Raw genomic sequence first — 57,671 nt, 5'->3', positions numbered from 1 at the left:
GTAGTCGATGTAGTAAGCGTGTTCCCACAAGTCACAGGTCAGCAGAGGAGTCTGGTCAGTGGTCAGTGGAGTAGCAGCGTTGCTGGTGTTAACGATTTCTACGGAACCGTCAGCGTTCTTAACCAGCCAGGTCCAGGAAGAACCAAAGTTGTTAACTGCTTTGTCGTTGAACGCAGCTACGAACTCTTCGAAAGAACCGAAAGCCTTGTTGATAGCATCAGCCAGAGCACCGGAAGGCTGACCGCCAGCGTTAGGAGCCAGACTGTTCCAGTAGAAAGTGTGGTTCCAGATCTGGGCAGCGTTGTTGAAAATGCCACCTTCAGAAGTCTTAACGATCTCTTCCAGGCTCTTGTTAGCCAGTTCTGTACCTTCAACCAGGCCATTCAGCTTCACAACGTAAGTGTTGTGGTGCTTGCCATAGTGGAAGTTCAGAGTTTCTTCGGAAATGTGTGGAGCCAGAGCGTCACGGGCGTATGGCAGAGCAGGCAGTTCAAAAGCCATGTTGTGGTTCTCCATTGAGGGAAGGTTCTATTTTTGACCTTAGATATCTCGCGCGGCGATATTAACATTGGTGTTAATACGAATCCATTGGTCGGTATATTTGGGGGTAGAAAAGGAATTTTCAAGGAAAAACATGATCTGGGTCATGAAAAAAACTAATCATTAGATAGGTGGTCGCTATGACTTAAAGCAACTGTGATCTCTTGAGACTATAAACTTATGCCAACAGCGCCTAAAATGGCACGAAAGATTTTCAGGCAGAGAAATCCATGAAAAAAGAGGACAAGCCCATTAACGAGATACCGGACTTCTCCATTTCCGCGGATGAGCGTCCCAACCGACGCAAAACGACTGGAACAACCGTCAAACGTCCCAGCCCCCAGCCACCCGTGAATAAACAAAATAAGCCATCAAGTGGCGGTGGTAACGGCTTTGGCTGGATTCTATTGATCCTTGTCCTGGTGCTTGCTGGTGGTGGTGTCTGGCAGTTCAAAATTATGCAGCAGGAGCTTGCGGCGACCCGTGCCGCTCTGACACAGACACAGAATAAGCTGAGCAGTGTGACGGGTGAGGTCACAGCAACAGGGCAGACAATTGATCAGAGTGGTTCGGCACTGCGTTCTGAGTTGAAAGTTGTGAACTCGGAGATTCGCAAACTCTGGGATGTGTCCAATAAGCGAAACCGTCAGTGGATTCTGATCAACAAGGATAATGTAGTTAAAGCCCTCAAACAGTCTGAGCAGGCAGACAAGGCTGCGGATAAGGCTGCAGAGCAAGCTGAGAAAGCGGGTAAAGCTGCAGGCAAAGTTTCCAGTGAGCTGGCAAACCTGAAAAAAGGCACCAGGGAGATGGAGCAACTGATGAAATCCATCAGTACAGAGCAACTGGCATCCCGAGGTGAAATGACCGTCACCATTGAAAGCTACAACAACCAGCTGGAAACCATGAAGTCACTGCTATCTGCTCAGAAAAAGCAACTGACGTCGTTCGAGCAGCAGGTTAAGGAGCAGGAACAGGCTACGAAATCGGTAGATGCTTTCCGTCGACAGGTGAATAAAAAGCTGCAACAGTTGGAAGCCAGTGTCAGGGATTTGACTCAACCTCCGCAAAAAGGTCTCGGGCTTCAGTAACCTGACTTGAAAGCTCTGATGCAGGCCGGACGTTGAGCTGTCCGGTTTGCACAAACAACCTTCTATTCCCCGTTGCTCCGATGTCAGCCAGTCCGGAACTACATTAACAACAATAACCAGCCCCGGGTGCCTGTGATCATGATTGGTCTGAGCAAATACAGGAAAATAAGCCAGCTTCTAATTATCAGCGGATTGCTGACATCCTGTTCTGTCATGGATTTTTACCAGTCAGACATTATAAAGGTCAGTCCTGAACAATCTGAACCCTTGAAGGCATCAGAAGCCTCCAAGGTATTAGAGAATGGTTGGGTTTATCGGGAAAACATCCTTGTCAGCAGTGATGATTCAGGTCTTCTGGTTGATTTAGGGCTGGAACAGGTGACCCTTGTTGCCAGTTGTCAGTTACAGCCTGAAGCTAAACAGTGGCTGGATACAGCTGAGAGGGGCCTGTTATTACCTGTCATGGAGTTTGCTGCTGATTTTACCTTTGCTCCTGATCTGGGAAAGAGCGCCAGACTTTATAAAACCCTTGATCAGCATATTCGTCTCAGCAGTGCATCAGACAGTCTTCGTTTCTACAACACCCTGCTTTCCAGTATTGAGCATAACTGCCCGAAAAACATGAACCGAGAAATGGACAGTTGCCAGTTTCGTAAGTGGATGTCGTTTACCGGGTTTTCTGATAACGATCGAGTCTATGACAGCAGTCGTATAGAACGCTGGCTGAAAAAACACGCGGATGTTGATTATCTGATAATGGCAACAGCTGAGTTATATAACGCCAAAGCCATGCTGAACAGTCGCTACTCAGCTCGCTCAAGAGTACTTACTGATAAGAAATTGAGGGTAAGAGAAAAAACGGTCAGACCTTTTCTCGGGAAAGTTCGTTATGACTGGGTTCAGTTTAATGAGAGCAGTGAACCCTTGTTTAAAAGCTATGGCTTCTGTGAAATCCACTGGCCTCAGTCGCAGTCACTCAGAACTGTTAATGGCAGAGATTGGCAGACAGTTGCACAGTTTGAATCCATTGCTGACTTTATGTTTCCGCACTTTATTAATTTCATGGACAACGCGGGAAGAGAAATGCAGCTGCGGTAATACCCTGGCAGTACGAGCAGTAAATGGCAAAAAGATAAGTAATTATCAGTTTTAAAAAAATAACACCTGGTGAATAGCATGGACGCTTTTAAGCCAATACCTTTTCAAAGACCGACAGGCGTTGGTAATCAGCCAAGCCAGCGTTTGCCAACTAATGATCGTTCATACCCTGCTTTTCTGTCGGGTAATCCTCCGGTATGGGGCAGGCCTGATAGAGGTAAATCGGTCAGATCCCGTATTGTTTCCGGACTGGATGCGGTGAAAAAGCAAATGTCGGTCGTTAAGCTTTCCATGCAGCACTTGAGGAAGCTGGAAGGTAATGTAACCACCAATGCTGACAAGATAAACGCTTCAGCTATTGTTGATGAATTGTTGGAAAACCTTGACCGCCTTTCAGAGACTGCTTCAGCACAGGTTAATGGACTGTTTAATATTGTACGTAACAGGAAGGCCGGCGAAGCCTCGGAACGACCTATTACCAGACCTAATCTGGATGAAGTTAAAGGCTCTGGTATCTGGCAGCATCTGAATACTTTGAAAGAGAATCTGTATTTACTGCGGGATGAGTTTCAGGCGAAAGAACTTTGTCATGAAAGGCAGAGCCATTTAATTGATCAGGCTGCTGAAAGTGTCACAGAACTTTCCAGACAGACGGATCAGCTGGAAGTGACTTTAAAAACAGTTCGGTGTACTGGCAGTAGACCTATTACCCGCTCGACAGTAGTAAAAGCGTTAACCGTTTGGACTAAAACCGGAAAGTCAGAACCAGGCTTCCTGAAGAAAAGTGTGCTGTTTCTAAAGCGAATACCTTTGAAGCTGATGGAGTTACTGGCACTGCCTTTTACTTTGGCCGACAAAGTCAGTTCGTTAGCCATTGTCATCTTTGATGGAGCTTATTGCTGTCTATCCAGAGACCCGAGATCTCAAACGCTCGAGACAAAGTTACGGACCGAAGAGCTGGAAAAAAGCAGGCAGGATCCTGTTCAAAGAACTCGCAGGGTGGTTACTGATTTTACTAAAAGGGCACAAAAGACATTAACCCCGAAAAAGGGGAGCAAGCGTTCAGAGAGTCATGTGCATGAGCAAAAATATCAGAATCTGCAACGGCAGCAATCCATGCATAGGGAGACTGAGCTGGCCAGAGAGTCATTTGAACGAAGACTGCAAAGGCCTGAGCCTGAGACCAGTGAGCAAAGTATTGCTTCACTAACAGCAACGAAAGAAAAAGTTGAAATCCAGCATCGGGAAGCGGTCTTACGATCACAGTCGTCCGATTATAAAGACCCTGTTCAGGAAAAAGAAATAGCAGTTCTGGAAGAGTTAAGCTGGCGTCTTGATGAAGAACTGACCGCTGCCATACCTGCTCAATCTGGGATAAACCCTGGTTCGTATCAACAACGAATTGAAGTGATCAATGGCGAAATAACGCACCTGCTGTTTTGTATGAAGAACGAAAGCGATTTATTCGATGTTGAGACTCGACTTGATGCCCTGGCCATGAGGCTGGCTGATATTAAAGGTGCTGTCTTTCAGGAAAATGAAGAAATGTTTGATGGTGAACTGCAGGAACACTACCAGGAGGTGTTGGGTAAGATCCGTAATGGTAGAGCATCATTAAAGGAACAGTGGTTAACGATTAGAAATCAAGGCAGTCAAGCTTGTCTGCGTCAGATAGGCATAAACCTTAAACGGCTTAAACGAGAGTTAATTGAAGAGGGTGCTTCCAGAGTAAGAATTGATGCTATTGATAAAGTACTTGATCATCTTCGAACCGCTTCTACAGAACAGAGTTTCTGGCCAAGACTGAATAAACTATTACATGGAAAAGGCTCATTACTGTATCGAGAGGTCTATCGTAATATCGGTACCGTAGATGCTCAGGCTGAAACGGTCTGTAAGGCTGAGTTGAACAGGCTAGAGCCACTGAGAGCATTAAATGATTATATGAGCCCGCAGACATTGATCACTGCTGCAAAGAATTTTATCGCCAACTTGCCGGCGCCACTGACCAGAGAACAGGTATTGATTGATTACCCTGAAGTCGTTGCTCTATCCGAGTGTGCTCAAGAGGAAGCCTTGAGTGAAGAGCAGGGCGAAGCTCTTGAGAAAGTCAGGTTGTCTTCAAGCCTCTATCTCAACAAACATATGGAGGCGCTAAAACAGAACCAGATCGTGAGCTGGAGCAACCCGGGCAGGGCAGCAATGATTCGGTTACTTATCAACGGTTTTGCGCACGCAGAGCAAGTGAAGGTTGTTCTTGAGCAATGTCCGGCTAGTGAGATTCCAAGGGTATTCTCACACAGTATTAACGACTGGCTCGAAGATAATGAAGAGCAGAAAGAGACTGATTTTTATAAAGCTATGAAGCAGGCTGTTCATGCTCCAGTAAATGACTTGTCGTTCAAAACTTTTCTAAAAGAAGTGCGAATGAAAATGAATCGCCCATTAACTATTGCTGAAAAACAAGAGCTTGAAGTCGGCTACTGCAGAGCCATAGAACGAGTAAACGAGGGAATAACCCAATCTTTTGATCAATAGAGTTCAGCAACAGGACGAACTGCGTTAACCCCCGCTCAACTGCACGCCTCAATTTACTGGCATTGCTAGCCTGAAAATATAGGGAAAAGCTATCTAGCAAGCCACGGTTTATTTTCGTTACACCATCTTCATCAGGCTTCCAGATTGTAGTGCTTGTCTCACGAAAGCCGGTCATTTTTAACTGACCAGCTGCAGGCGACTCAATACGGAAGTGTCTCTATGGATCCTATTGACCCATCCAACACAGGACGTCCTCCCGGACCTGTTACTCCCGGCGGATCAGACAGGCCTGAAGATAAATCAGGTTCACGTGCTGTTCATGCCGGAAAGCAGGTGTTGGGTGGGCCGAGTGTTGGGGGGACTGAGTTACAGAATAGAGATATCAAGAAACATACCGGCCATGTCCCTTCAATCACACGACCTTCACAAGCATACAGAGGCAAAACAGCAACAAGGATTGCTGACACTCATGCCCTGAGACAATTGAGATCCCATTTTGACATTCATGATGACCTGGTTGAGGAGATCTCTGAACGAACCAAAGATGAAAGGCAGGATCGTCTGGAACAGGTTTACAGAGCTTTTGAGAAGCATGTTGCCAGGTCGGGAAGTGAGAATGAGGCAAGTGGTTTCTTCAGTCGCCTGCCATTGAATAAAGAAGGAAAACCAATCCTTAGCAGAGAAATGGTATTCCAACTTTTAGACCGAATATCAGCTGGTACAGATGGAGCAAATAGAAGGCTGGAACAGAGAGGTCGAATCTCTGAAGCCTGGTATGACTTTTTTACAGAAAGAAGAAGTTTGGAGAAACTGACCAGAGAGTTGGCAGAAAATGCTGCACGCTTTTGTGAAGAGAGTCTGGAAGGTGAACCGCCATTGGTGGATATTGGTCTGGATAGCCTGAGCCAGCAAGTCTATAAAAGTCCAATGGAACGGCAAACACCGCCGACAATCCCGCCACCCATGCTTCCAACAGTGCCAACAGAATTAAGCGAACCACTTATATCATTTACTACCTCTGAAGAAGAAAAATTGAGAAAAGAGCGTGACCAGCTCAATGAGAAAATGCTTGAACTTAAACAACAGTTGAAAGCGGCTGAAGCACACAAACCCATAATGGCGGATAGAGAAGTGCTTGCTGCTCTGGAAAAATTACAGTCCAGGTTTGATGGTGTTGAATCACGTTTGCAGGGCCTGGAAAAGAAACCGAAGCAGAAGCAAAAGCAGTCCATTAATTTTGGCACTTCACCGGTTGTTGCTCCTGCTGTTGAGAGAAGTACTGAAAGCAGTGCAAAATCTGGTGTTGAAAGTCTTGAGCGAGAGTTGTTCTGGTTTCAGAAAGAGCATGAAAAGTTAGGTACTCAGCTGCAGGAAAAATCAGAGTTAGTCGGTTCTCTGAAAAAAGATGTTCAGTATGAAAGAGAGCAGAATCAGGAAAGAGCCATAAAACTGAACCAAAAGAAGAAACAATTAAAGCATCTTGAAAGGGAAAAGGAACAACTGCAGGAAAAATTATTTGAGATTCAATCTCGACCTGGAGAAATCGTCGACCCCTCAGACGACAGAACTAGTCAGCTCAGAGTTGAACTCGGCGAAAAGCAAAAAGAACTTGATATTGAACGAGAAGAGACTAGACGTTCTCAGGCTGATGTCATTTCAAGGCAACAGGCAATAATTGAAAAAGAACAGAAAATCACCCATCTCAGTGAACAGCTCAGTAAGTTTAAAACAGAGAGTATAGAGCTTAGAGAGCAGTTGGCGAACGCTAAAGAACAGTTGAGTCATAATCGGGAAGAAGCACATGCCAGCCTTAAACTGCTAAAACAAACCTACGATGGATTAAGAGCTGAATTTGTTTCTACTAAAACCATCGCAAAAGAAGTTGAAAGTAATCTTTATAAAAAAATAACTGAGCTTGAACGAAGCTATGAAGGTCTGTCACAGCAAGCTCAAGAGAAATCGGTAGAAATCACGCAATTAGCTGCTCAGCTGGAGGGTGAGAAGCAGTTAAACAGTGAAAGAGAATTAAGGCTAGGGGATCAAAAAGAACAATACCAAGTGTTGAGCGGCGAACGAGATAAACTGCTTGAGCAAGCTGAGTCTCTTCGAGCCGAGCTCACCTCTGCCAAGGTGGATGAAGAAAGTATTCGCCGATTAGAAGCTCAGGTTGCAGATAGGGATAATGCTCTTAGCCAGATACAAAAGAACAGGCAATGGTTGCAATCTCAATTTGAATTACAAAAACTGGAAATAGAAGGCAGGGGTAGGGCAATTGAAGGACTTCAATCACAAGCAGCTGCACTTAAGGTTCAACGTCAATGGCTCTCAGAGAAACTGGAAAGTGCAAATAAAACCATTGAAGGGGGGGGGCAGAAACTTAGTGAAGCTGTGACTCGTGTCCGAGAGCTACAAGAATCATATGAAGAGATAACAGCAAAGCAGACGCATTTAACTGAGACTGTTGACATCCTGTCTAAAGAAAAAGCGACATTGGCCACAGAAAATGATGAGTTAAAAGAACGGGGAAAAACGCTTAATACTGAGTTAGAGGCCGCCAAACAAAAAGTTCATGAAATAGAGAGAATTCAACAGCAGCTTACTGAAGAATTAGTGTCGGTAAAGAGCACTTATGAGCAGACAACTTATCAATTGGCTCAAGTATTGAAGTTTAATGAAAAGAGAGTGGGCGAGTTACAGGTTATTCAAGACCGAACAAAGGAAGTGGAAGTAGAACGAGAAAACATCAAGAAAGAGTTGTCCCGTGTTACGGTTGACCTTCATCTTGAAGAAGAGACCTCTACTGATTTACGCACAAAAGTCGAAAATTTACAAAATGAATTAGGTGAGAAAGATAAAGAAATTGACAGGTTGAAAGGACTTCAGGTTCAAGAGTTGGCTGCTATTTCATCAAAACAGAGTGAGCATTCACATTTACTGGAAAGAATTGAAAGTTTGCTAACGCAGAAAGAAAATTTAACCGAAGAAAAAACAGAGCTTACTAGACAGGTTTCCCAATTAAAAGAAGAGGTTCAGATAAAAATTAATGAACTTGAAGAAGAAAAAACAACCTTAAGTCAAAAGCAAAGCAGTATTGATGAACTTGAATCTGAGAAAACTTCGTTAAATACACAAATATCTGAGAAAGATGGTCAGATCAAAGTCGCCGAGGCTGCACTGATTGAGACTGAGGCTTTGAAGGCATCTTTAGCTAAACAAGTTAATGAGCTTACTGAACAAAAACAGAGTGACGTAGATGCTTTCGAAAGTGAAAGGTTGGCAGCTGCTGACAAGCAAAAAGATTCCGATCGCCAGATTAGAGAACTAGCATCACAAGTAGAGACAGATAAAGTTGATCTGAAAGAAAAGTCAGAAAAAGTGAACGAGTTGGAAAAAACTCTAGAAAAAACGGCTCAAGAATTGAAAGAGCTTAAAAAGGCACATGAAGAACTTAAAGAAAGTGAGCAGGAGTTTAAGAAAAGAGCTGAAGAAGAGAGAGATGTTAAAAAACAAACTGAGTCAGAAATAGTTAATTTAAAAGAACAGTTTAAACAGCTTGAAGAAAAGAACGAAGAACTAGGACGTAGTGTAAAAGCTAAGAAGACGGAAGTTGAAGATAAACAGAAAGCTCTGACATTAGCTGAAAAAAAAGCTTCTCAGCTAGAATCTGATTTTGAGAAGGTTGAAGGGCAAAGAGAGATAGCTCAGACCGAGTGCGATCAATTAAAACAGCAGCTGGTGCTGATAGAAAGCAAAAGCGTAGAATCTGAGGTGCTTGTTAAGTCTACTGAAGAATATCAGAAGAAAAAGCTTTCAGAAGCCCAAGTGGTTTTTGATGCACAAATTAAACATCTGAAGTCTGAACTATCTGTTAAAGAAGCCAAGTTGACTGAACTCACAAAATCTGTTGAGCAGAGTGAGAAAAAATACACTAGAGAAGAGGAAAAGGTTAAAGAGCTTAATAAAAAAGTAGAGGCCGCTCAGAAAAGTTATGAAACTCTTGAATCTCAACATAAAGAAAGTGTTGTGAAACAAGAGAGTCTAGAAGATGAACTGAATGATTCTAAAAAATTGCTTGAAGAAGAAAAAACAGCCAAGTCTCTCATTCAGACTGAAGTAGAAACTTTAAAATCTAAAAATGAGAAACTTACCAACGAAGTTGTTACGTTAAATGAAAAAGTTCAGGAAGCAGATAGAAACGTTAGGGAAAAACTGTCTGAACTGAACACTGCCAAGGAAGCGACTACTCAGTTAATAGCTCAAGTAAGTAAGCTTGAAAGGCTGCAAGAAGAAACTAAAAAAGAGCAGGGTAACCTGAAGCAGCAGCTTCAAGATATAACCATTAAGATGGAAGGTGCGGAGGCTCTTACTAAAACTTCAGCACAGGAGCAACAGATTGAAGCAACAAAAGAAAAGAAAATTTACGAAGAGAAACTAGAAAAACTTAAAAAAGAAATATCAGCAAAAGACACTGAGTTATCAGGTTTACAGCATAGAATTGATGAAAGTGAGAAAAAAGTAGCTCAAACAGAAAAAACCGTTCAAAGATTAACGGAAGAGGCAGAAACGGCTGGAAATAGCTATCAAGATCTGAAAAGTAAATACGAAGACAGTCTTTCAGAAAAAGAAAAAATAAACGAAGAACTGCTTGAGTCGAGTAAATTAGTAACCAGTTTGAATGCACAGCTTGAAGAACTTGGAAATAGAGTTTTCAGTCTGACAGAGTCAGAAAATACAGCTAAGGAAGAAGTTGTTAGAAGACAGGAAAAGATTGATGAAGTATCTGAGAAGCTGAAGAAATTAGAGGAAACAAAAAGTGAATTGAAACAAGATCTTGAAAAGATGAAAGACACTTTCAAAGAATATATGAAATTTTCTGATGAAAAAATGAAATTAGCATCTGTAGCCGCAACGAAATTTAGAGAAGTATTTGAGGCTAAAGCCAGAGAGCTCCGAGAAGTTAGTGGGAAGTTGGACGGTACTGAGAGAGAGCTGAATACTGTAGCTGAAAGTGCAAAAAAATCTGAAGAAGAGTTGGAAAGAGTAAAGCAAGAATTAAATCAGCAGAAGCAGAGTCTAGCCACTGAAACTGAAAAGGTTGCTGAGCATTTAACAGAGATGGATGAACTTAGAGGACTTAATGATAAATTAAAGAAAGAAAAGGAGTTGGCTATAGAAGCTAGGGGGACTGCTGAAAAAACTATTGAAACTCTTCAAGATGGTAAAGAAAAGTTGAATTCTGAATTATTGGAATCACAAGAGAAAGTAATAAAGTTGCAGGGTGCTATTGAAACGCACAAAACTAATTATTCTGATTTGAATGCAAAATATCAATTGTTACAAAAAGAGAAGGGAAGTGAAACAAGTCAGCTTGCTTCCAGGCTTCAAGAAGAAAAAACTAAAATTGAAAACCTGAAAGAGAAATTAGCCAGTGAATTGAGTAAGTGTGAAACCCTGGAAAGAGATAAAACAACTCTAGATGGTAACCTGCAAGATGAAAAAGATGAGGTTAAAAGGCAGAAAGAAATAGTTTCCGAAAGACAGATTCTGATAGAAAAGCAGGGGCAGCAGATTTTAGATTTAAAATCCAAACTCAAAGAGCTTGAAAGTGATCTGAAAAAATCTATTACTCAGCATGAAGAAGGAAAAACTGCTCAGGTAGAAGTAGTTAAACAACTGAAAAGTCAACATCAAGCCAAAGTGCTGGAGCTGGCCAGTGAAACTGAAAGAGTTAGGGGGGAACAAGTTCAGCTTCAATCAAAAGTAGAAAAGCTCGAAGAAACTGAAAAAGAAACTGAAAAAGAAAAAGAGAAGATTGAAAGTAATCTTGAAAATTTAAAACATGAGCTAACAACACAGAAACAATCAGCTCAGCAAACAGAAAAAAAACTGATCAGGGAAAAAGACCAGTCTGGGAGTAAGGTGGAGGAACTTACCGTTGTATTGAATACAAAAGTGCAAGAGATTAAGCAGTTAGAACAAAGAGTTACTGAGCAGTCAGAGCGTTTAGGTCGTTTTGAAACACATAAACTGGTTCAGGCGGCCAGTGTTGATGACGAAGGTGTATCGGTAGGAAGCAGTCTCAGTCTCAGTAGAAGTGATAGTCAGACAAGTGAGTTCTCCGACATACAGACTTTTGATGAAGCACTGCTTGATAAGGATTTGAAATCTAAAGCAGCCAGACGTTTGGTTGATGACCTTGGTAAAACTACTGTTACCGCAGAACGGATTAAGGTTCAGGCAGAAGTGTGTCGTGGTTTCGATAAACTTCAGACTAGAGCAAAAGAGCTGGCTGAGGTGGAGACTGTCTATACGGTAGATGTATCACCTTCTGAGCAGAGTCATCGAGAAAGTGTGCTGGAGCTGTATAGACCATTTTCTGAAAGGGTAGCTGGGTTGGCTAAAACCCTTGCACAAACTATTGGTAACGATCAGGACAGAGATTCTTTTTATCATCAGGTTAATGCCATCGCTAAGGTTTCCACTAGTGCAACAACTGCTCTGGAGGAAAAGATAGATGATTTCGATGCGTTCAGTAAACAAGTTGAAAGTCTTAAGGAAGGCTTAGAGAGCGGTTGGAAAAATTCACCTCCGGATGAAATGGTGGATCAGGCTCTTCAGCAACTTATGCAGTTTAGAAAGGGGGCGGATGTGGCCCATAATCCAGAATACTACGGCTATTCGGCGGGCGTATTACTGAAGCGAACAGCCGATCAGCTTTGCAAAGACTTTGAAGAAAAAGTAAAGGTTGTTGAGCTTCAGGATGACCGGCATCAATTATTAAGGAGCTATAAATACGAGCTTCAAAGGTTGGGGTATGAGTCACTTCCGGATGCTCTTAAGAGAGGGCTACCGATTGATACTCAAAACTACTTGAAATTAGTTTGGGGTGATTCCGATAGGCAGCTGGATAAGGCCATGGTCAGTATTGACACAATGGGGCCTTCATCTGCTCTGCCAGATGTAAGAGAAGCTCTGTTGGTTCATGACCCTGTCATAGCGCGCCGGATAGTTGCCATGATTGACAGGCTTGATAAAGAAGACAAAAAACAGAAGGACGAAGCGGTTGATGCAAACCCTGGCTTCTCTTATTCAAACTCATCGCTTCTGGCAAGGCAGTCACTGCGAAGAGATTACCAATTAGCGAAAGTGCCCATGATGAAGCGCTTGCTGGAGGCCGCAGAAGCCGATTTAAAGTTAGATAACTCGACATTGCTTACAGCTTCAGTTGAAGCTCATCATGAGAATTATCAGACACAGTCAACTGAGAGAAGGCAAAAACTTCTGGCACGTACCCAGCGACTGCTGAAATTAGAAAAAGCGCTGGGGCCTTGTAAACCGGAAGCAGGAGTGCCTGTTGGTATCGATGGTTCTGAAGTTGAACACGCCCATGAAAAAATGCTTGCTTGCTTCAACAGTTCTGATGGTTATCTGGATCGTTCGGGACCAGTCCGTGACGAGGAAAGCTCTTTTGCCCGGAACCTGGTAGATCAAAAGGACAAGGGCTTGTTTAATGTATTCTTCAGTGACCTGCCCGCTGGTGGTAATGCTCTTCTTGAAGAGAGCAAAGCAACGGGTGAAATGACGTTATCACTCTCAAGTCGAACCCGTTGCGAACCACCACTGGTGTTTCAATCAAAAGATGGAAAGCGCTGGAATACTTTACTGAATGGTGTGACCTGGACGGTAGACCCCTCCCTTATTCATGATAACCCTAATTTGAAAGTACCTTTTGGAGACAATGAAGGATCTCGGTGGGACTGGTTGCCGCTCAGAAACAGCAGTGGTGAAACAAGTGTTCTTATGCTTGAGAAAAAAACGAGTCCTTTGCAGTGCCGAATGTATGAGGTGGGCAGCAATGATTCTCTGGTTCCTGTTCTATTACAGGGTGCAGGCAATCAGGACGAGTATGTTGATGCAATGGTATTGGCGCAAGCGCACCAACTGAATGATAACAGCCCTGAATGTAAAGACGAGGAGGTCAGCAACGCAACAAAGCAGCTGAAACGACTCAATAGACCCTGGCTGAGTACTCGATTAATAAGTAGCGGCAAGCGACTCAGGCAACTGGAACAGCTCAGGCGTGATATTGAACTGAAGGCGACAGAAGTATTACGGCAAGAGCTATTTCAGACTGAAGCCATGGACACAGAATCCTTTATTGTGCTTCCTCCCACTGCAGAAATTGATCGGAAAAAAGCAGCGAAAACAGGTTCTGGTATGCAGCTTGAAAGCTGCAAGCCAGAAAGTCTTGAACATTTTGCAGTTAGCGCCGACTTTAATGCGCTGACTAGTCAATATGTGGCGAAGCGGAAAGATGCAATGTCTGACCCTGCAGCCATGGAGTTTATGGAAAGAGAAGTGGAGGAGTTTGCCAAGAAAGCGTTTCCCGGAATGGTTGTTTTCGCTGGATGTGAAATGAGAACGCTGACTGGAAGAACCACTTGGCAGGAAATAAAGGCAAATAGGCGACAGGTAAGGCTTGCTCTTAATAAAACTATCAAAAATAGCAATAAACACTGCGATCACGCTCGTGATTTGAAGGCCTCTCTTGAGCATGAACTGGTTGGAAGCATTCGATTAGTTCAAGGTGGTGATAACACTAAAGGTGAATTGGCTGGATATTCAGACAGGGATTTGCTGGATTATGCCATTAAGCAATTTGAAAGAGGAGAGATACCTGCAGGTCTGAAAAACTCAGAACAGTTTGCACAAAAAATGGCCGAGCTGATGTTGGTCGAAATAGATTTGCAGCAGAGGGAACAAGTTAATGAGCAGCTGGAAGCAGTACAGGGAGAGTTTGAACACATTTGTAATAATGCCGTCTTCCTTGAGCAGAACCCTGAAGAATACAGTCGCAGGTGTCGCGACTGGACCCTGAAGGTAGCAATGATCGCCGGAAGGCATCAACAGGTGCTTGCGAGAATCCAGAGTTATAAACAAGAACCGATGAGTTCGGCTGTTCGTGCACGGATGAGTTTTGAACGCCGACGAAAGATTATATTTACCGTAGATCAGGCTGATGAGGTAAAGAGAGCTCTATCTGCGGTAAAAAATTGGTCAGAAGGCGAAAAGGTTACTCTGGTTTCTCACAAAGGGACGGGGTTTGGTAAAAGTACTCTTCTCCTTGCTATTTCCGATTATGCGGCAGCATCGGTGGGTACTCAAACGGATCGAAGCCCTATTGTCATGGCTCCTCCCAGCAACCAGGCTGAGCTGGATGATATGTTTGGCAGTTATTTTGGTAGTAAAGGATTAACGTACCGACGTCTGGATTTGAAGTCACTGTCTGACCGGAGTCCAGGCCTACTCACCGAAACTCACCTGAATATGATTGAAAATACCTTACTGGGGTTACCGGAAGATACGCTGCGCTACGAACGTAACTCTTTACTGAAGCGGGGGCGAGCGCCGGTAGGTGCTTCTATAACCGATATTCAGGCATTGATGTATATAAAGAAAGAACTGAGCAATAAGGAGTGCACGCTTCCAAATCGTGAAGCATTGTTGGAGAGAATGGATCAGATTCTGGACCTTTTAAGGAATTCCATGATTTTTGCTGATGAGTGGGACAGTAATATGGTGCCTCACACATCAGAACAGCTTTCGGTGGTTGTGAGTGGTGTTAATCAGGTACTTGAAAATCTGCAGCTGAAAACCATTGTTAAACCTGAGGACATCAACGTCAGTCACTCAGAGTTTTTACTTGGCGCTAATCGACATGGTTTCTCAGCCACACTGGGAACAGATTATGCCTCAGCCATGTTGACTGAATCTGAGTCGATTGAAGGCGTAAAAGAGCAGGCTCACACCGATGTATTAACAACGACTGAGCGCTTTATGCATCAAATGTCTCAGGCAGAGTTGATGGTGGTAGATTCTGCTGATGACCATGACCAGGAAAAAACGCTGAAACAGCTGGTGCAAAGAACCGGCGGCGATGTCCCTATGGTGATATTTAATGGTCAGGATGACGGTAGTGACAGAACTAAGGCGGAACAGCAAAGCCTTGTGATTAACGAGCAGCGAAGAGCCATGGGGAAACCAACTAAAGGTGTTCTTTATTACAAGGATGACAAAAAGCTTTGTATGCAAAGAGATGGCGACCCTGTGTACGGACAAGGAGCCGTACTAAAAGGAGATCTGGAAAAACAGCTACGGATGACGGGGGCTTATGATGCTGATAGTTATCTCGCTAAGCCTGAATCGGTTGGTACTGATGCACCTCAAGGCATGGCAAGTGTTGGTGTGGTTATGGGACTGCTAAAGCAAACAGGTTCTGCTGCACGAATGGATCTGATGAACCAGCAGGTTGGTCGTTTAACTCGTGGCAGTAAGAGTTTATACAAGCAGCAGAAACTCATTGTTGTTGTTGATAAACAGGAGCTTGATCAGCTTGAAGACTCCCACGAAAAACAGGTGTTTTTGAAGGCTCAGGAAGCTCTTGAAAAAACCAGGGCCGAGGTGGGAAGCAAACTGGGAGTTTCATCGCTGGATGATACTGGTGGTGATATACATACACAGCTGTTTTTACCCATGAAAGTGCCTTTACCTAGACCAACAAGAAATCAGAGTATGGAGGATGCAGTTTCAAAAGCCTTCGAAACTGAACTGGCCCGAATTCAACAGGAAGAGTGGTCAACGCTGAAATTATCGCCTGACCTCAAAGCGGCCATGATTCAGTTTAAAAGAGCACAATGGGAGGCTCAGCAAGCCTGGATGAAGTTGCTGGGGACTGAAATGGCCAGCAGGCAGGTGACGGAAGAAACGATGGGGTATGAAAGTCGCATAGAGCAGGCGGGTGTCAATGCTTACCTTAATAAAGCTTATTCGGAGCAGCATCAATGGCTTCAGGATAATGCTGTAAAGCATGTTGATGAGCAGGTGCTGACTTCCGAGATGATTGAGGAAAAGAGTCTTCAGCAGGTAGTACCCATATTAAAAAGTAGTTTAGTGAATAGAATAAAAGATGTGTCTCGCCGGCAGCACCAGGGTGATGTTCCAGTTAAATCAGTGACTCATGCAGCAAGTATGGAAGAGCTGAAACAGGAGTTTGAAACGCATTTTTCGGAATTGGAACAGAATGGTGTTGACCTCGGTAATGGCGATTTTATTTCTGAGGCTAAAGCTGAATTGATTAAGCAAAGCGTTTCAGTCTTTGAAGATTGTAAGGGGAAAGTAGCTGAAGTCCATAAGTTACTTGGAGGCAAGTACAGTAAATATTCTGGTGGGCAGAAAGAGCTTAAGGTTCTATTGGAAAGAATTGATAGCGATATCGAAAGGGTTCGTCAGGGAAATATCGATTTTGCAATGGATACAGCCCCGCAAGTGCAGAAACGATATGATGAAATGATGGAAGCTATTACTCATATCGTGATCAATACCAGAGCTCCGCATGATGAGATCAGAAAAGCACCAGCCAGGATTATGAAAATTATACGAGGATGCGTGTTTGTTGATGAAAGTAAATATAAGCTTGTAATCAGCCAAATCAATAAAGCAACTGCCGAAAAGTTGGGGCTGGAAATACCAATAGGATCATTAGGAACATCTCTTCAAAAGATACGTTGGGCTGAAAAGACAAAAGGTGCACCAGAGTTTAAGCAAATCAGAGCAACAACGGATAAAGCCGAAGGCCACTATGTACATACTTCTTTTGCTCTTGGGCAACAGTCGCATAATGCAAGGACATTGGGGAGTGCTGTGGATGGCATGAAACAGGCTCAAGAAAAAAAGAGATTGAGGGGGGTTGCAATCGACGTTTGTAGTACTCCAAACAATCAGGATAGAGCTGAACTGGTCAAACAAATGAGACGTGATTTTATGGAGCATTTCGATCAGTTCGGTATGAATCAGGAAAAACAGGCTCAAGCGACACAGGCCGTAATGGAAACACAAGGCAAACTAAAACAAGTTAATCAACAAAGATCGGTATAATCGGAAGGAGTCTGAATTATGTCCCTCATTCCCAAGGGCAAGGAACGTCGAGAAATCACCCGTCATCATCTGGCTGAATGCCTGACCATCTATAATCGAAACACTATGAAAGAGATGGGCAGTATAGGCAATATCAGCAGCAATGGTTTGATGCTGATCAGTACCGTTCCTGTGTTAATGGGCGCTATTTACAGTATGAGAATCATTCTGCCGGAAGCAGACGGTAAGATTCGCTTTATTGATTTTGATGCTCGCTGCCATTGGTGCAAACCGGATGTTGGGCCCGAGTTTTTTGATTCCGGCTACAGTATTGTCAATGCTGAAGATGATATTATTGATCTGGTTGAATCCCTGAAGGATTATTTCAGTTTCAGGGAATGTGGCTGAGCCGTCAGGGTTAATAGTTGTCTTCTGTCGGATATTAGCTGTCAGTTAATTGATCCGAAGTAAGACGATCTTCTATGTCCACACTGGAACCTGGTAGTTACCTGATACCGGAACTTGATGACGACTCAGTTTTTGAATTCGAAACTGAAGTTAAAAAAAGCCGATTTATTACCTTTCTTAAAAAGGCTCATTCCAGAGCTGATGCCCTTAAACTCCAGAATGAATTGAGAGCGGCTTATCCCGATGCGTCTCATCACTGCCTTGCTTTTGTCGCGGGCCCACCAGAGGGCAACACATCTATTGGCTTTGATGATGATGGAGAACCAGGCGGTACCGCAGGAAAGCCAATGCTCAATGTACTTCAACATAAAAAGATTGGCGAGGTTGTTGCAGTGGTTGTTCGCTACTTCGGGGGCACCAAACTGGGTGCTGGTGGATTGGTCAGAGCCTATGGTTCAGCGGTGCAGGCTGCCGTAGATCATTTGCCTGTCATGGAAAGAATTGCCATGATTGAAGGGCAATTGCAGACAGCTTACCAGAATGAGCAGGCCATAAGGCACATTCTCGGTGTACTGGCTGGCAACATAGTGGACTGCCAGTACACCGATAATGTCATGCTTGAATGGGCATTACCGAAATCACACAAGCTGGATTTTCAATCAAGAGTGACTGAATCCTGTAAAGGTCAGGTTACCTTTAAATGGTCTGATAAATAATGCTGAGATCTTTTTACTGGCTCGATTACGAAACCTTTGGCACCAACCCGTCTACCGACTGGCCCAGCCAGTTTGCCGGCATCAGAACCGACGCTGATTTGAACGAAATCGGTGAGCCGCTCAATATTTACTGTCGGCAGCCGGTTGATCACCTGCCTCATCCCGTGGCGACACTGGTGACGGGCCTGACACCTCAGAAGGTCAACAGTGAAGGATTGATTGAGCCGGACTTTATCAGTCGTATCAATGAGGAACTGCTTCAGCCCGGTACCTGTGCTGCAGGCTATAACTCCATTCGTTTTGATGATGAAGTGACCCGCAATTGTCTTTACCGTAATTTTCATGACCCTTACGCCAGAGAGTGGCAGAACGGCAACAGCCGCTGGGACTTGATTGATCTGGTTCGTATGACGGCTGCTCTCAGGCCGGAAGGAATTAACTGGCCAAAGAATGATGACGGCTTCAACAGCTATCGTCTGGAGAAACTGACAGAAGCCAATGGTATCAGTCATGGTCAGGCCCATGATGCGTTAGCTGATGTTCGTGCCACTATTGCCCTGGCTCGTTTGATCAAGGAGAAGCAGCCAAAGCTGTTTAGCTTTTATCTTGAGTTAAGAAATAAGCAAGCTGTTGCTCAGCAATTAAACCTGGTGAGTAAAAATCCGGTGGTCCATATCTCTGGAATGTTTGGTGCAGCCAGATTGTGCACTGCGGTTGTTATGCCCCTTGCTGTTCATCCGGTCAATAAAAATGGTGTCATGGTGTACGACCTTTCGGCAGATCCAACACCTTTGCTGGAGCTGAGTATTGAGGAGCTTCAGTACCGACTGTTTACTCCCTTGCGAGAACAGGAAGAGGGTGCTGAAAGGATTCCTCTTAAAACCGTGCATTTGAATAAGTGCCCGGCGGTTGCGCCACTGAAAGTATTGACGGCAGAAAATAGAGAACGCTTGTCTATTGATTTGGAACTGTGCAAAAAACATCATCAGATTTTACTGAACCATCCGGTGCTGGCAGAGAAAATTCAGGCTATTTTTTCTTCGCCCAAAGAAAATGACGTTGATGACCCAGATCAGATGATCTATTCCGGAGGCTTCTTCTCAAGAGATGATAAAGGCCGAATGGATATGATTCGTTCTTCTGCACCGGAAAAATTGAGCCGATTGGGTTTGAGTTTTGGTGATCGTCGATTGGATGAGATGCTGTTTCGTTATCGTGGCAGGCACTTTCCTGAAACGCTGGATTCTGAAGAACAAGAGCAGTGGCAGAGTTATTGCCGGGAAAGACTATCAGGTAAAGACCCAAAGATTTTTGGCTTTGAGGCTTTTGATAAAGCTTTGAATGAGACATTGGAAACAGCCAGCTCCAAGGATCGAGTACTCTTACAGGAATTGCGGGAGTACCGAAACTGGCTGCAACAACAGCAGGGCTGAATCAGCTTTGCTGAGAAAGCTGGCTGAAATGCTCGGCCAGCCGTCCGGAGATGACGGGCTTCTCGATATAATCTGCTGCGCCCAGTTTGATTACAGCGACAGCCGTATTCAGGTCGTTATGGTTTCCCAGCACTACGATCGGAACACCTGTGTTGTTCTCGGAAATATGTTTAACCAGCTCAACAACGTTTTCGCTCTGTTCTTGACTGGCTGCCACTATGCAGCCTGGAGTCTGGTCCTGCACTGCGGACATCAACTCGTTATGCTGATTGAATACTTTCAGATGCAGTGATTGCTCGTCACACAGGCCGCGAATTGTTTCTTTTGTTTCGTTGTCCTGCTCCAGCAGGTATACGACTTCATTTATTGCCATATTCTTCTAGCAGCCTTTCAGTGATCGTTGGTAAGACCCTCATATCGGTCTTGAAACAGATTCAGCTTTCTGAGTTCTGTCTGTGTATTTCAGTTGTTTCCCTTGCGGCAGATGTCGAATTCCCGGTTTGAATAGTAAGTGATTAACCTATTAATCAAAGTCGGGTTTACTTTCAAAAACATGTCTTCAAGAAGCGTTTTCGAAAAAGCATGAGCGTATCTGATAGACAGGCCAATGACTTCGTTACTTTCTCACAACTTCAGTTGAGTTTAGATATTGCTAAGAGATTGCTGAATGGAGGGTTGTACTAGACGTGGTACGGGGACTACCTAAGACGAAAGTGTTATGTCAGTAGGGGACTGGTGAAATCGGAAGTGCAGAAGGACAGAGATAAAAAGACTGAACGGAAGTAATAGAGAACCCGAAACCCGTTGATAGAAAATCAACAGGTTTCGAATCAGAAAGCGTTAAACGTTAAACGTAAACTCGCCTTCCAGATGTTCTTTCACTTGCATAACCTGACGAACCAGGTGTGCCAGTGATTTGGTACCCATCTTTTCCATCACTCGAGAGCGGTGGATTTCAACGGTGCGCTGACTCAGGTTGATATCCGCTGCAATAACCTTGTTCGCCTTGCCTTCAACAACGTGATGAAGCACTTCGCGCTCACGGTCGGTCAGGGTAGACAGACGACGCAGAATTTCTTTATGTTCCAGCAATTCGCGACGCTGCTGGGTATCCAGCTTAAGGGCATCGTTAATCAGATCCAGCAGTTCCTGGTCACGGAACGGCTTCTGGATAAAGTTCATGGCGCCGTCCTTGATGGCCTGCACTGCCATAGGCACATCACCATGGCCGGTGATGAAAATGATCGGCAGGATGCAGTGCATTTCGTTCAGCTTGCTCTGCAGTTCCAGACCGCTCATGCCTGGCATACGAATATCAAGAACGATACAGCCCGGGCGGTTCTCATCGTACACTTCGAGAAACTCTGCGGGAGAGGAAAATGCTTCTACGATCTGGCCAACAGACTTCATCAGCATTTTCAGTGAGTCACGTACAGCTTCATCATCGTCAATGATGAAAACGGTAGGTTCCTGTTTCATGTCCTGTTGCTGCATAACGACTCCACTTTGAATTTATGTAGTTGCCGTAAAGGGATGTTCAATCAAGCGCCGTCAGGCAGTGGAATAATCTGCACATCGCTGTGCAAGATACTCTTCTGTGCAAGACACTGACTTTAGTGCAGGCTGTGCTTCAGCGCTCTTTATGTATAAGACTTACTTATATAGAAGACTTACAGAGCCTGCTCAATCATTGTCATGCTTGCATAACGGCCGTGGAATTCGGATTCAGTGTAGCAGAGGTTTTTGACTATGCGCTGTGGGTACGGCATAACTCCACCAGGAAGGCACAGGCAAAAAAACAAACACTGAAAGTCCACTCGCCGCCCGCTCACCAAAACTAACCTTCGGCTTATCCCTGCTGATCTCGTTCATCAATGTTCAGGTTGCTTTTGACGTTTCGCTTTCTGTTATTCCTTTGACGTTAACCCTAATGGTATAGAAATAAGACGGGTTGCCTACTGTGGAAAATACGGTAGATCAAGGGCTTCAAGGGGTCGGTAAAAATACAGTGTCGTTTTATTGATGTGTATGTGGGGATTTGATAATAAAAAGCCGCACTTATTAAAGTACGGCTCTGGTAAACGGCTTTAGTCCGTTATCAGTGGATCTTGCTGCTCAAATCGAGAGGCGCAACCATGTTTTCAGGTTTCAGGATTTCAGTCAGCTGGTCATCGCTCAGCAAACCTTCTTCTTTCACCAGGTCAACAACACGCTGACCGGTTTTGAGAGCGATCTTGGCAATGCGGCTGGAGTTTTCGTAGCCAATGTAAGGGTTCAAGGCAGTAATCAGACCAACAGAGTTGTCTACGTATGCCTGACAAACACCAGCATTGGCTGTGATGCCTTTCACACAACGATCAGTCAGCATAAACATGCCGTTGGTGAGTTGCTGAATGGATTCCAAAATCTTGTAAACCAGTACTGGCTCAGCAAAGTTCAGCTGCAGCTGTGCAGCTTCTGATGCCATGGTCACAACCATGTCGTTACCGATGACATGGAAAGCAATCTGGCTCATGGCTTCAGGAATAACCGGATTAACCTTGCCTGGCATGATGGAGGAGCCTGGCTGCATTTCCGGCAGGTTGATTTCGTTGAAACCACAAAGCGGTCCGGAAGAGAGCAGACGCAGGTCGTTACTCATCTTGGACAGTTTAACAGCCATACGCTTCAGAGAGCTGGAGAAGATAACGAAAGCACCCATGTCGGATGTCGCTTCAACCAGGTCACCAGCCAGAATCATCTGCTGACCAGAAATTTCAGACAGATATTGTACGGCCAACGGCGCATAACGGTTGTCGGCAGTGATGCCAGTACCGATGGCTGTGCCACCCAGGTTGATTTCGCACAGCAGCTTGGCCATATCCTTGATACGGTCAATGTCTTCACCGATGGTGGTGGAGAAGGCACGGAATTCCTGGCCCAGAGTCATAGGTACAGCATCCTGCAACTGGGTACGACCCATTTTCAGGATATCCTTGAACTCTGCAGATTTAACATCGCAGGCATTTTTCAGGCTTTTGGCGGCTACAACCAGCTCCTTGTGCTTCAGAACCATAGCCAGACGCATAGCGGTCGGGTAAACGTCGTTGGTAGACTGAGCCATGTTGACGTGAGTGTTCGGATGCAGATGTTCGTACTGACCACGACGATAGCCCATCAGTTCCAGCGCACGGTTGGCGATGACTTCGTTGGCGTTCATGTTGGTGGACGTACCGGCACCGCCCTGAATCACATCAACGGCGAACTGATCGTGCAGTTTACCGGCGATGATTTCGTCACAGGCATCAATAATGGCGTCAGCTTTAGCTGCATCCAGCATGCCCAGATCACGGTTAGCCATGGCGCAGGCTTTCTTAACCATGGCCAGTGCACGTGGCACATTAGGGAAGTGGTTCAGTGTAACGCCGGAAATATCAAAGTTTTCCATGGCGCGTTGAGTCTGAATACCGTAATAGGCAGCTTCCGGTACCGGAGCTTCACCCAGCAGGTCATGCTCTATACGGTAGTTGTTCAGATCGGTTTTTTCCTGGGTCATTGACGTTTACCAATGAAAAGTAAGTAAGGCTGAATATTCAGTCGCCGAATGGCGCCTGAGATTAAAAACTGTATGGAACTAGTCTGTTCCTGCTTAATTCAATGAGCAATATGAACTTCTACCTATCAAACATTAACAGATGTGATCATTTAATATATTTATTAGTATTTTCACGATCGTTGAATACCACTTTTGGTTAAGTTGTTAATGATGACTGCGGCTTATTACAAAAGGAATACTGAGGAGGCTGACCAATAAATTAATGAATTAATTATTACCAAAAAAATGAGAAAGGGCTGAGTTCAGCTGGTTAATCGTTACCGGCTTGCACAGATAGTCGTCCATACCCGCGGTCAGAGCTTTTTGTTTCTGTTCAGACATGGCATGTGCGCTCAGGCCAATAATGATTGGTGACTTCTTGTTGCTATAAAGCTTTTTTATTTGTTTTGTTGCTTCAAGGCCATCCATTTCAGGCATTTCACAGTCCATAAGGACCAGGTCGGGCTGGTGTTCTTTACAATATTTAAGGGCTTGTAATCCATCTTCTACAATCTGTGGCTCAATACCAAATTTCTGCAGATATTTTTTGATCACCAGTTGGTTTACTTTATTATCTTCTGCTACCAGAACAGAAAGTTGATAACGGGTTTGAATATCGGAAAGAGATTGAGAACTCTCCTGATTAAAGTCTTTCTGCTGGCTAGAAATACGGGTGGCTATTTTTAAGGTGAAGTATGTTCCTGTCTTTGGGGTACTTTCGACGGTAATATCACCGCCCATTAATTTGACCAGTTTATTGGTGATCGATAACCCAAGACCAGTGCCGCCATATCGTCTGGTTGTGCTGGAGTCAGCCTGCTGAAAGGTGTTGAATACAGACTTACATTGTTCATCTGTCATGCCAATGCCAGTATCAGACACCTTGATCTCAAGGTAGGTCTGGTTGTCTTGTTCAATTATTCCTGAAAACAGTGTGATAGAGCCCTGCTCAGTAAATTTGAAGGCATTGCTGAGAAGGTTAAGAGTAATCTGTCGAACTCTTGTTGGGTCACCGTTTATGAATTGAGGCGTGCCTGTTTTTAAATCAGATTTTAGCTCCAGCCTCTTCTCTATTGCCTGTAAATGAAACACATCGCAGCTTTCTTTCAGCAGTTTATGAAGGTCAAATGTGACATTCTCCAGAGAGAGCTTTCCTGCTTCAATTTTTGAATAATCGAGGATGTCGTTAATGATGTCTATCAGACTTGTTGCTGAACTATGAATGATCTGTATGTTTTCTTTTTGACCGGCTTCCGGATTTTCTGAAAGCAGAAGTTCGGCCATGCCGATAACACCATTAATGGGTGTTCTTATTTCATGGCTCATATTGGCCAGAAACGCACTCTTCATTTTGTTGGCAGATTCAGCCGTCTGGCAGGCTTTATCAAGTTCCTGTCGTGTTTTATCCAGTCGGTTAATGGTTGTTTTTAATGTTGCCTGGGATTCGTTAAAGCTATGAACCACGCGGTTGTATTGAACTGCTATCTGCCCGATATCGGTAAAGGCTCAACCCTGACTGAAGCGGTGTAATCATTTTCAAGTTCCTGATAACGCATATCCTGTAATAAATCATAAAGCTCGGTTTTGGCGCCATGCTCGGATATATTCAAGCCTGACTCTTCCTCTGAGTGGCTGACTCTTAAGGGGCTGATAAAGTTGATCAGCCAGAACAGGAAAAAGGACACAGTAAAGGCCCATCCGATGGCTGCAAGAGCACCGGTTGCCTGCATCGTGATCCAGTCGAGGCGGTTAAGCCCTTCAGGGAAATGCTGTGTGCTTGCAAAAATAGCGACAGCTATTGTGCCCCAGAGCCCACCACCGAGATGGACAGGAATTGCGCCAACCGCATCATCCAGTTTACTCTCTCAAGAAGAGCTGGCAGTAAGAGTACGATAAGCCCTGAAATCATACCGACCAGCACGGCGGCTTCCAGAGTCAGAATATGACAGCCTGCGGTAACACTGACGAGACCTGCAAGAATACCGTTGCCTACATTCAGAACATTCACTCTGGAGGAAAGAAACAGGCTGAGTATTAATACGCTGCAACCACCGGCAGCACCAGCGAGGGCTGTGTTCACAAGTATGACCGGCAGTAATTCCTGTTGAAGAAAACTGTTACCGCCATTAAATCCAAACCAGCCAACCCAGAGAAAGAGTACGCCGACAATGCTGGTGACCATGCTTTGCCCGCGAAAATTTGAGCTACCTGAATCAAAACGGCCCTTTCTGGCGCCAATAATGACCAGAGCTGCCAGTGCGACTGCACCGCCGGTAACGTGGACAACCGTTGCTCCTGCAAAATCGGTAAAGCCGGATTTTTCGAGCCAGCCTACAGTGGATTGAGCAAAGTGGCCTCCCCAGACCCAATGCCCGATGACGGGATAAATAGCCAGAGTAACAATGGTAATTATGATGAGATAGCCCACTAACCGACAGCGTTCGGCATCGCTCCTGAGACAATCGTGGCAGTGGTTGCTGCGAACATTGCGTGAAACAGGAAGAAAAGAGGCAGAAAAGCACTATCCTGTGATGATGCCAAAGGCTTGATTGGGCCTATAAAGGAATTCGTGGACTCTCCAAAAATCATTGAAAAGCCAGCAGCCCAAAACAGCAGGATGACGACAATCAGGTCAAGAAGGTTCTTTGCCGCAACGTTGATAGAGTTTTTCGAGCGAACCTGTCCTGATTCAAGGCAAAGAAAGCCAATCTGCATTAGCATCAAAAGGCCCAGGGAGAAGAACAGCACCAGATATTCGATGGTAGAGACCTCCATATCCACTGAATTGCATTTTAATTGTTAACTATCATCAGCTTAGAAAACTGATCGAAAGAGGTTTTATGCTGATGGTGGTGGACTGTCAGACTGCTTTTGTTCTTCTTTAAGTTCTTCCAGCCAGCGGAATATTTCAGCAACAGGTTCAATCAGATCCCGGGGGATATAGCTGGCTACGTCATTTTCAAACAAAGCATGGGCCAGTGGCACGTTTTCTAGCACCGGAATACCTTCTTTCTCTGCCACCTTTACGATAAATCTTGCCCGGCCTCCACGGCCTTTTACCGTAATAATGGGCAGGGGCGTTTTATCCTGTTTGTAGTGCAATCCGATGGCAAGGTGAGTCGGGTTTTTGATTACGACATCGGATTTTTTGGTGTTCTCAGCTTCGTTGAGAATTTCCTGGTGAATCTCTTTTCGTTTACCTTTTATTTCCGGGCTACCTTCACTCTCTTTGTGTTCCCGTTTTACTTCATCCTTGGACATTTTGTTTTGTTTGGTGAATTGCTGTTTTTCAAACATAAAGTCCAATATCGCAATAACGACGAAGGCTGCTACGGCATAAATCAGCAGTTTCTTCATTAAAACGCCGACCACGGGAAGAATGCAGTCGCTACCACAGTGAGGCAGGTTCACCATATCCCCAAGGCTGCTTTTAATCACGTGATAAACAACAATGGAAAGAAAAATAATTTTGATCACCGATTTAAAAAATTCCACCAAGTTCTTCACGGCAAAAATTCGTTTAAAGCCCGCAATAGGGCTTATTTTTTTAATATCAGGTTTGATGCCTTCACCGGCAAGAAGAAAACCGAACTGCATGACATTACCGATAATGGCAGAAAGCATAGAGACCATAACCAACGGCAGTAATAACTCAATAGATTTTTCCAGCATGCCTTGAGTAACAATTTTGAAAGCTTCACCAAAAGGCTCGTTATAAACGGTGGAGGGGAGAATCACCATTTCCTGTATGGTGTTAAGAAACATATCACTCATAAACCAGAGACAGCAGAGAACAGAGATAATGCCAAAAGTACCTGAGACTTCTTTACTCTTGGCTACCTGACCTTTTTTACGAGCGTCTCTTAGTTTTTTCGGTGTCGGTTGCTCCGTTTTTTCAGCACTCATTTCCAGAGTTCTCCCATGATTCGGAAGATCTCGGGAATGCCTTCATCGTGCTTTTTGGCAAGAGTCAGAATGGTACTGACATAAACAACCAGAATGGCTGCAGCAACACCGGATTTAATCGGCATTGCCAGAATAAATACGTTGAGCTGTGGCGCCGATCGGCTGATAAGAGCAATACCGAACTCGGTGATAAACATGGAAATAACCACAGGTGCTGCCAGCCACATGGCCAGACCAATGATCAGGTCAAACTGATTCAGGAAAAATATGGCTGCTGACTGGTCGAGCTGAGGAAAGAAACTGAATATAGGCCAGGCCTGATAACTGATAAACAGGCTGTTTAATAACAAAAGAAACAGCCCGCTCACCATAAAAATCGCTGAAAAGGCTTGAGAGAACAGCACACCCATAGGGGAGGTTTCAGCGCCTGAAAGCGGGTTCAGGGAGCTGGCCATGGAAGCACCGCGTTGGTTATCAATAAAGAAACCGGCCGATTCCAGCGCCCAGAAAGGAATGGTGATACAGAACCCGAGAATGGCGCCAATAAAAGCTTCTTTCAGAACCAGTCCGGCCGTATCAAATATATTGATGGTTTCATCTGGCTTCAGCTCAGCAAGCATTGGATGAAGAAATAAAATCAGACAGCCGCAGATGCCATTTCGCATCATGGCTCCGCCCAACATTCGTTTATGGAGAAAAGGGATCAGGGTAAACAGGGCAACAATTCTTGGCAGCCCCATGGTGTAAACATAGAACCACTCTTTCAGCTCGTCTATGGGGATAGGCATGGCCTAGAGATCCGGTATTTTATTCATTATCGCCAGGGAATAATGATAAATTTCCAACCCTAACCAACGAGCAGTGAGAAAGATACTGATGATGACGGCAATCAGCTTGAAGGCAAAAGGCAGCGTCTGTTCCTGAATCTGGGTAAGCGCCTGAATCAAACTGATCAGCAGACCAACACCTGCCGCTGCAATAATGGGAGGCATGGACAGTATTAGAACCAGCATCAGTGCGTGGGCAGTGAGCTGAATGATGTCGGAATCAATCATGATGCCTCCTGTCCATACATTCTTCAGTCACATAATTTTTACCCATAACTGAGCACCAGCCCCTGAATCAACCGAGTCCAGCCATCCAGCAATACAAACAGCAATAACTTAAAGGGCAGAGAGATGGTCATAGGCGATACCATCATCATACCCATGGCGAGCAATATGTTAGAGACGATCAAATCGATAATAATAAACGGCAGATACAGCAGAAATCCGATCTGAAATGCCTTGGTTAATTCGGTAATACAGAATGAAGGTAGCAGAACAATAAAATCATCGGAAGACAGTTCTTTCTGGTAACTTTTTGGCCAGAGCAGTCGGGCTGACTTCAGGAAGAAGTTCCGCTCCTTCTCGTTGGTATTGTCTTTTAAAAACTGTTTGTAGGGCTGAGAGGCCAGTTTTAATTGATCAACCCAGGTCAAATCTTCAAAGGTTATTTTCTCCGGCTCTAACAGCTCGTATGCCTGATAACCTACCGGTGCCATTATGTAGAGTGTAAGAATGATCGCCAGGGCGTTCATGGCAATATTCGGTGGTATCTGCTGGAGACCGGTGGCGTTACGAAGAATGGAAAAAACCACGACCAGCTTCAGAAAAGAAGTGCCCATTACCGCCATAAAAGGAATCAGCGCCATAAGCGCCAATGGCACCATTAAATAAAATGGGCTGGTAAAACTTAGAATGCCTTCTTCCATGACGCTGTCCTGTGATTGAGCATCTGAACATTTGAAATCCTGGGTTATTTGCTCGCCGCAGGCGGGCAAATAACCCACTTCATGTTGAATTCAAGTGTCCTGATACTTAACAGCCTTACAGCAAATTCTGTTTTTTTGAGTTATTTGCTATTTAGTCTGGAAATACGGGCGCCCAGTCTTCCTTCTACTTCTACCAGCTGACATTCGCCAATCAGCTTACCGTTAGCTCTTAGTTTTACGGGCTGATCAACGGGGTTATCCAACAGGAAGGTATAACCATTATGCAAACCCTGAATTTCGTCAGCGGTCATGCTTTGTTCGCCGACTTCAAACATCAGAGTGACGGACAAATCCGAGAGATCCACTGGCGTGTCTTCACCCTCTGGAAAAGTTTCTGCATCATGCTCTTCCAAGGTGTCTTCAGCTGATTCATGCGCTTCTTCATCTTCATGCAGATGCTCTTCATGTAAGGCGTCTTCATGAAGGTGCTCTGCATCAGACGGGTCAAATTGTTCATCCATAGCCTGTAGCCTTTGTCTGATCGTGACCTGATTACTTTTGCAGCTGGCCAGCCATGAAACCCGTGGGTTAACCCGTACTATCAGCTGTTCAGCTTTGCCGTGGGTTTCAAGAAAAACAATATCACCCACTTCCAGCCCTGCGAACTCATCAGAGGTCAGTCGTGTATGACCTTTTTGCAGGGATGCCCAGAAAGATATATCGGGCAGAGCTGGATTTTGATGAGCTGGAATTCTGTCGAGAATTTGTAAAATCAGCGGATTCAGTGCGACCTGAATGGAGGAATTGACGCCATTAAAGTTAATGCCCATGGCCAACCGTTCAGTCTCAACGTTTTCACATGGTTGAAAACCGATCATGGCACTGGATACGCCCAGTATGGATTGAAAGACATCAAGAACCGGCTGCAATGCTTTATTGATCACTGCGGGCACCAGGTCTTCTGGAAGCTTTGCCAGCACTGCGTGATCAATCTTTGCAGGTAACAGAAAATCCATCACTTGTTGGCCTACAAACAGCTGGCAGGCCTGGCCGTTCAGTTCTATATCCAGTTGAAAACAGGGCGCGTCGGACTTTGCCAGCCCGGCAATAACGACAGTGACAGCCTGGTTGTTAATACTGGTCTGGAATTGTCGCTGACAGGTTGCCAGTGTTCGGTTCAGCTGAAATTCAGCTGACGACACTGAAGGGTAGGTCAGTGGCCTGGCATCCTGCTCGATGTTCATGATTCTTCAGTATCATCCTGATCTTCAGCGGCGACATACTCTTCACGAGAGCGGCCATCACTTTGCTCACCGCCGGCACCGGACATATTGATATTGACCTGAACTTTGTCACCCAGTCGTTCAGAGAGTGTTTTCTGAAGACTGGCTTCACTGGCGGCAAGAATATTATGGGACTCAGCAGAGGAGGTGTTCATGGTGACCTGCAAGGTTCCGGCTACCCGTTGCAGACGAATTTCGGTACCGGGCAGGATATTGTCTTTCAGAGTCATTCTGACTTCTGCACCGTTCACGGCATCCTTGGCAGATACCATGATCTTGTCGACCAGTTTATTGATTGCTTCGTTGATCTCCTTGGGACCACTGACTGACTGTATGCCTTTCAGTTGCGCTTCTGCTGTCTGCTGGGCTTCTCTGGCAGAGCCAACGGCTGACTCATTGAGAAGCGACTGCTGGAGACCTTCTTGTCCCTGACTGTCGCCCTTTTCACCTTTATCTTTGAACTTACCATCCAGCAACTCTCGGGCACTTTTGCGACGTTCAGCCATCAAGCTTTCCAAGCTCTGCTCACTCTTGCCTTCAGTTTTCCCTTTACCGTCCTTTTTCTTATCCATTTTACGGGCAAAGTCCTGAGCCTGATCTTCAGAGACTTTCTGGTTCTGTCCTACGGATAAGTTATCGTTCTGGGCAGGCTGTTGACCGGGGTTAACAGGTTGCATAATGAGCCTCCGGGCTGGTGTCGCCCGAAGCCGGTGTGGCTAGTAACGGGGGCGAACAGTAAATTCTTCCATTTCAAGGTCTTCGAGTCGGGCCGCTTCTTTGGCTTCCTCTTCATCCAGTACCTTGGTGAACTCTTCGAACTTCTCTACAGCCTGCATTGCTTTTCGGTGTTTATCCCGAGCCTGTTCCAGTTGATCTTTGGCTTCTTCCACTTCTTTTTCTGCAACAGTGATGGCCTGCTGGAGCTCGACATCTTTTTCCCGGAGTGTTGCGACCTTGATCTTCAGTTTGTCCAGATCGTTCTGCTTCACTTCCATGTTGATAATGTTATCGTAGAGCCGCTGCTCTTCTTTACAGCGCCACTCTACGTACTCTTCGAATTCCTGAGTCTTGTTTTTCACATCTTCGCGGGCCTGCTCAAGGCGATACTCGGATTTACGGACTTCATCCAGAGCGGATTTTTCCCGTATCTCCTTAACCTTCAGCAGTTCATGCAACATTTATCGGACGCCGGTGACCTGCATGAGCTGCTGGATATTGGAGTCATAATCCGTCAGTTCATCAGTTCTTTGCTTGAGGTAGGTGCGGATAGCATCGATCTTCTTCAGGGCTTCATCGGCTACGGCATCGGAGCCAGCTTTATACTCGCCGACTTTTACCAGCAGCTCGATCTCTTCAAATTTAGATAACAGTTCTCTCATCTTGCCTGCTGCAGCTTGATGCTCTGGTGGAGTGATGGCATTCATGACACGACTGGTACTTGAGAGTACGTCGATCGCTGGATAGTGGTTAGCTGCAGCCAATTTTCTGGAAAGGATAATGTGACCATCGAGAATGGAACGGGTTTCATCCGCTACCGGTTCGGTCATGTCATCACCTTCCACCAGAACCGTATAGAGAGCGGTTATTGATCCGGTGTCCGACATACCGGCTCTTTCCATCAGCTTTGGCAGGGTAGCGAATACCGAAGGTGGGAAACCACGGCGGGTTGGTGGTTCACCTGCAGCAAGACCTATTTCACGCTGAGCACGAGCAAAACGGGTGACAGAGTCCATCAGCAGCAGAACACGCTTGCCGCGATCACGGAAATATTCTGCAACAGCTGTTGCTGTGTAGGCTGCCTTGGCTCGTTCCATGGATGACTTATCAGACGTAGCCACAATAATGACTGACTTCTTAATACCTTCAGGGCCAAGGTCGTGTTCGATAAATTCCCTTAGTTCCCGTCCCCGTTCACCGATCAGCGCGAGGACAGTGACATCGACCTCTGCGCCCTTAACCAGCATGGAGAGCAGGGTACTCTTACCTCCACCAGCAGCAGCGAAGATACCCATTCGCTGGCCTTCACCACAGGTTAAAATACCATCAAATGCTCTCAGTCCCAGAGGTAGAGGCTTATCAATGATTTTACGGGTCATTGGGTCGGGACTGTCAGCGTATACCGGGTAATAGGTTTCCGGCTCAATGCCTTCAAAAGCAGTTGGATCAAGCGGATTACCCATGCCATCCAATACATGGCCCAAAAGGTGAGAACCCACACCAACATGATGAACCTTTCCGGTGGGAATAACTTCTGTGGTAGAAGAAATACCCATGATTTCACCCATAGGAGAAAGCACCGTTTCATGACCTTGAAAGCCAACAACTTCGGCGTAACCGGTTTTTTCCTCGTTGGGAGTCACCAGCTCACAGAGCTCTCCGATTTTCACTCCGGGCACTGCGGCCTTGATGATCATGCCCTGAACTTCGGTAACTCTACCGCGAATATCAACCAGTCGACTGCTTTCAACGGCGCCCTGTAATGCGTTAGTCAGATAACTGAGTGCTTCTGGCACAGCTCACGTCTCCCTGTGAATCTGTTTAATTGAATAGAATTCGTGCGTGGATAATTTCAGTGTAATAGAGCGTTTAGATATCTGATGTTTAGACATAAAAAAAGGGCTTCGAGAAGCCCTTTCGTATTCCTGCGGGTCTTCAGACCATCATGCCCATATCGCCCGGGCCACCATTCGGAGCTGGTGGTGGGGTAGAGGAACCAGCCTTCGGAGCTGCTGTACCATCACTTTCAGTATTTTCTACTTCAGAAACCACCCATTCCAGAGTGTTCACGAATTTTTCCAGAGTGGACTCAAAATTACCGTAATCGGAGGAGGCGAGCATGGAGCGAATCAGCAGAACTTCAGATTGGTCATGGTTCAGGGCATGAAAAGCGCCCTGCATGCTGTGATGTTGAAGATTCAGGGAAAGCAGCTTCTGATAAAGCTCTGTCTTGGCATCGTCGTGGGCGTCCATGGGTTTCACGGAAGAAACGAATACCAGCGCCTCATCTTCTTCAAGATATTCCATATTGACGATCAGGGTGTCATCAAAGCAGAGCCCACAGGCATCATGCTCGTTCAGGGCTAATTCGCCAAGGCCGATGCTCTCGGCAAAGTGTTGAAGGTTTTCTTCGACGTTCTGCTTGTAAGACATGGATCCATACCCTCCGTGGTATGACATCAGTAACTGGAATATCAGTAATTAAATCTTAGTATATATTGCTCTTTCTAATAGCGTGGTTCCCAAAGCCATAAATCGAGAGCAGAGCACTGATTAAAGCTGCTATCGGACGATAAAGGGGAAGGCTGTATACTTTCCGACAATATTTTGAATCTGGAGTACAAAAAATTGAGTGAACAGGAGACTGTTGACCAGCATTGGATGAGGGAAGCTCTTGTTGAAGCCAGAAAGGGCAGAGCGCTGGATGAAGTGCCGGTAGGTGCTGTCGTTGTTAACAACGGTGAAATCATTGGACGCGGGTTCAACCAGCCTATCAGTGGCTGCAACCCGGTGGCTCATGCCGAAGTACTGGCTTTGCAGGAAGCTGCCGCTGCTCTCAATAACTACCGGCTGGTGGATTGTGAACTCTATGTGACGCTGGAACCTTGCACTATGTGTGCAGGTGCTATTATCCACAGTCGAGTGAAAAGGGTGGTGTTTGGTGCTTATGAACCCAAAGCGGGGGCATTGGTTAGCCAGGGTCGGACTCTGGAGTTACCCTATATGAATTATAAAGTGGTTATGAGCGAAGGTGTGCTTGAACAGGAATGCAGCGAAATGATCTCCGGCTTCTTCAGGGATCGAAGAGCGGCTAAAAAAGCAGCAAAACAGTCATTGAAATGCTGTTGACAGGGAATTAGTCAAAAAGAATGCGGTTTGTCGCGGCGGGATAGCTGGTTTCCGTACCTTGGTTTCGATTATCATAGCGCCCTGATTATTCCCCTGAGTCCAGCTGAGGACAGTTTTTATCATGCTGATATTGCGTGGTGCTCCGGCTCTCTCGCCGTTTCGTAGCCAAAAGCTGCTTGAAACCCTGCAGAACCAGATTTCGGAAATCTCCGGTATTTCTGCTGAATTCCAGCACTTCATACGAGTCAACGATGACCTATCCCCACAAGAACTACAGATATTAGAGAAGCTTCTGACTTATGGGCCTTCACGTGGTGAAGAAGGCCGTGATGAAGAAGAGAGTGAAGATACTCTTACTAAGAGCCTCTCCAAGAGCTTTTATCTGATCGTGCCAAGAGCAGGAACCATCTCTCCCTGGTCCAGTAAAGCGACCAATATCGCCAGCAACTGTGGTCTAACCAAGGTTCAGCGTATTGAGCGTGGACTGGCTTATCATATTGCGACTGAACAACCACTGACAAAAGAACAACAGGCTATTGTCAGTGACCTGCTTCATGACCGTATGACCGAGTCTGTTCTGGACAACCTGCAAGCCGCGGAGGTGCTGTTCGCCGAGACCGAACCCGCTCCTTTTATGGCTGTGGATATTCTGGAAGGTGGCCGTGACGCTCTGGCAACAGCTAACACAAGCCTTGGCCTGGCGCTGGCTGATGACGAGATCGATTATCTGGTTGAGAGCTACCAAAAGCTTGATCGTAACCCAACCGATGTCGAACTGATGATGTTTGCTCAGGCCAACTCTGAGCATTGTCGTCACAAGATTTTCAATGCGACCTGGACCATTGACGGTGAAGACCGCGGTCATTCCCTGTTCCAGATGATTCGCAATACGCACAAGCTTAATGGCGAAGGTGTTCTGTCTGCTTATAAAGACAACGCTTCTGTGATTGAAGGTGCGAAGGCCGGACGTTTCTTCCCGAAACCGTCCAGCAAGGAATACGAATACCATCAGGAAGACATCAACATCCTGATGAAGGTGGAGACCCACAACCACCCGACGGCAATTGCGCCATGGGCAGGTGCTGCTACTGGCTCCGGTGGTGAAATTCGTGATGAAGGTGCCACCGGTAAAGGTTCCAAGCCAAAGGCTGGCCTGACCGGCTTTACCGTATCCAACCTTAAAATTCCTGGCTATGAACAGCCATGGGAAAACGAGAACGGCAAGCCTGATCGTATCGCTTCTGCTCTGGATATTATGATCGAAGGTCCACTGGGTGGTGCCGGCTTTAATAATGAATTTGGTCGTCCCAATCTTTGTGGTTACTTCCGTACCTACGAAGAAACAGTAAAAGGCACCAACGGTGATGAGGTTCGTGGTTACCACAAGCCTATTATGCTGGCGGGTGGTTTGGGTAACATCCGTACCGACCATGTTGAGAAGGGTGAAATCCCTGTTGGCGCCAAGCTGATCGTTCTCGGTGGCCCTGCCATGCAGATTGGTCTGGGTGGCGGTGCCGCTTCCTCCATGACCTCTTCTGACGGCCAGGAAGATCTCGACTTTGCCAGTGTTCAGCGTGACAACCCTGAAATGGAACGCCGCTGTCAGGAAGTCATTGACCAGTGCTGGCAGCTGGGTGATGAAAACCCCATTGCCTTTATCCATGACGTGGGCGCAGGCGGTCTTTCTAACGCTCTGCCTGAACTGGTTAGCGATGGCGGCCGTGGCGGCAAATTCCAGATTCGAGACATCATCAACGACGAGCCTGGCATGTCACCGCTGGCGCTCTGGTGTAACGAATCCCAGGAACGTTACGTAATGGCGGTTGCCACTCACGATATGGAGCTGTTTGAAGCCATCTGTATACGTGAACGCTGCCTCTATGCCGTTGTTGGTGAAGCCGTTGAAGAAGAGCATCTTCTGGTGGAAGACAGCCACTTCGACAACAATCCGGTTGATATGCCTCTTGACGTGCTGCTGGGTAAACCACCTCGTATGCATCGTACTGTTGAAGCCGCAGAAGTTAAGCAGGATGCCGTGAATCTTGACGGCATCACTCTTGATGACGCTGCAGAACGAATTCTGAAACTGCCAACCGTAGCCAGCAAAAACTTCCTGATTACCATTGGCGACCGTTCCATCACAGGTCTGGTGGCCCGTGAACAGATGGTTGGCCCTTGGCAGATTCCGGTAGCGGATTGTGCTGTCACTGCTTCAGCTTTTGATACTTACAAAGGCGAAGCCATGTCCATGGGCGAACGTACGCCTCTGGCAGTCATCAATGCTCCGGCTTCCGGTCGTATGGCGATTGGTGAGGCAATCACCAATATTGCCAGCACCCGTATTGAAAAAATGGGTGATATCAAACTGTCTGCTAACTGGATGGCAGCGACAGGCCATCCGGGTGAAGATGCCAAACTGTACGAAACTGTGAAAGCGGTGGGTATGGAACTGTGTCCTGAATTGGGTATAGCTATTCCAGTGGGCAAGGATTCCATGTCCATGCGTACCGGCTGGAAAGAGAATGGTGAAGACAAGAGTGTTACATCTCCATTGTCACTGGTGATTACTGCGTTTGCACCGGTTCAGGATATTCGCAAAACTGTAACACCTCAGCTGAGAACGGATCTGGGGCAGACTGATCTGCTGTTGATTGATCTGGGTCGTGATCAGAATCGTCTGGCGGGCTCTGCTTTGGCACAGGTTTATAACCAGATAGGGGATCAGGCACCGGATGTTTCTTCTTCCGATGATCTGAAAGCATTCTTCACCGCCATTCAGAAAATGTTGGAAGCCGATCTGCTGCTGGCTTACCACGATCGTTCTGACGGTGGTTTGTTTACCACACTGGTGGAGATGGCCTTTGCCGGTCGTACCGGTCTGGAAGTGAACATCGATAAGCTGGCTGGCTGTGAATCCATGATTCTGCCTGCCCTGTTCAATGAAGAACTGGGTGCGGTGATTCAGGTTCGCCATGCAGACAAAGGCAAAGCGAAGGATATTCTGGCTTCAGCCGGTCTGGGCGCCTGTACTCATACCATCGCTCAAACCCGTGATGATCATCGCATTAACTTTACCTTTAACGGTGAAGTGATCAGCAGTGAAAGCCGGGTTAAACATCAGCGCTGGTGGGCAGAAACCAGTTACCGTGTCCAGGCTCTGCGTGACAACCCTGAATGCGCCCGTCAGGAATACGACAACCTGCTGGATGATGCCGATACCGGTCTGCATACCTCTCTGCCATTTGATATCAGCAATGATGTGGCAGCGCCGTTTATTGCTACGGGTAAACGACCTCAGGTTGCTATTCTGCGTGAGCAGGGTGTTAACGGTCATGTTGAAATGGCGGCTGCTTTCGATCGTGCCGGTTTTACGGCAGTAGACGTGCATATGAGTGATGTGCTGGCCGGTCGTCGTGAGCTGTCTGAATTCAAAGGCCTGGTGGCCTGCGGTGGCTTCTCTTACGGTGACGTTCTGGGTGCCGGTGAAGGCTGGGCCAAGTCCATTCTGTTCAACGAACAGGCGCGTGACCAGTTTGAAAGCTTCTTCAACCGTGCTGACAGCTTTACGCTGGGTGTCTGCAACGGTTGTCAGATGTTGTCTAACTTGCACGAACTGATTCCGGGAACAGAAAACTGGCCGCACTTTGTTCGTAACCAGTCCGAACAGTTTGAAGCTCGTACAGTTCTGGTGGAAGTGCAGAAGAGTAAGTCCATCTTCCTACGTGGTATGGAAGGTGCCCGTATGCCAATTGCTGTGGCTCACGGTGAAGGTTATGCCGAGTTCAGGAAGACCGGACAGATCAATCAGCTGGCTGATGCTGATCAGATCGCTCTGCGCTACGTGGATAATCTGGGACGTTCTACCGTTCGCTACCCATACAACCCGAATGGCTCGCCACAGGGTATTACCGGTCTGACGTCCAGTGATGGCCGTGTCACCATTATGATGCCGCATCCTGAGCGTGTGTTCAGAACCGTTCAGCACAGCTGGCATCCGGATAACTGGGGTGAAGACGCTCCATGGATGAGAATGTTCAGAAACGCCCGCGTCTGGGTTGACTGATACCTTCTTCAGAGTTTTCCTCTGACAGGCTGAGCCGCTCTGGCTCAGCCTGCTTTTCCAGCCTTTTACACTTCCCGCGAACTCTTTTAAGTCCTTAGCATCTAAACTGTGTCCATAGTACCCAGACATACGAATTTACAAGCTGTTTGCCTGCCTGCAGTGGAAATAGAGCAATTTAATATTCGATTAAGTGTGCTGATACACTTAGCTGATTGAATCAAGAGGCTGAAAATTATGAGAAATTTCAGAAATTATCTAATGGTATTACTTGCGAGCCTGACTCTCGCTGGTTGTATGAGTGACCTGACGGGAACCAGTTACAGTGCCCGTGAAGCCCGTTCTACTCAGCTGGTACGCTTTGGCACCATTGTTGAGGTTCAGGCTGTGAAGATAGATGGCACCGAAGGTGAAGTGGGTACTATTGCCGGTGCTGCTATTGGTGGCGCTGCCGGATCAGGTATCGGCGGTCAGCGGGAAGGTGCAGTGGGTGCAGTTCTCGGTGCTCTGGCTGGTGGTGTATTGGGTAATATGGCTGAGAAAAAAGTGACTCAAAAAGGCGGCGTTGAGCTGACCATTCAATTGGAAAACGGTACTTATCTCTCTGTTGTTCAGCAGGTTGATCCTAATGCTCATTTCGGTAAGGGTGATCGTGTCAAGGTACTCACCCAGGGCAGTACCAGTCGAGTGGTTCAGGCGCAAAGATAAGTCAGAATTGGCCTGCCTGTATTGCAGGCCAATTTTCAACTTGGTAACAAGCTTTCTCTATTCATCAGGTCTTAATAGATAGTAATGAACGGGCAGGTCCGGTTTATTTTCCACCTCAACTTTTGGAATCGGTTTGAAAATAACGGTTTCCAGAAACTCCGCTGTCGGGAAGTTCTCATTCATTCGACGTCTGACGTTTTCTGATTCCCGCTTGCCATCAGTCAGAGCAATAATGCCACCGCCTTTTCTGAAATCTTCATTGGTCATCCAGAGACTTTCCGCTTCGTTCAGCCCCATAAAGGGAATCGGCTTGTCCTTACTGTAAACCCCCATCTCGGCCACATCGTAATGCAGGCCACCAAAATAGGGTATTGGGTAGTCATAGTGTTGAGCCCAGAGCTCTTCGGCTTTACTCATCTGTGCTTTGAGTGGCTGGAATTCAACGGATCGCCAGTATTTATCGCTGATTTGAGGTTTGTAGTAGAGATAGCCGCTGCGAAGGGTGAGTAATACAAAACCGGCAAAAAGCGACCAGAACGCTACTCTTTTAAAACGCTGTAAATCAATCTCTGGTTTCAGCCAAACCATCAGCAGTAATGGCAGCCAGGCAAAGTAAGGTGTAGCCCAGCGGGGAACCAGCTTTTCTCCAGTAATCAGGCCGAATAAAAGGGTGAAAACAAAAGGCCCGGCTGCTATAGCGAGCAGAAACCATTTTTTGAACATGGTTTGGCTGAAAACTTTGTTCTTCTGTTTAGTGGCTCTGAACAGCGGAATCATCAACAAAAATAGCAGCAGAACATTACCCAGATTACTGGTGATAAAGCGCCAGGGAAATATCAGATGATCCATCCAGGTGCCCGAGCCATAGCGGGTGCTTTCTACATAGTTATCTTCCAGATAGCCAACGGCGGCAAAATTATGTTCGTAGAGCCAGATGATATGAGGAATAACAATAACCGTAGCGATAACACCACCCAACCATGGACCAACCGTCCCCAAACTCTTCCTGCCGTCCACTGTAAACAGTAAAAGCAGAAACAGCGGGATAAAGAAAATAGCTGCCTGATACTTGGTAAGGACTGCAAGACCTGCCAGAACACCGGTTAACAGCCAGTATTTTAATGACTCTCTTGTGACAGCCCAGTAGAAAGTCAGCGCCAGCCACGCCCAGATGGGGTGCTGCAACGTATCCGGTGTAACCCGTTCAACCCGATTGCTGTAAAACAGGATGCCCTGTAACAGGAATACAGCCAGAAGCGCACCGTAGTCATTCAGATATTCTTTTGCTAGTTTCCAGATAGCAATAAACGTCAGAACAATACAGAGCTGAGCAAACACATAGACAGGAAAGTCGACCGACTCACTCATATTGGCAAAGACCGCGGAAGCCCATGCTGCCAGCGGCGGGTGCTTGTCATAACCCCACTGCCAGAGATTGCCCCAGGCAATGCCTTCGAGAGTATCAGAGTGAAGGGTGTTTCTGACCAGCCAGGGTACAACAGTCCAGAAAATTAGCTGGAAACCACAGATCAGAGCCAGCCATTGATAGGGTTTAATGGTTTGTTTGTTTTCCATCAGAGGGCAGTCCATTAGTGCAGTGCCAGGTTTCGACGTTGTCTCTTTGAGAACATGCTAGCCTGCAGGCGTTTTTAGTATGGAATTTAATGTAATGCTGTTGTCAGGATAGTCTTTCCAGAGATACCTGTGCACTCTGGCAGTCGTCTAAAAACTGTTCACCAAGCAGGTAACTGTATTCTTTCTCCCGGGCTGAATAATGATCTACTTGAACGGCAGCCTCGGATTTAGCCGGGTGACACATAATCAAACCTGAGTCTGATGAGTCTTTAAGCCATTCTTGCATTAACTCCCTGACGTTTTGTTGAGTAGTCAGAGAGTAGATGCCTGCAAACGATTGATTGCAGCGGATGCCTTTGGTATTGAGTATCTGTGCCATTTTTTTTGCACCGGATTGTTCGATAACCCAACTCTTAAAACCACCACCGAAGCGGTTCATAGGGCTGACACTTCGAACCCAGATGTTTTCTGGTTGGAAGCGGCGAATAGTGGCCAGGAGCGCAGAACGAACTACTGGTAGATGATGAACATGCTGGTGACCATCGATAAAATCCGGGTGCTGGCCTGTATCGTTTAGAAAGGCTTGATACTGGGCAATAATTTCTTCTTCAATAGCCTGTTCATTAAGTAGACCCAGATGGCTGAAGATAAGCATTTTATTGAGGCTGGGTAGTCCTTCAAGAAAACTTTCGCTTAAACCGTTTCCTTCGGTGAAGTTCAGGTGAAGGCCAATGTCTGCCTTATCTCTTAACGCTTGCAATTGCCCAATTGAACTCTGCCAGTATTCGGAAGTCACAAGGCAACTGGTGGCATGTATGCGATCTGCTTTTATAAGACTGGCTATCGCGTTGTTAACCGCCGGGTGCATACCGAAATCATCTGCGCATAAAGTTATTCTTTTCATTTAAATGCCCAGTACTTACTCAGGGTAAAAGTGACTATTGGAACGGAGGCCAAAACAATAAAACTGGCCAGAAGGTAATGAAGCGAGGTGTAGCTAATCAGCAGAGTATAAAGCCCCTGATTAAGAACAAAGCTGCAAAACAGTTGCACAATCAGAAAGCGCAGGCCGCTGCTTTTGAGGTCATGTTGTTTATGATTAAACGTCCAGAGGCTCTGACCGGTATAGCTGACAATAAAGGCAACGACGAAAGCCAGCGCATTGGAGGAGATTTCTGAAAAGCCGGCAAGCTGAACCAGTGCCCATAAGCAGGCAAGATGAACTGCGGCAGCACTTCCGCCGACAACAACAAATTTAATCAGCTGCATCCGTATCCTGTTTTCCCTTAAAGCCGAGTGTACGCTGGATAAGATACCTGGGACGTTGCTTCACTTCGTTGAAGATACCTGCCACATATTCGCCCAATACCCAGAGAGATAGCAGTTGTATGCCTCCAATAAAGGTAATGGCAACTATCACGGTTGGCCAGCCAGGCAAGGGAGTGCCAAGAATCAGGGTCTTTGAAATAATAAAGAAGGCATAGAAAAAGGAAATAATCGAAATGAGCAGGCCCACCGCACCGACAATCCGCAAAGGTAGGGTGGTAAATGCAGTAATTCCTGAAAGAGCCAAACCAGTGAGTTTTGCCAGCCCCCAGCCGCTTTCTCCAGCAAGTCTTTCCCTAACCTGGAAGGGCAGGCCAATGGTTTTGTAGCCGACCCAGGCATAAATGCCTTTCATAAAACGGTTACGCTCTGGCATGGATTTCAGTGCATCGACTACGACTCTGTCCATCAGTCGAAAATCGCCAGCATGGGCTGGCACATTAATGCCCGTGCTGGAGTGCATAATTCTATAGAAGAACTGGGCGCCTTTCTTTTTCAGAAAAGATTCACCATCACGATCCTGACGAACACCGTAGACCATCTGATACCCCTGACGCCAGTAATCTACAAAGACTGGGATCATTTCCAGGGGGTGCTGGAAGTCGGCATCAATTAGAACGACTGCGTCGCCTGAAGTGGCGTCAATACCGGCAGTCAGCGCTGTTTCCTTGCCGAAATTACGTGACAATTCGATCAGCTTAACTCTGGGGTCACAGCAATAAGCTTCAACCAGCGATACAGTATCATCCGAGCTACCGTCATCTATGACGATAATCTCATAATCAGGCGTCACCTGTGCAAGTTGTTCTTGCATGGCTTCAAGAAACTGACTGATTACCGGTCCTTCATTAAAAACCGGCACAACACAACTCAGAATAAAAGAGGCGTTTTCAGACCGATCTATATCAGACATTGTGTCTCCGGCATTCATACATCCTGTATTTTTTGATTTTTGTTATTCTGTATATTTATAGATATGTAGATACACCTATAAATATTGGGCTTTGGTACTGCAAATTGCAAGCTGTGGACTGCTGGTGGTTGTGAAATAAATGACCCTGTCAGGTGGGTTTGCTAGGGTATGTCATCAAGACTGGTTGTTGGAGTGGAGAGTATGAAAAAAGGGCATATGATTGCTTTGGCTCTGGGCCTGGTAGTTTTGCTGATTGCAGCCTTTATGTATCTGTCTGACCCTGTGGGTGAACAGGCTGATGATATTCAGCAGGAAGAGAGCAATGTGGTACTGGATCTGTCCATACCTGAAGGTGAACTTAATGTTGCTGACCCGGAAGATGACGAAGCCGATGAACTGGACTCGGAAATCACCCGTATCGTGATTGACCAGAATGAAAAAGATGAAAATGTCAGGGATATTCTCTCAGAGAAAATTCTGATTGATGATGAAGTGGTGGACAAGCCTCAGCCAGAACAAGGCAGTCAGTGAACTGTGAAAAGCGTCGTGTAGGATATTTCCTACACGAATCCGGTGAGAACTCCCATAGTAAGGTTAACATTGAAATTGGTACTGTAAGCCTTGCAAGGACAGCAACTTTCACAAGGATGTGAAACCTGCCAGGGACAGGCGGGTCATTGCTTTTCTGACACAGATCTCATTCTGGTCAATTTGCCTTTCTTTTCTTCAGTGTTAACCTCATTCTGTTTATACATATTTCTGAATTGTTGCAGCAGGCTCTTCAGAAGTGTCTGTTCGTATCCGGTTAACAGATGAGGTGGATAAAGGATGTCTCCTTTAATTGAACCCGAAGTGCTCGCAACCCTTTTGCATGACTCGAGGGTTATCATCATTGATTGCCGGTTCACCCTGGGGCAGGCTGACGCTGATCTTGGCTACCAATACTATCTGCAGGGTCATATTCCAGAAGCACGTTACCTGGATCTTGAGAAAGATCTTTCTGCCCCGGTGATCCTCGGGAAAACCAGTCGACACCCTCTTCCAAAACCTGATGATTTTGCCCGCCTTTTATGCAAGTTCGGAGTCCGTTCCGACAGTCATGTCGTGGTTTATGATGATGGTGGCCATGCCATGGCTGCACGTGCCTGGTGGCAGCTTCGCTGGGTCGGCGTGGAGAAAGTGCAGGTGCTTCATGGTGGTATCAAGTCCTGGCAGGGTGATAGGTACCCTCTAACGACAGAAAAACCGGAAATAGAACCCAGTGAATTTTCCGCCAATCCTCAGAGCCATATATTGCTCAGTGCAGAAGAGGTTGCAGCCCAGTTGCAAGAGCCTGTCTTTCAACTGGTTGATGCCAGAGCCCATGAGAGGTTTGCCGGAAAAGTGGAACCACTAGATGGTAAGGCCGGGCATATTCCTGGAGCGGTTTGCCGACCCTTTCTTGAAAATATGGATGAGAATGGCAGCTTTCTTCCACCGGAACAGCTTAGAGACAGGTTTTCAGACCTGTTAAATAATGATCTTGAAGTGGTGCATTACTGTGGTTCTGGCGTAACAGCCTGCCATAATATTCTGGCAATGGAACACGCAGGAATGGCAAACACCAAACTCTATCCAGGTTCCTGGAGTGAGTGGATCACCGATGAATCTCGGCCCATCGCAACAGGAGACTGACTACCGTCTCCTGTTGGATGTTCTCCTGTCGGGCTCTCCTATAAAAGTGACTGGCTTTATCAGCGACGAATCGGTGTCAGCTCACGCACTGTTTCGTCCATCGCCAGTTTACTAACGACCTGATTCTGGCTGGTAAAGCCGGATACTGACATAGTCACTTCGTAATGCCCTCGCTCTGGCAGTAACTCAGCTGAGAAGTTGCTGACTTTCAGGCCGTCTTCTGCGCTGGAGTGAAGCACTTTCTCCAGGCTGGCTAGGTTGCCTGTTGTGACCAGTCTCAGTTTCAGTTCGCTCACGTTCGTCTCCGTTCTTATTGTTGATCAAAAATCGTATGCAAAAAAAAACCCCCGAACCTTGTCTGGTGCGGGGGTCTGTTGTTTCGAGCTTTTCAGCTATCCAGCACAGACCCCGCAGCGCATGATAATGCCGCGTTTCATAATGGTCTTGGTGCCAGACAGAATATAATTCATTGATTAAGTATCTAAACGTACTTCTATTCGGAAGATACTGTATACCAGAGCTCTGATGTAAAGGCAAAGAAGAGTTGCTGAAATTAACGGCTAGACTTTTTATTGTCTGCGGCCTGAAGTGCCTTTGCAGCGGTTGTTAACCGAAGCTTTGTAGCTGCTTTTCAGGTAAGATGGCCGCTTTTCTAACTAGACGCTCTATGCCCTGTGAGGAGTTAATGAATCAATGGCAAATAGACAGCTGGAGAGACATGCCTGTCGTCCAGCTGCCAGAGTACCCTGATAAGCAACATCTGCAACAGGTGGAGCAAAATCTTGGAAAACTGCCTCCTCTGGTTTTTGCTGGTGAGGTTCGCGAGCTTAAATCCCGCCTTGCCGAAGCAACCCGGGGTGATGCCTTTTTGCTTCAGGGTGGTGACTGCGCCGAGAGTTTTCTGGAGTTCAGTGCAGACAATATTCGTGACACCTTCAAAGTGCTGATGCAGATGGCCGTGGTGCTGACATTTGGTGCCAGTTGCCCAGTGATCAAAGTGGGGCGTATGGCCGGGCAATTTGCCAAGCCAAGAACCACGGGCACAGAAACTATTGATGGTATTGAGCTGCCAATTTACCGTGGCGACATTATCAATGGTACCGAGTTTACTGCCGAGTCCCGTATCCCTGACCCGGAACGTATGTTGAAGGCTTACAATCAGGCTTCATCAACGCTGAACCTGTTGCGAGCATTTGCTCAGGGCGGGCTGGGGTCGTTGGAGAAGGTACATGCCTGGAACCTGGACTTTGTAGCTAATAGTCCCCAGACAGCTCAGTACAGTAATCTGGCAGACCGAATTGATGAAACGCTGAACTTTATGAAAGCCTGTGGTATTTCGTCAGAACATTCACGAGTGATCAACGAGACCAACTTTTATACCTCCCACGAAGCTCTACTGTTACCTTACGAGCAGGCGCTGACCCGTCGTGACAGTCTGACGGGAGACTGGTATGACTGTTCTGCCCATATGCTTTGGGTGGGTGACAGAACCCGCCAAGTGGACGGTGCCCACGTTGAATACGTTCGTGGTATCCATAATCCGATTGGTGTGAAGGCTGGCCCAACTATGCCGGAAGAAGACCTGCTGCGATTGATTGATTTGATCAACCCTGAAAACGAAGCAGGCCGTATGAACGTTATTGTTCGTATGGGTGCTGATCAGGTTGAACAGAATCTGCCAAAGCTGATTCGTGCCGTTGAGCGTGAAGGTAAAAATGTACTGTGGAGCTGTGATCCAATGCATGGCAACACCTACAAAGCTTCTAACGGTTATAAGACCCGCGAAGTCAGCAATGTACTGAAAGAAGTGAAGCAGTTCTTCGCCGTTCATCAGGCTGAAGGTACGCACGCTGGTGGTGTTCACTTTGAAATGACCGGTCAGAATGTCACCGAATGCGTTGGTGGCTCCAAGCCGGTTACGGAAGCGGCTTTGGGTAATCGCTACCACACTCACTGTGATCCAAGGTTGAATGCTGATCAGGCCCTGGAATTGGCCTTCATGATTTCGGATACTCTGAAAGAGTGTCGTCGATTGAAAGACAGCTGACGAGCAGTCTCTCTGCTAACAGGGTTTACAAGCAGCTCCTGTTAGCAGAGATGCTATAAAAACAAAGTTCCTGAAATCCCCCGTCGTCAAAATACTCTTCTTCAGACAGTTAATGAAATTCTCAAAATAATGTCCCTTAACCATCTGCTGCGACTGAAATCGTCTCAGGTTTGCTTTGAATAACCTGAGTTAGGTTAAACTGAAACTCTGCGTATTAGAATCAATCACTAAGTTGGCTTTTGTATACCAGCTTATTGAATACCTTCGATGACAAAAAACAAGAGTAAAAGATCAATGAGAGCCTATCAGGAACTGTACAGTCGTTTTCATCGACTCCATCAACTGTCTCACCTTGGCTCTATGGCAAACTGGGACAGTGCGACAATGATGCCTTCCGGCAGTCATCAGGCCAGAGCGGATGCAATGGCTGAGTTGCAGGTGATCATGCATCAGCATGTAGCGGCACCGGATTGGTCTGAGTTGTTTGACAAGGCCCGGGAAGAACAGCTGGATAACTGGCAGTCTGCGAATCTCAATGAAATGTTTGTTGAGTGGCAAAACAGAAGTCTGTTGCCTGAAGATCTGGTGCGTGAAAAAAGTCAGGCAGGTGCGAGATGTGAGCACGCCTGGCGTACCCAGAGAGGCCAAAACGATTGGGCGGGGTTCGCCGAGAATCTAAGGCCTGTTGTTGAACTGAGTCGAAGAGAGGCGACTATACGGGCAGAAGCCAGAGGCTGCTCTCGTTATGACGCTTTACTCAATTTATACGAACCCGGTATGACCAGTGAAACACTGGATCGAATTTTCGGAGAAGTAAGCAGTTGGCTGCCGGAATTGATTCAAAAAGTGGCACAAAAACAACAGTCCGAACAGTTTGATGAACCTAAAGGGCCCTTTTCTATACCCTCACAGGAAGCTCTGGGACGTGAGGTAATGAGCCAGTTGGGTTTTGATTTTAATGCCGGTCGGCTCGATGTCAGTATGCATCCTTTTTGTGGTGGTGTTCCGGAAGATGTGCGGATCACAACCCGCTATGACGAATCGGATTTTACCCAGTCTCTTATGGGTGTGGTGCATGAAACAGGTCATGCCCGTTATGAACAAAACCTGCCTAGGGAGTTGATCAGTCAGCCAGTAGCAACGGCACGATCTATGGGGGTTCATGAAAGTCAGTCACTGCTTTTTGAAATGCAAATAGGAAGGCACCCCAATTTCCTTGAACTGATTCAGCCTGTCATTCATAAGCACTTTGGTCATCAGCCTGAGCTGAGTCTTGGTAATCTTCAAACGCTTTATACGAGGGTCAAGCCGGGACTGATTCGTGTTGACGCTGATGAAGTGACATATCCGGCCCATGTCATTCTCCGCTATGAAATTGAAAAAGCATTGGTTGAGGGCGAGATGGAGGTTGATGATATTCCTGATCAATGGAATGTCAGAATGAAACAGTATCTGGGGTTGAATACTGAAGGGGATTATAAGAACGGCCCAATGCAGGATATTCACTGGACGGATGGATCATTTGGCTACTTCCCAAGTTATACGCTCGGCGCTATGTATGCTGCTCAGCAGTTTGCCGCTATTCGACGTCAACTGCCTGATATTGACCGAATGATTGCTGAGGGTGAATTGGCCCCGGTATTTGACTGGCTGAAGCAAAATATCTGGTCACAGGGAAGCTGTCACGATACAGATACGCTAATGAAAAACGCTACCGGAGAAGTACTTAATCCCGAGTATTTTAAACAACACCTCGAAAGCCGATATTTATAAGCTCCGATACAGTAGAGGAAGGAAGTTTATCTGAACTTCCTTCTGACTTTTGTCTGTCAGCCTTTGACATTATTACCTTCTGATTTCCTGTGTACCTTCTCAGATCTGGTCTACTTTTTATAGCAAGTAGATGAATACCGGATGCTGTTCGCAAGGTTGTTTGTCTTTTCTGATTCTGTAACGTCGGAACCACTGGTCATGAAGTGTCTGAAACCCGCTGTCTTTTCCTCGTCACTGGCTCTTCTGGCAATGAGCGTAAATGCCGCTGATTACTCGGATGATATCCATAAAAATGATTATAAATGGATGCAGTTTAATCTGATGTATGCATTGAAGGAGTTGCCAAGGCCTGAGCATGCTAAACATGATGGCCATGATTACCTTGAAATGGAGTTTGGCGGCCGCTCTGGAGCACTATCTCTCTATGGCTATGTGGACGTGTTTAATCTGACCAACTCCAGCGATAGTGATAAAAAAGGTCAGAGTAAAATGTTTATGAAGCTGGCTCCCCGATTTTCTATAGATGCGCTTACTGGCAGGGATCTATCATTTGGCCCAGTGAAAGAAATTTATTTCTCTACCCTGTTTAATATCGGTGGTGGAGGTAAAACATTATTTGATAAAAGCGGTAAACCAATTACTGATAGTGACACTAATGAATCCAATTGGGGCGTTGGGATTGATCTGGAAGTGCCCTGGCTTGGCACTACTGGTTTGAATCTCATGGGAGTCTATGACCTGAATAACAAGAAATGGGATGGTTTTCAGTTAACCGGTAACTGGTTCAAACCGTTCTACTTCTTTGAGAATAAGACTTTTATCTCTTATCAGGGATATTTTGACTTCCGTTTTGGTGCTGATAAAGACTACGACAAGAAAATACAGACACATACAGAAACAGGCTTTGACTGGTTTAATGGAATTTACTGGCACTCAGACCGCTTTGCTGCTGGTTATGGTTTGAAGTACTTCCATGATGTATACACAGTGAAAGATAGTCAGCCAATAGGTGGAGGCGCAGATAAGCTCAAAACCACTGGCTTTGCTCACTACTTCTCAGTGACCTACAAGATCTAGATTGCTAATGAAATAGAGTGTGCTGAGCGTCGTTTGGCACACTTTTCGCGATTCTGCAGGAATATGTGGAAATTACTTTTGTAAAAATCAAAACCTTTTGATAGATTAGCCGCCGTTCCGTTGATGACGACAGTCGTTGTTCATCTCCGGCATGCTTTCCAGGCATGTCTTTCAGGAATAAAGGACGGGGTATAGCGCAGTCTGGTAGCGCGCCTGCTTTGGGAGCAGGATGTCGGGAGTTCGAATCTCTCTACCCCGACCATTTTTAACTCTGGCCGAGAGTATAAATAAGGCAATCGTTCGGGGTATAGCGCAGTCTGGTAGCGCGCCTGCTTTGGGAGCAGGATGTCGGGAGTTCGAATCTCTCTACCCCGACCATTTTTAACTCTGGCCGAGAGTATAAACAAGGCAACCGTTCGGGGTATAGCGCAGTCTGGTAGCGCGCCTGCTTTGGGAGCAGGATGTCGGGAGTTCGAATCTCTCTACCCCGACCATATTTCAAAAAGGCCTGATTATTTCAGGCCTTTTTTGTATCTGCTCGAAAAAACTCTGCCTTTTTACTCCTGCAACGTGCAGGACTTATTCCTTTCTGTCTATATTTGATGAAGTAACTTCGAATAATGGGCAGAGCACGCATTATGGCAATCCTTCATCTGGTTCCTGAGTCTAATCCGGTATTGCGCACTCCAACCAAAGCTGTCACTGATTTCGGTGAGTCTTTACAAACAACCATCGATGATATGTTCGAGACCATGTATGAGGTGCGAGGCGCTGGTTTGGCGGCAACTCAGGTTGGTCTGGATATCAGGCTTGCGGTGATTGATGTGACCGCTGATAAAAGCCAGCAGCTGGTGTTGATAAATCCGGAGATTATTGAATCTTCAGGGTCACAAAAAATGGAGATGGGCTGTCTGTCTCTTCCAGGTTGCTGGGCTGCAATTAAGAGATCAGGCTGGGTGAAAATCAGGGCTCAGGATCGAAGAGGCGAGATTTATGAAATGGAAGGTGAGGGAATACTCGCCGAAGCCTTTCAACATGAAATTGATCATCTGGATGGTGTTCTGTTTATCGATAAGCTTTCCAGCCTGAAGCAGAAAATGGTCAGGCAAAGAGCTAAAAAAGTTCTGAAAAGGCAGTCCCGCGATTAGGTTCCACTTATTGTATTAGTCCAGCATCGCTTTAGTTTCTTCAGTCTAGCTGCTTCGGTAAAAGGATCTCACAGCTAGTAGAAGTCGTTTGGCTAATTAACTCTGCAACACTTATCTTTCTCAATGCTGCAATGGCCTCAGCAACCAGAGGCAGTTGCAATGGTGTGTTTCTCTGGCCCTGGAAACCAGACAGCGGCATATCAGGGGAGTCGGTCTCAAGAACAATGGATGTTATAGGCAGGCTGCTGGCCAGCTCTCGTGTTTTTCTGGCTCGCTCATAGGTTACGCCTCCACCGAAACCAAGTTTGAAACCCAGATCGATATATTGTTCCGCCTGCTGTCTGCTGCCTGAAAAAGCATGAATAATTCCTCCTCTGGCAACTTCGACTTTCCTTAATCTCTGTAAAACCCGGTCATGGCTTTTTCGAGCATGAATAATAACAGGCAATTGAAATTGCTGTGCCAGCTCCAGTTGCTGATCGAAATAAAAAAGCTGGGATTCCTGGTTTGTCTCTGGCAGTGCGAAATCCAGCCCTATCTCGCCAATAGCGAAAATGCTCTCTTTTTCATGCTCAAGCAAGTGCGACAATTTGTCTAGGTGACAATGCTGGTGCTCGTCCTGATAATAAGGATGAAGCCCCAATGCAGAGTACAGCGATACGGGCAAGTTGGGCTGGGAAACTATCGATAAAAGATTTGACCAGCTCAGCTCACTGACACCGGGAATGCAGATATGCTTAACTCCAGCTTCTGAACACTGGCTGAGAATTTCGGAGCGATCCAGGGCAAAGTCCTGAAAATCAAGATGGCAGTGGCTGTCAAACATTTCACCATGGATCACTGTTGATTCAGTAAGCATTCTGATCAGGCTCGGTTATTGGCATTGGTTGAGTGCATACTATTTGTTATTTTAGTGTGATGAAAATTAAGCAGTACACAACATTTATTGTCTCAGGTTTGGCGCTGATACTCATTCTTCTGTTTCCGGCGATCAAGAAATATTGGCAGAAAGCTGGTGTCGAGAACAAAGCAATAGAGAGTTTCAAGGTGGTTTGTGACCTTGAAAAAGAGTGCAGTCTGGTACTGCCAGAAAGACAGGTAGTTCTTGATATTGAACCTGACAGCCTACCTGTTATGAAACCTCTGGATATATCGATCACGCTGAATGGTATTGATGCTGAACGAGTATCTATGCAGTTTCAGGGGCGAGATATGGCTATGAATCTTGCACCGTTTCAGCTTTTTTCAGATGAAGAGCAGGGAAGCAGACAGCATTTCGAAGGTACAGGCTATATTTCCTACTGCACGATTACTCAGGACATGGTCTGGTTGGCCAGACTGGAAATAGAATCAGAACAATCATTGATTACTGTCACATTTGAATTGAAGGGATAATTTCATGCAACTGATAAAAAAACTGGCTCTGGCGACGGCGATGGTAGCAGGTTTTTCTGCAACAACTCAGGCTGCTAATGTTGAAATCAGTAAGCCTATGGCCAGAGCCGTTCCGGCAGTATCGACTAATTCAGCGGCTTTTCTGACCATCGACAACAAAGAAAATAAAAACATTACCCTGATCGCTGCTGAAAGCGATGTGGCAGCACGAGTTGAACTGCATGGCCATAAAATGGAAGGGGAAATGATGCGCATGTTCAAGGTTGAAGGTGGCATTCCAGTGCCCGCTAACGGTCAGGTGAAGCTACAGAGTGGTGGCTACCATGTCATGATGATGGGCTTGAAGCGTTCCATGAAGGCGGGTGATCAGGTAGACATTACGCTGCGCTTTTCCGATGGTGACACAGCGACCGTAAAAGTACCTGTAATGGATATGAGAAATCAGAAGAAGGATATGGCTCACAGTGCGATGAAGCACTGACATCAACAACTAGGAGCCTGTCGGACTTACCACTGACCTACTACGAAAAAGCCGGATTTGGCCATTTTTGACGATCCTTTTCGTTGAATAGCTAGCTATTCGCCTCAAATGATCGCCAAAATTGTCTCAAACCGGATTTTTTCTCGCTACGGTCGGCTAAGTCCGACAGGCTCCTAGAAGCAATTTGGCAAGGGTAGTTTTTGGCTGCCCTTGCAATTTCTCCTTGTCACACTTCTTCATTAAAAACCTTACGAAAAGCTACTGATAAGGAGGTAAAGGTAGCGAGCCGCCACGCCAGCACATACGCCGCCCACGGTATGAGAAAGAATGGCTTTTGACGTCATTTTCCTGAAACCCAGAGTATCCAGCATGGCGGTATGAGTACTCAGGAAACCACTCAGACACATACCCATTGCCGTAAACACTGCGATATCGCTTTCAGATACGATACCTCTTTCAATAAAGTTGGGAACCAGTGACAGAGCCGCGCCAACAGCCCCCAGAGATGTAATAGGAAAGGCGATCAGTTCGGGGTTATCAAAACCAAACAGGTAATGAAAAGGAACAGCCAGATATTGAGCCAGAGCGGGCAGCAGAGCCACGCCCTCAAAAGCCGTTCCGGTGTATCCGGCTTCTGGACCACCGAAGGTGAGAATCATTACAAATGTACTGATGATCAATACACCGGGAATAATGGCTATTCCCATCTCTACGCCAGACTTGCCACCATCGAGTATCGAATTTAAAGCCCTTAACCAGATAGAACCCAAATGGTTTTCATGGACGTTAGTCGTTGAGCCGCCATTGGTAATGTGGACTGGGTGGTTCAGGAGCTCTTTTTTGCACAGCCGCTGCATTAAGCGGGTTGAGATAACGGCGCCTACCAGAGCGCCCATCAGCCCAATCAGCGCCGCTTGAAAGAAGTTCTGCCCGTCCGGTGCTTTTAGTGTGGCCATAAAGGTGACACTTATCAATCCCATGCCAAAAGCAGTACCAAAATTGGTTAATGAGATCAGTTCAATAGTTTTGAAGTTATGGCTGAATCGTTTGTCCCGAGCTAACCCGATGATGGCAGGGTTGTCCGAGAAGAACGTGATGATGGCTGCCATTGCCGCTCTGCCAGGCAGGTTAAAGACCGGACGCATAAGTGGGCTGAGCAATCGCTCCATAAGCGCTACAACATGGAACTCGGTCAACAGTCTGCCCAGGGCGCCTGCAAGAACGGTAATCCCCATGAGTAAAAGGACGGTTTGCAGTAACAATTGATGGGCTGTGTTGAACAACGTATTGAGCATATTGGAAACGCCCATTTTGCTGCCCAGATAACCAAAAAAGAGAGAGAGAATGGCGATCAAAACCAGTGGTTCCAGCCACTGCTTATATTTGGACGATTGTACTATTAGAGGCTTGGGTGTCGTTGTTGTGGCTTCATTCATGAACTATCCGGGCTGGGTAAACAGCTTTTAAAGATAGTTCAGAATGAGGTGATTTGCTGTTGGGCAGATGAAAGGCCGCCCGGAATTGATTCCGGGCCAGGCAATAAAAAATATTAGTGTTCGCGAGTTGTACGGAACACGATATCAGGGTGACGTTCTTCAGAAAGAGACAGGTTAACACGGGTTGGTGCCAGGTAGGTCAAGTGACCGCCGCCGTCTATTGCCAGGTTCTCTGCACACTTGCGTTTGAACTCTTCCAGCTTGCGATCGTCTGTGGACTGAGTCCAGCGGGCCGTTTGAACATTGACGGGTTCGTAAATCGCTTCAACCTTATACTCATCCTTCAGGCGTCGCATAACTACATCAAACTGCAGAACACCAACGGCACCCAGAATCAGGTCATTGTTGTTTATTGGCATGAACAGCTGGGTGGCGCCTTCTTCTGATAGCTGTTGCAGGCCTTTTTGGAGTTGCTTAAGTTTCAGTGGATCTTTCAGGCGTACACGACGAAAGAGTTCTGGTGCAAAGTGTGGAATGCCGGTGAACTTGATCACTTCACCCTGGCTGAAGGTATCACCGATCTGGATGGTACCATGGTTGTGAAGACCAATGATGTCACCAGAGATGGCTTCTTCAACGTGAGAGCGATCACCGGCCAGGAAGGTTACCGCGTCGGCAATTTTAATATCCTTGCCAAGGCGTGCATGCTTCATCTTCATGTTACGGGTGTACTTGCCGGAACAGATACGCAGGAACGCGATACGGTCACGGTGCTTCGGGTCCATATTGGCCTGAATCTTGAATACAAAGCCGGAAAACTTATCTTCATCTGGCTCAACGTTGCGCTGATCAGTGCTGCGAGGCAACGGGGCAGGGGCCCACTCGGTAAAATCGTTCAGCATTTCACGAACACCGAAGTTAGCCAGTGCGGTACCAAAGAATACTGGTGTCATACGGCCGGCACGGTACTCTTCCAGATCAAATTCATGGCTGCCACCACGAACCAGTTCAACTTCATCAGCGAAGTCTTCGTAAATATCACCCAGCAACTCCCGTGCCTGATCGGTATCCAGTCCCTGAATCTTGATATCGTCCGGTATGATATGGCCCTGACCTGGAGTGAAGACATGAATGGTGTCTGTGTAGAGGTTATAAACCCCTTTGAAGTTCTTACCCATGCTGATTGGCCAGGTAACAGGTGCGCACTTGATCTTCAGAATGCTTTCCACTTCGTCCAGCACTTCAATCTGGTCACGAACTTCACGATCCATCTTGTTGACGAAGGTGAAGATAGGTGTGTCACGAAGACGGCAGACTTCCATCAGTTTAATGGTCCGGTCTTCGACACCCTTGGCGCCATCAATAACCATTAAACAGCTGTCTACGGCGGTCAAGGTACGGTAGGTGTCTTCAGAAAAGTCCTCGTGTCCCGGGGTATCCAGCAGGTTGACGGTGCGACCTTTGTAAGGGAACTGCATGACAGAGGTGGTAATGGAGATACCACGTTCCTGCTCCATCTTCATCCAGTCGGATGTTGCCATGCGGCCACTTTTCTTACCCTTGACGGTGCCGGCCATCTGGATAGCACCACCCAGCAACAGCAGCTTTTCGGTAATGGTCGTCTTACCGGCGTCAGGGTGGGAAATTATAGCGAAGGTACGACGCTCGCTAACCTGCTGGGATAATGCGTTATTTGACATGAGAGATCTTCGAATTGGGACGGAAGCCATAAACAGCAGTGCTGATTGGCAAGCCTATAGAAATTGCGATAAAAATTGTTGTGCATCCTATCCAAGTTGTCCTACCCGATGCAAGGGCTGAGAGACTGGCATGGCCATATAAAGAGAAGTAATGACAGGAGACAGGAGATAGAAAACCTTTGCTGAATTCAGCCGATACTACGACTGTACTCCAAATTGTCATGGAATTGAGCATTGGCACCACTTGAACAGATTCTGAACCCTTTGTTGAGCGGTCAGTCTGAACCGAAAGGGATTACACCTCCTTCAGGTCGCTGGAAGGGCCGATCTGTCAGTGCCAAACCATTATTACACGGTGAAATAAAAACGTCGGGTACGGCGGATGGCAGTCAGGTATCTAAAGGGCTAAAAGCTAAATACGGCGATTATATTGCCAGTCATTTTGATGGCGAACTGAAAAGTAAAAAGCTCAGCCAGCGGGATGTTCATCGCCTTGAAACTAAAGCTTGCAGTCTTCTCAGAGGTATCAAGGAGCAGAACAAACAGATAGTTAATGAGCTTATGGAAGCCGGACTTGCCAGAGAAACGTTTCAAGAGGTCTTCAGGCACGACTGGAACTCACTGTGTCATGAAGAGCAGCAGCATTACGAAGAGCAATTACGTTTAGGGTTTTCAGAAGCGGTTATTGATCTGGATGTTGAAACGGTTGAAAAAATTGCCCTGAACATTACCAGTAAACATCAGTTTTTATATTCGAGTCAGGCCAGCAAAACTTCAGATTATTTATTGAAGCAGTTACCTGACAGTGCCACTGTTTTGCCTGGTTCTCTTAAACTGTGGGCAATGGGGCATTACGATCCGGATGCCACGCCCGGGGAGCTGCTCAAGGAAGATCCTTTTAAAGATGAAGTCGCGCTGTCAGAAAGGGATGTCAAACTGCTGTCTAATGCCGATCATTTTTCTCGAAAATCGGCACAGCTTCTGAACAGCTCACCACTGGAAAAACTGCAGTTTCAAACCTATGAAGAACAGATCGATGAGGCTCAAAAGCAGGCTCGTTCTCTCATCAGGCAACTGAATTACCATGCCAGTCCCGGTCATCATATTCCTGATGAGTTGAACCGTGCTATCAAGTCAGATCTTATTCATCAGCTGGGTCAAATGGTTGAGTTGATCACTGAGTTGGAGCTGGACTTTATTGAAGATCCTTTAGGTGATAAAGGCTGGCAAACCTTTAAGGAAAACGAGGTTATTTCTGCTCTCAAGTTAATGGATGAGGTTTATAAGCAGTCCAGGGAAAAAATCAGTTCCGAAAAACTGGAGAAGCTCTCTCAGCTGAAAACGGATTACATGGAGCAACTGAAAGCTATCAGGGCTGACACTGATTATAACTTCCCCCCAAAAAGCAGCCAGTCAAAAAAATTAACTAATCAGCATCCACCTGAGGTTGTGACAGCAAAGGACTACAGTAAGCGAATAGAAAGCCAGCTGGCGGAAGTGATTGGCGCGAAAGCGGTAAAAAAGCTTAAGGATGTTCGTGGTCAACATATGTCAGAGATAAACTGGAAAACTGTGCGTAACCGCTTTGATGTCCGTATACAGGGTAAGGTTAATCACTATGAAAGTGAGCAACTGCCCGCAGCACAAATGAAACTGGGTGAAGGCGATCATGATGTTTTTTCTGAGCAGTATCGAGGTGCAGGTCGTGCATCTTCCCAGAAAAAAGAAGCACAACACGCAGTTAATCTGGGGCAGACTTCATTCTGCAAAATTGAAAATGGCCGTAAGAAAGTACTCTTCAGGGGGTTACGTTCAGGAACGCTTGCAGCTTATGGAATTAAAGACAAAAAACTGAGATCTGAAGCCAATCTTAACCGGGCCCGGGAGCTTGTTACTGCTGCAGCCAAACAGTATCTGGATGATCATCCTGGTCACCCCATGGATCAACCCATCCCACTAAGAATGTTATCAACATCACTGCTCTCTCCTGACAAAGCCAGACATTTGACCGGCTTTCATGATGATGAATTGGTGATGCAAAGAGAACAGGTTGCAGCCCTGAAAGAAATTGAGCGCCAGTTAAGATCGGGAAAACCGTTGGTTTTAACGGATGGTGCCGGTAAAAAGAATGAACTGAAAGTTAACCTGAAAGTAGCCAATACCAGCTATGGCGTGAACTCTATTTCGCTGTCAGGATTACAAAAGATGGCTGGTGCCTGGGGAGAGTCAGAAAAGATCAACCATGAAGGTTTAGCCGTT

The 57,671-nt window shown here is 46.2% G+C and carries 42 protein-coding genes, 3 tRNA genes and 1 pseudogene (2 of these 46 running past the window's edge); 22 read left to right on the top strand and 24 right to left on the bottom strand.

Annotated features, from left to right (window positions below; translation table 11 throughout):
- Positions 1-501 carry the 5' portion of a Fe-Mn family superoxide dismutase gene (locus tag EOPP23_RS12405; protein ID WP_194842594.1) on the bottom strand. 81 nt of this gene lie to the left of the window's left edge, so only the first 501 of its 582 coding nucleotides appear in the window; the start codon lies at positions 499-501; its stop codon lies off the left edge, out of view.
- A gap of 269 nt (positions 502-770) precedes the next feature.
- Between EOPP23_RS12405 and EOPP23_RS12400 the strand changes: the two genes are divergently transcribed.
- The 7 genes from EOPP23_RS12400 (at position 771) to sbcB (ending at position 19,737) form a co-directional block, all read left to right on the top strand.
- On the top strand, positions 771-1,631 hold the full coding sequence (locus EOPP23_RS12400; protein ID WP_153766305.1) for a hypothetical protein: 861 nt from the start codon (positions 771-773) through the stop codon (positions 1,629-1,631).
- Positions 1,632-1,769: 138 nt separating this feature from the next.
- Positions 1,770-2,729, top strand: a complete 960-nt coding sequence (locus EOPP23_RS12395; protein ID WP_153766304.1) for a hypothetical protein — start codon at positions 1,770-1,772, stop codon at positions 2,727-2,729.
- Positions 2,730-2,807: 78 nt separating this feature from the next.
- Entirely contained in the window at positions 2,808-5,267 is a 2,460-nt protein-coding gene (locus tag EOPP23_RS12390) for a hypothetical protein (protein ID WP_153766303.1), read from the top strand.
- Between the two features lie 219 nt (positions 5,268-5,486).
- On the top strand, positions 5,487-17,201 hold the full coding sequence (locus EOPP23_RS12385; RefSeq protein ID WP_153766302.1) for a hypothetical protein: 11,715 nt from the start codon (positions 5,487-5,489) through the stop codon (positions 17,199-17,201).
- An 18-nt stretch (positions 17,202-17,219) separates the two neighbouring features.
- Entirely contained in the window at positions 17,220-17,588 is a 369-nt protein-coding gene (locus EOPP23_RS12380) for a PilZ domain-containing protein (protein WP_153766301.1), read from the top strand.
- Between the two features lie 74 nt (positions 17,589-17,662).
- Positions 17,663-18,304, top strand: coding sequence for a YigZ family protein (locus EOPP23_RS12375; RefSeq protein WP_153766300.1), 642 nt, complete (start codon positions 17,663-17,665; stop codon positions 18,302-18,304).
- Positions 18,304-19,737 (top strand): exodeoxyribonuclease I, encoded by a 1,434-nt coding sequence (gene sbcB / locus EOPP23_RS12370; RefSeq protein ID WP_194842593.1) that lies wholly within the window; start codon positions 18,304-18,306, stop codon positions 19,735-19,737. Before EOPP23_RS12375 ends, sbcB begins: the two co-directional genes overlap by 1 nt.
- A 1-nt stretch (position 19,738) precedes the next feature.
- Here sbcB and EOPP23_RS12365 read toward each other — a convergent pair whose 3' ends face one another.
- The 15 genes and pseudogenes from EOPP23_RS12365 to EOPP23_RS12290 all read right to left on the bottom strand — a co-directional run bounded on the left by EOPP23_RS12365 (position 19,739) and on the right by EOPP23_RS12290 (position 33,403).
- A complete protein-coding gene (locus tag EOPP23_RS12365; protein ID WP_153766299.1) occupies positions 19,739-20,110 on the bottom strand; it encodes a response regulator in 372 nt (123 codons plus the stop codon).
- Positions 20,111-20,577: 467 nt separating this feature from the next.
- A complete protein-coding gene (locus EOPP23_RS12360) occupies positions 20,578-21,231 on the bottom strand; it encodes a response regulator transcription factor (RefSeq protein ID WP_153766298.1) in 654 nt (217 codons plus the stop codon).
- A 604-nt stretch (positions 21,232-21,835) separates the two neighbouring features.
- A complete protein-coding gene (locus tag EOPP23_RS12355; RefSeq protein ID WP_153766297.1) occupies positions 21,836-23,272 on the bottom strand; it encodes an aspartate ammonia-lyase in 1,437 nt (478 codons plus the stop codon).
- Positions 23,273-23,539: 267 nt separating this feature from the next.
- Complete coding sequence (locus EOPP23_RS12350) at positions 23,540-24,775, bottom strand: response regulator (RefSeq protein ID WP_153766296.1); 1,236 nt, start codon at positions 24,773-24,775, stop codon at positions 23,540-23,542.
- 17 nt (positions 24,776-24,792) lie between these two features.
- Positions 24,793-25,110 (bottom strand): hypothetical protein, encoded by a 318-nt coding sequence (locus EOPP23_RS21630; RefSeq protein ID WP_370514768.1) that lies wholly within the window; start codon positions 25,108-25,110, stop codon positions 24,793-24,795.
- Positions 25,107-26,026: pseudogene (locus tag EOPP23_RS21520) on the bottom strand (ammonium transporter). The gene EOPP23_RS21630 and the pseudogene EOPP23_RS21520 overlap by 4 nt, the downstream one beginning before the upstream one ends.
- Before the next feature lie 123 nt (positions 26,027-26,149).
- Positions 26,150-27,217, bottom strand: a complete 1,068-nt coding sequence (gene sctU, locus EOPP23_RS12330; protein WP_153766292.1) for a type III secretion system export apparatus subunit SctU — start codon at positions 27,215-27,217, stop codon at positions 26,150-26,152.
- Entirely contained in the window at positions 27,214-28,005 is a 792-nt protein-coding gene (sctT, locus tag EOPP23_RS12325; protein WP_153766291.1) for a type III secretion system export apparatus subunit SctT, read from the bottom strand. Before sctT ends, sctU begins: the two co-directional genes overlap by 4 nt.
- A gap of 3 nt (positions 28,006-28,008) precedes the next feature.
- On the bottom strand, positions 28,009-28,272 hold the full coding sequence (gene sctS / locus EOPP23_RS12320; RefSeq protein ID WP_153766290.1) for a type III secretion system export apparatus subunit SctS: 264 nt from the start codon (positions 28,270-28,272) through the stop codon (positions 28,009-28,011).
- Positions 28,273-28,310: 38 nt separating this feature from the next.
- The gene (sctR, locus tag EOPP23_RS12315; RefSeq protein ID WP_153766289.1) at positions 28,311-28,970 is read right to left on the bottom strand and encodes a type III secretion system export apparatus subunit SctR; all 660 of its coding nucleotides are present in this window, start codon (positions 28,968-28,970) and stop codon (positions 28,311-28,313) included.
- 140 nt (positions 28,971-29,110) lie between these two features.
- Positions 29,111-30,214 carry a type III secretion system cytoplasmic ring protein SctQ gene (gene sctQ / locus EOPP23_RS12310; protein WP_153766288.1) on the bottom strand — a complete coding sequence of 368 codons (1,104 nt, stop codon included), beginning with the start codon at positions 30,212-30,214 and terminating at the stop codon, positions 29,111-29,113.
- Complete coding sequence (locus tag EOPP23_RS12305) at positions 30,211-30,930, bottom strand: type III secretion HpaP family protein (RefSeq protein WP_153766287.1); 720 nt, start codon at positions 30,928-30,930, stop codon at positions 30,211-30,213. Before EOPP23_RS12305 ends, sctQ begins: the two co-directional genes overlap by 4 nt.
- Positions 30,931-30,969: 39 nt before the next feature.
- Positions 30,970-31,431, bottom strand: coding sequence for a YscO family type III secretion system apparatus protein (locus EOPP23_RS12300; protein ID WP_153766286.1), 462 nt, complete (start codon positions 31,429-31,431; stop codon positions 30,970-30,972).
- A complete protein-coding gene (gene sctN / locus EOPP23_RS12295; protein WP_370514762.1) occupies positions 31,432-32,766 on the bottom strand; it encodes a type III secretion system ATPase SctN in 1,335 nt (444 codons plus the stop codon).
- 139 nt (positions 32,767-32,905) lie between these two features.
- The gene (locus EOPP23_RS12290; protein ID WP_194842592.1) at positions 32,906-33,403 is read right to left on the bottom strand and encodes a type III secretion system chaperone; all 498 of its coding nucleotides are present in this window, start codon (positions 33,401-33,403) and stop codon (positions 32,906-32,908) included.
- A 195-nt stretch (positions 33,404-33,598) separates the two neighbouring features.
- Between EOPP23_RS12290 and tadA the strand changes: the two genes are divergently transcribed.
- The 3 genes from tadA (at position 33,599) to EOPP23_RS12275 (ending at position 38,867) form a co-directional block, all read left to right on the top strand.
- Complete coding sequence (tadA, locus tag EOPP23_RS12285) at positions 33,599-34,099, top strand: tRNA adenosine(34) deaminase TadA (protein WP_228550706.1); 501 nt, start codon at positions 33,599-33,601, stop codon at positions 34,097-34,099.
- 121 nt (positions 34,100-34,220) lie between these two features.
- On the top strand, positions 34,221-38,162 hold the full coding sequence (purL, locus tag EOPP23_RS12280) for a phosphoribosylformylglycinamidine synthase (RefSeq protein ID WP_153766284.1): 3,942 nt from the start codon (positions 34,221-34,223) through the stop codon (positions 38,160-38,162).
- Between the two features lie 258 nt (positions 38,163-38,420).
- A complete protein-coding gene (locus EOPP23_RS12275; RefSeq protein ID WP_228550705.1) occupies positions 38,421-38,867 on the top strand; it encodes a glycine zipper 2TM domain-containing protein in 447 nt (148 codons plus the stop codon).
- Between the two features lie 57 nt (positions 38,868-38,924).
- Here the strand turns inward: EOPP23_RS12275 and EOPP23_RS12270 are convergent, their stop codons facing one another.
- The 4 genes from EOPP23_RS12270 to EOPP23_RS12255 all read right to left on the bottom strand — a co-directional run bounded on the left by EOPP23_RS12270 (position 38,925) and on the right by EOPP23_RS12255 (position 42,681).
- Positions 38,925-40,442, bottom strand: coding sequence for a glycosyltransferase family 39 protein (locus EOPP23_RS12270; RefSeq protein WP_194842591.1), 1,518 nt, complete (start codon positions 40,440-40,442; stop codon positions 38,925-38,927).
- 103 nt (positions 40,443-40,545) lie between these two features.
- Entirely contained in the window at positions 40,546-41,346 is an 801-nt protein-coding gene (locus tag EOPP23_RS12265; RefSeq protein WP_153766282.1) for a ChbG/HpnK family deacetylase, read from the bottom strand.
- Positions 41,343-41,711, bottom strand: coding sequence for a GtrA family protein (locus EOPP23_RS12260; RefSeq protein WP_153766281.1), 369 nt, complete (start codon positions 41,709-41,711; stop codon positions 41,343-41,345). Before EOPP23_RS12260 ends, EOPP23_RS12265 begins: the two co-directional genes overlap by 4 nt.
- On the bottom strand, positions 41,698-42,681 hold the full coding sequence (locus EOPP23_RS12255) for a glycosyltransferase family 2 protein (protein ID WP_194842590.1): 984 nt from the start codon (positions 42,679-42,681) through the stop codon (positions 41,698-41,700). Before EOPP23_RS12255 ends, EOPP23_RS12260 begins: the two co-directional genes overlap by 14 nt.
- Positions 42,682-42,882: 201 nt before the next feature.
- On the opposite strand from EOPP23_RS12255, the gene EOPP23_RS12250 reads away from it, so the two are divergent.
- Both EOPP23_RS12250 and EOPP23_RS12245 read left to right on the top strand, forming a co-directional pair.
- Positions 42,883-43,212 (top strand): hypothetical protein, encoded by a 330-nt coding sequence (locus EOPP23_RS12250; protein WP_153766279.1) that lies wholly within the window; start codon positions 42,883-42,885, stop codon positions 43,210-43,212.
- A 297-nt stretch (positions 43,213-43,509) separates the two neighbouring features.
- Positions 43,510-44,355, top strand: a complete 846-nt coding sequence (locus EOPP23_RS12245; protein WP_153766278.1) for a sulfurtransferase — start codon at positions 43,510-43,512, stop codon at positions 44,353-44,355.
- A gap of 59 nt (positions 44,356-44,414) precedes the next feature.
- On the opposite strand, the gene EOPP23_RS12240 is transcribed toward EOPP23_RS12245, so the two are convergent.
- Complete coding sequence (locus tag EOPP23_RS12240) at positions 44,415-44,651, bottom strand: hypothetical protein (RefSeq protein WP_153766277.1); 237 nt, start codon at positions 44,649-44,651, stop codon at positions 44,415-44,417.
- A 389-nt stretch (positions 44,652-45,040) separates the two neighbouring features.
- On the opposite strand from EOPP23_RS12240, the gene EOPP23_RS12235 reads away from it, so the two are divergent.
- From EOPP23_RS12235 to def, 7 genes are all read left to right on the top strand, one after another.
- Positions 45,041-46,402, top strand: coding sequence for a class II 3-deoxy-7-phosphoheptulonate synthase (locus EOPP23_RS12235; protein ID WP_153766276.1), 1,362 nt, complete (start codon positions 45,041-45,043; stop codon positions 46,400-46,402).
- A gap of 267 nt (positions 46,403-46,669) precedes the next feature.
- The gene (locus EOPP23_RS12230) at positions 46,670-48,175 is read left to right on the top strand and encodes a carboxypeptidase M32 (RefSeq protein ID WP_153766275.1); all 1,506 of its coding nucleotides are present in this window, start codon (positions 46,670-46,672) and stop codon (positions 48,173-48,175) included.
- A gap of 198 nt (positions 48,176-48,373) precedes the next feature.
- The gene (locus EOPP23_RS12225) at positions 48,374-49,252 is read left to right on the top strand and encodes an outer membrane protein OmpK (protein WP_153766274.1); all 879 of its coding nucleotides are present in this window, start codon (positions 48,374-48,376) and stop codon (positions 49,250-49,252) included.
- A gap of 185 nt (positions 49,253-49,437) precedes the next feature.
- Positions 49,438-49,514 (top strand) — tRNA-Pro (locus EOPP23_RS12220).
- Between the two features lie 39 nt (positions 49,515-49,553).
- Positions 49,554-49,630: transfer RNA gene (locus tag EOPP23_RS12215), tRNA-Pro, on the top strand.
- Between the two features lie 39 nt (positions 49,631-49,669).
- Positions 49,670-49,746, top strand: a tRNA-Pro gene (locus EOPP23_RS12210).
- Between the two features lie 144 nt (positions 49,747-49,890).
- A complete protein-coding gene (gene def / locus EOPP23_RS12205) occupies positions 49,891-50,400 on the top strand; it encodes a peptide deformylase (RefSeq protein ID WP_153766273.1) in 510 nt (169 codons plus the stop codon).
- Positions 50,401-50,440: 40 nt separating this feature from the next.
- Here def and EOPP23_RS12200 read toward each other — a convergent pair whose 3' ends face one another.
- Positions 50,441-51,259, bottom strand: coding sequence for a TatD family hydrolase (locus tag EOPP23_RS12200; protein WP_228550704.1), 819 nt, complete (start codon positions 51,257-51,259; stop codon positions 50,441-50,443).
- A 59-nt stretch (positions 51,260-51,318) separates the two neighbouring features.
- Between EOPP23_RS12200 and EOPP23_RS12195 the strand changes: the two genes are divergently transcribed.
- Together EOPP23_RS12195 and EOPP23_RS12190 are read left to right on the top strand one after the other, a co-directional pair.
- Entirely contained in the window at positions 51,319-51,795 is a 477-nt protein-coding gene (locus EOPP23_RS12195) for a hypothetical protein (RefSeq protein ID WP_153766272.1), read from the top strand.
- A gap of 4 nt (positions 51,796-51,799) precedes the next feature.
- Positions 51,800-52,276 (top strand): copper chaperone PCu(A)C, encoded by a 477-nt coding sequence (locus tag EOPP23_RS12190; RefSeq protein WP_153766271.1) that lies wholly within the window; start codon positions 51,800-51,802, stop codon positions 52,274-52,276.
- 248 nt (positions 52,277-52,524) lie between these two features.
- Here EOPP23_RS12190 and EOPP23_RS12185 read toward each other — a convergent pair whose 3' ends face one another.
- Together EOPP23_RS12185 and EOPP23_RS12180 are read right to left on the bottom strand one after the other, a co-directional pair.
- Positions 52,525-53,712, bottom strand: coding sequence for a nucleoside recognition domain-containing protein (locus EOPP23_RS12185; RefSeq protein WP_153766270.1), 1,188 nt, complete (start codon positions 53,710-53,712; stop codon positions 52,525-52,527).
- Between the two features lie 113 nt (positions 53,713-53,825).
- Positions 53,826-55,412 carry a peptide chain release factor 3 gene (locus tag EOPP23_RS12180; protein WP_153766269.1) on the bottom strand — a complete coding sequence of 529 codons (1,587 nt, stop codon included), beginning with the start codon at positions 55,410-55,412 and terminating at the stop codon, positions 53,826-53,828.
- Positions 55,413-55,646: 234 nt separating this feature from the next.
- Between EOPP23_RS12180 and EOPP23_RS12175 the strand changes: the two genes are divergently transcribed.
- Positions 55,647-57,671 carry the 5' portion of an inositol phosphate phosphatase SopB gene (locus EOPP23_RS12175; RefSeq protein ID WP_153766268.1) on the top strand. 495 nt of this gene lie beyond the right edge of the window, so the window shows 2,025 of its 2,520 coding nt (coding positions 1-2,025); the start codon lies at positions 55,647-55,649; its stop codon lies off the right edge, out of view.

It is taken from the genome of Endozoicomonas sp. OPT23 (genome assembly GCF_009653635.1).
GTDB lineage: Bacteria > Pseudomonadota > Gammaproteobacteria > Pseudomonadales > Endozoicomonadaceae > Endozoicomonas_A.
Note: the sequence above shows the minus strand (reverse complement) of the source record. Positions and strands in the feature narration are given on the sequence as shown.

Bases quoted from the DNA above. Each gene is read 5' to 3' on its own strand.
- EOPP23_RS12400 (WP_153766305.1), top strand. From the start codon at position 771: ATGAAAAAAGAGGACAAGCCCATTAACGAGATACCGGACTTCTCCATT.
- EOPP23_RS12395 (WP_153766304.1), top strand. From the start codon at position 1,770: ATGATTGGTCTGAGCAAATACAGGAAAATAAGCCAGCTTCTAATTATC.
- EOPP23_RS12390 (WP_153766303.1), top strand. From the start codon at position 2,808: ATGGACGCTTTTAAGCCAATACCTTTTCAAAGACCGACAGGCGTTGGT.
- EOPP23_RS12385 (WP_153766302.1), top strand. From the start codon at position 5,487: ATGGATCCTATTGACCCATCCAACACAGGACGTCCTCCCGGACCTGTT.
- EOPP23_RS12380 (WP_153766301.1), top strand. From the start codon at position 17,220: ATGTCCCTCATTCCCAAGGGCAAGGAACGTCGAGAAATCACCCGTCAT.
- EOPP23_RS12375 (WP_153766300.1), top strand. From the start codon at position 17,663: ATGTCCACACTGGAACCTGGTAGTTACCTGATACCGGAACTTGATGAC.
- sbcB (WP_194842593.1), top strand. From the start codon at position 18,304: ATGCTGAGATCTTTTTACTGGCTCGATTACGAAACCTTTGGCACCAAC.
- EOPP23_RS12365 (WP_153766299.1), bottom strand. From the start codon at position 20,110: ATGGCAATAAATGAAGTCGTATACCTGCTGGAGCAGGACAACGAAACA.
- EOPP23_RS12360 (WP_153766298.1), bottom strand. From the start codon at position 21,231: ATGCAGCAACAGGACATGAAACAGGAACCTACCGTTTTCATCATTGAC.
- EOPP23_RS12355 (WP_153766297.1), bottom strand. From the start codon at position 23,272: ATGACCCAGGAAAAAACCGATCTGAACAACTACCGTATAGAGCATGAC.
- sctU (WP_153766292.1), bottom strand. From the start codon at position 27,217: ATGAGTGCTGAAAAAACGGAGCAACCGACACCGAAAAAACTAAGAGAC.
- sctT (WP_153766291.1), bottom strand. From the start codon at position 28,005: ATGCCTATCCCCATAGACGAGCTGAAAGAGTGGTTCTATGTTTACACC.
- sctS (WP_153766290.1), bottom strand. From the start codon at position 28,272: ATGATTGATTCCGACATCATTCAGCTCACTGCCCACGCACTGATGCTG.
- sctR (WP_153766289.1), bottom strand. From the start codon at position 28,970: ATGGAAGAAGGCATTCTAAGTTTTACCAGCCCATTTTATTTAATGGTG.
- sctQ (WP_153766288.1), bottom strand. From the start codon at position 30,214: ATGAACATCGAGCAGGATGCCAGGCCACTGACCTACCCTTCAGTGTCG.
- EOPP23_RS12305 (WP_153766287.1), bottom strand. From the start codon at position 30,930: ATGCAACCTGTTAACCCCGGTCAACAGCCTGCCCAGAACGATAACTTA.
- EOPP23_RS12300 (WP_153766286.1), bottom strand. From the start codon at position 31,431: ATGTTGCATGAACTGCTGAAGGTTAAGGAGATACGGGAAAAATCCGCT.
- EOPP23_RS12290 (WP_194842592.1), bottom strand. From the start codon at position 33,403: ATGTCTTACAAGCAGAACGTCGAAGAAAACCTTCAACACTTTGCCGAG.
- purL (WP_153766284.1), top strand. From the start codon at position 34,221: ATGCTGATATTGCGTGGTGCTCCGGCTCTCTCGCCGTTTCGTAGCCAA.
- EOPP23_RS12275 (WP_228550705.1), top strand. From the start codon at position 38,421: ATGGTATTACTTGCGAGCCTGACTCTCGCTGGTTGTATGAGTGACCTG.
- EOPP23_RS12270 (WP_194842591.1), bottom strand. From the start codon at position 40,442: ATGGAAAACAAACAAACCATTAAACCCTATCAATGGCTGGCTCTGATC.
- EOPP23_RS12265 (WP_153766282.1), bottom strand. From the start codon at position 41,346: ATGAAAAGAATAACTTTATGCGCAGATGATTTCGGTATGCACCCGGCG.
- EOPP23_RS12260 (WP_153766281.1), bottom strand. From the start codon at position 41,711: ATGCAGCTGATTAAATTTGTTGTTGTCGGCGGAAGTGCTGCCGCAGTT.
- EOPP23_RS12255 (WP_194842590.1), bottom strand. From the start codon at position 42,681: ATGTCTGATATAGATCGGTCTGAAAACGCCTCTTTTATTCTGAGTTGT.
- EOPP23_RS12250 (WP_153766279.1), top strand. From the start codon at position 42,883: ATGAAAAAAGGGCATATGATTGCTTTGGCTCTGGGCCTGGTAGTTTTG.
- EOPP23_RS12245 (WP_153766278.1), top strand. From the start codon at position 43,510: ATGTCTCCTTTAATTGAACCCGAAGTGCTCGCAACCCTTTTGCATGAC.
- EOPP23_RS12235 (WP_153766276.1), top strand. From the start codon at position 45,041: ATGAATCAATGGCAAATAGACAGCTGGAGAGACATGCCTGTCGTCCAG.
- EOPP23_RS12230 (WP_153766275.1), top strand. From the start codon at position 46,670: ATGACAAAAAACAAGAGTAAAAGATCAATGAGAGCCTATCAGGAACTG.
- EOPP23_RS12225 (WP_153766274.1), top strand. From the start codon at position 48,374: ATGAAGTGTCTGAAACCCGCTGTCTTTTCCTCGTCACTGGCTCTTCTG.
- def (WP_153766273.1), top strand. From the start codon at position 49,891: ATGGCAATCCTTCATCTGGTTCCTGAGTCTAATCCGGTATTGCGCACT.
- EOPP23_RS12200 (WP_228550704.1), bottom strand. From the start codon at position 51,259: ATGCTTACTGAATCAACAGTGATCCATGGTGAAATGTTTGACAGCCAC.
- EOPP23_RS12195 (WP_153766272.1), top strand. From the start codon at position 51,319: ATGAAAATTAAGCAGTACACAACATTTATTGTCTCAGGTTTGGCGCTG.
- EOPP23_RS12190 (WP_153766271.1), top strand. From the start codon at position 51,800: ATGCAACTGATAAAAAAACTGGCTCTGGCGACGGCGATGGTAGCAGGT.
- EOPP23_RS12185 (WP_153766270.1), bottom strand. From the start codon at position 53,712: ATGAATGAAGCCACAACAACGACACCCAAGCCTCTAATAGTACAATCG.
- EOPP23_RS12180 (WP_153766269.1), bottom strand. From the start codon at position 55,412: ATGTCAAATAACGCATTATCCCAGCAGGTTAGCGAGCGTCGTACCTTC.